We start from the raw sequence: 56335 nt of genomic DNA, 5'->3' as shown, positions 1-56335 counted from the left end.
CGGGCATCGTGCCAATGGGCGTGACCGTGAGATCCCCGTCGGACTGCCCGAAGACGAGTCCCAAGTTGATCTCGGCGACAGCGACGACTGCGGGCAGGTCGTAATCGTCGGCGACTGTGGGAAGCAGCTCGCCGGCGAATCCGACCGACACCGTCGAAGCCGCGGCAGTCGCAGCGCCGGGCACGGTCACGAACAGCTCGGCCGTGCGGCCGGGGTGCATCGCCGGGTGCAGGCCCTGGCGCACCTCGATGCGAACCCCGGTAGCCAGAGCCACCTGCTGCACGGCGGCCAGCGCCGACTGCCAGCCGGCAGCAACGGCGGGCTGGTTCGGCTGGTGCCGCACGTCGTTGCCGACGAGAACGAAGCCGACCAGTAGCGGCTGCGGAACGATTCCCGCGAAGAGGACCGCCTCCACCTCAGCGCTCGGGCGCTCTCCCCCAGCCGGAAGCACGGGCGTGCCATAGGTCACTCCGGGTTCGGGCCGAAAAACCAGTCCCTGCTCGTAGATGGCGAGATCCACGAGGCCGCGCGAGCGGTTGCGGTGTGCGATCTGCAGCAGGCCCGGCAGCATCGTGGTGCGCAGGAACGGCGCCTCCCCGTCAAGCGGGTTGGCGACCTTCATCTGCGGCACCGAAACGGGCACCGAAACCGAACCCGCCAGAGCGGATGCCGCACCCGCGTCGGTAACGCCGGCGTCAGCATCCGCTTCGCCAGCTGGCACAGTAACAACCGAAGCAGCGGCGGGCGCAACGGCCACGCCAAACAGGTTGTTCGCCGCTTCCGACACGAACGGATAGGTCAAAACCTCGGTGTGACCGGTGGCCGCGAGGGTCTGCGCGACCGTGCGGCGCAGTGTCTGCGTGCGAGTCAGGCCGCGGCCGGGCGGCGCGACGGGCAGCACGGAGGGAATGCGGTCGTAGCCGACGATGCGGGCGACTTCCTCGGCGAGCGTCCACTTGTCGGTGAGGTCGGGGCGCCAGCTCGGCGGGGTGACCTGCAGGTCACCATCGGCCTCGACCAGCGAGGTGCCGATCTGAACGAGGGCATCGCGTACTTCGTCACCGGTGTAGGCAAGGCCGATGAGGCCGGACACGAACCCGGTCGGCAGCAGAATCGGCTCGGGGGCCGGTGCCACGTCGTAGACCGAGCCGAGGTCGTCGGCGACTCCCCCGGCGAGGTCCACGAGCAGCTGTACGACGCGGGCGGCGGCAACGGCGGCCACGCGGGGGTCGACGCCGCGTTCGAACCGTTTGCTCGCCTCGCTCGGCAGCTTGTGACGGCGGGCCGAGCGCGCGATCGACACCGGGTCGAAGTTGGCGGCCTCGACGAGTACGTTGACGGTCGTCGAGGTGATCTCGGTGCTCGCCCCGCCCATCACGCCGGCCAAGCCAATCGGCCCGGATTCGTCGGTGATCAGCAGATCTTCGACGTTGAGCGTGCGGCTGACTGCGTCGAGCGTTGTAAATTTCTCACCGGCGGTCGCGCGACGCACGATGATGCCGCCGGCCAACTTGTCGAGGTCGTAGCCGTGCAGCGGCTGGCCGAGCTCGAACATCACGTAGTTGGTCACGTCGACCACGAGGGAAATGGAACGGATGCCGACCAGCCCCAGCCGGGCGATCATCCAGGCCGGAGTCGGCCGGGTCGGGTCGACGCCGCGCACAACGCGGGTCACGAAGACGGTAGAGCCGATCCGGTCCCGAATCGGAGCCTGATCGTCGATGGTGACCGGGAAGCGGGTGACCGGGGCCACGACGGTGAGAGCGAGGGCAGGGTCGCGAAACGCCACGCCGGTGGCGTGCGAGTATTCGCGGGCGACGCCGCGAATGGAGAAAGCGTAGCCGCGGTCGGGGGTGACGTTGATTTCGACGGCGCTGTCATCCAGGCCGAGCAGGGGAATAGCATCCGTTCCCACCGGGGCGTCGATGCCGAGGTTCTTCAGCAGCAGAATGCCGTCGTGCTCGTCGCCGAGGCCGAGTTCACGGGCCGACGCGATCATGCCGTCGGAGACGTGGCCGTAGGTCTTGCGGGCCGCGATCGGAAATGGGCCGGGCAGCGAGGCGCCGGGCAGGGTCACGACGACCTTGTCGCCGACGGCGAAGTTGTGGGCGCCACAGATGATGCCGTGCACGGCTGGGCCGCCGTCAGCGGCGAGTTCACCGTCGGGGGCAACCCGCACCTGGCACCAGTTGATGGTCTTGCCGTTGGTCTGCTCTTCGCCGACGAATTCGAGTACTTCGCCGACCACGATCGGGCCGGAGACCGCGATTCGGTGAATATCTTCCTCTTCGAGGCCGACGCTCACGAGGGCAGCATGGACGTCTTCCGGCGTGGTGCCGGGCGCGAGGTCGACGTATTCGCCGAGCCAGCTCAGTGGTACGCGCATTAGAGGTTCATTCCGAACTGCTGGCTGAACCGGATATCGCCCTCGACCATGTCGTGCATGTCCTTTACGTCATTTCTAAACATCACAGCTCGTTCTACACCCACGCCGAACGCAAACCCGGAGTACACCTCGGGGTCGATCCCAGCCGAGCGCAGCACGTTGGCGTGCACCATGCCGCAGCCGCCCCACTCGATCCAGCGTGCGCCGTCCTTGAAGGTGGGGTGCCAGACGTCGAGCTCCGCGCTCGGTTCGGTGAAGGGGAAATAGTTGGGGCGCAGCCGCACCTTGGCCTCCGGGCCGAACAAGGCCTGCACGAAGTGGTCGAGCGTGCCGCGCAGGTTGGCCATGGTGAGGCCCTTGTCGATGGCGATGCCCTCGATCTGGTGGAACACCGGCGTGTGGGTGGCGTCGAGCTCGTCGGTGCGAAACACGCGTCCGGGCGCGACCACGTAGACGGGCAGTTCGCGGCTGAGCAACGCGCGCAGCTGCACCGGCGAGGTCTGCGTGCGCAAAACGAGGTGGGCATCCGTCGGTTCGACGAAGAAAGTGTCCTGCATGGCGCGGGCCGGGTGGTCCTCATCGAAGTTGAGGCCGTCGAAGTTGAACCATTCGCTCTCGAGCTCCGGCCCTTCGGCGACTTCCCAGCCCATGGCCACGAACACGTCGGCGGCCCGTTCCATGAGGAGCGACGTGGGATGCCGCGCCCCGGCTTTCCAAGCGGATGCTGCTGCGGTCACGTCCACCGTTTCAGCCAGGAGCCGGGCGGCTGCTTCCGCCGTGCCGATCTCGTCTTCGCGAGCGGTCAGCGCTTTGGTGACGGCGCCGCGGGCCTGGCCGACGAGCTTGCCGGCAGCGGCTTTCTGGTTGCCGGGCACGCTGCGCATGAGGGCATTGAGCTTCGACAGCGGAGAGGACTCCCCTGCGTGCTCGCTGCGTACGAGCTTGAGCGCGGCGGTCGTAACGGCTTCGGCGATGGCGGCCAGTGCGGCGTCAACCGCGGCGTTGACGGCGGCGTTGGAGATCAACGGCGCAGCTGGTTCAGATGCTGGTGGATCTACTGGTGTGGTGGGCTCTGGGGGAACGCTGGGAACAGACACAAGGCCCAAGTTTAGTGCGTACTGCGCGCGGGCCCGCCCGAGGCGGCGCCGGGGCGGGCATCCGCGCGCCGCGCGACCGGAGAGCTAAGCGGCCTCGTTGACCAGTTCCTGTGCCTTGATGTTCTTTGCGGGACCACGCTTGGTACGCACCTCGATGAACTTGGCGAGGCCGGCAAGGAGCAGACAGAGCGAGATGTAAATGGCCGCGACCACGATGGTCGATGGAATGATGGGCGACCCGATCTGCGACTGGGTGCCGTACATCTTGGCCAGGTACAACAGCTCCTGGTAGGTGACAATGAAGCCGAGGGCGGTGTCCTTGAGCACGACAACGAGCTGCGACACGATAACCGGCGCCATGGCACGCAGGGCCTGCGGCAGCAGAATCATGCGCATGACCTGGGTCTTGGTCATGCCGATCGCGTAGGCAGCCTCGGCCTGACCCTTGGGCAGCGATTCGATGCCGGCCCGAAAGACCTCAGACAGCACGGAGCCGTTGTAGAGCGTGAGCCCAGTGACGACAGCGATAAACGGTGTGACGAACGTGTAGCCGAGCGGCGGAAGGCCGTAGTACATGATCATGATGAGGATCAGCAGCGGAACAGCTCGGAACAATTCAACGAAAACGTACGTGGGCGCGCTGATCCATTTATGCTTCGATACCCGGCCGACCAAAAGGAGCAGGCCGAGCGTCAGGCTGAGCACGGCAGCGAGACCGAAGGCCTTCAGCGTGGCCACCGTGGCTTCTACAATTTTGCCCTGCGCGTACGGAAGGGTAAAGATGTTCCACTTTTGCGCGGTGAACTGGTCGGTCTCAATGAAGCGGTAAACGATGAAACCGAAGATGCCGAGCACAACGATCAGGGTCAAGACCCCGATGTAGCGGTGGCGCACGCGTGCGCGGGGGCCGGGAGCGTCAAACAGCACGTTACTCATCGGAGCACCTTCAAACGGTTTTCCAGCACCCGCTGAACGAACGACAAAACGGCCACGAGCAGAATGAAGATCAACGCGACCCAGAGCAGCACCACGATGGCGGGTTCACCGCGCTCCGAGAGGTTCGCGCGAATGTAGCCGGCCTCGGCGACGGAGAATCCAGCCGCGACCGTGGTGTTCTTGAGCAGGGCGATGAAGACGCTCATCATGGGCGGAATCACGGCGCGAAATGCCTGCGGCAGCAGAATATGCGACATGCTCTGGCCGAAGGTGAGTCCGATGGCCCGTGCGGCTTCCGCTTGGCCGAGCGGAACGGTGTTGATGCCGGCGCGCAGCGTCTCGGCAACATAGGTGGCGGTGTACAGGCCCAGGGCGAAGATGGCCAGGGTGGTGTAACTGACGGTAGGAAGATCAAGTTTGGGGTACCCGAAGGCGAAGAAAAACATGATCAGGGTCAGCGGGGTGTTGCGCACGAGGTTGACGTAGCCGGTGCCGACCCACCGCATGGGGGCGACGGGGGAAACGCGCATGGCGCCGACGATGGTTCCGAGAATCAGGGCGAAGAGGGCGGCCCAGAGGAACACCTGCAGCGTCAAAGCGAACCCGTCGACGAAGACGTCGAGGTTATTGAGCAGTGTGTCCATGGGCCGAACCTCTCCTTTCGTTCTAGATGGTGACAAGCATTAGTGCTGGTTGGTGGCGACGGTCTCGACGCCACCAACCGTGAGCGGATTTCTTAGTACGCGTCAACCTTGGGCTGCTCGACGACCGTGCCCGACTGACCCAGGGTCTCGTCGTAGATGGCCTGCCAACTGTCATTGCCATTGGTGAACATGTCGTTGATGAAGCCGCGCAGGGCGTCGTCACCCTTCGGCAGGCCAACGCCGTAGTTCTCTACCGAGAAGGGCTCACCGACGACCTTGAGGTTGTCGGGGTCTTGCGAGGCATAGCCGAGCAGAATCGCCTGGTCGGTCGTGACCGCGTCGGTCTGGCCGTCCTTGAGCGCTTCAACACACTGCGAGTAGGTGTCGAAGGAGTTGGTTTTCGTGTCGGGGAAGTTCGCGACGATGTTCTGCAGCGGCGTCGAGCCCGTCGCGGAACAGACCGTCTTGCCGGCCAGGTCATTCTCGCTCTTGATCGAGTCGTCGTCGGCGGCCACCAGAAGGCCCTGGCCGGTGATGAAATACGGTCCGGCGAAGTCGATCTGTTCCTTGCGCTTGTCGGTGATCGAGTAGGTTCCGACGTAGTAATCGATGTCACCGTTCACGATGGCGGACTCGCGGTTCGCGCTCGGGATGGCCTTGTACTCGATCTTGTCCTTGGCGAAACCGAGCGATGCGGCAACCCACTCGGCGATCTCAATGTCGAAGCCGCTGCGTTCTCCGGTCGTCGCGTCGAGGAAGCCGAGGCCGGGCTGGTCTTCCTTGACACCGATGACGACCTTGTCGGCGGACTTCATCGCGTCGTAGGTGGGGCTGCCGGTCAAGGACACGTCGCTGGCAACCGCGAAAGGGCCTGTCGCAGCGGGAGCGTCCGATGTTCCGGTGCCCGCGGTGTCTCCGCCGGAGCATCCGGCGAGAAGCAGTGCCGCCGTGGCTGCTGTGGCCAGGAGACTGAGTTTCTTACGCATTGTGATTTCCTTTTCTCGTTGGGAAGGGAGCTGTCAGGGTGGATTGCGGCGACCCTGTGGCCGGTGCAACAGCTCAGATCGTGAGCTGGCACCGGGCTAGTGGTCGAGAATCTTGGAGAGGAAGTCCTGGGCGCGGGTGCTCTGCGGGTTCGTGAAGAATTCCTCCGGCGAGGTCTCCTCCACGATTTCGCCGTCAGCCATGAAAATGACGCGGTCCGCGGCCTTTCGGGCGAATCCCATCTCATGGGTGACCACGATCATGGTCATGCCCTCGTTGGCGAGGTCGACCATGACCTCGAGCACCTCGTTGATCATTTCGGGGTCGAGGGCGCTGGTCGGCTCATCGAGCAGAATCAGTTTCGGCTCCATGGCGAGCGCTCGGGCAATGGCCACGCGCTGCTGCTGGCCGCCGGACAGCTGGGAGGGCATTTTGTGCGCCTGGTTGGCCACGCCGACGCGTTCCAGCAGGGCGAGACCCTTCTTCTCGGCGTCCGCCTTCGACAGGCCGCGCACCTTGATCGGTCCGAGGGTGACGTTGTCGAGCACGGTTTTGTGCGCGAACAGGTTGAACGCCTGAAAAACCATGCCGACATCCGCACGCAGGTGGGCCAGCTCTTTGCCCTCTTCGGGCAACTTGACGCCATCGATCGTGATGACGCCGTCATCGATGGTCTCGAGGCGGTTGATGGCCCGGCAGAGGGTCGACTTACCCGACCCACTCGGTCCGATGACCACTACCACCTCGCCGCGGTTGACCACGGCGTTGATGTTCTTGAGAACGTGCAGTTCCCCGTAGTGCTTGTTGATGTCTTTGACGACGACTAGCGGTTCCCCCCGGCGAACGGTGATGTTCGACGTAGCCGGGGACGAATCTGATGGCTCCATACCCCCTAACCTAGGTCAGAACGCGGGTCTAGGCATGCCAAATGCCCGGACAGTAACGCATTTGTAACAGTCCGGGCATCCGTCGTTTGTGCTATGCAGCAGGCGAGCCTGCGGTCATCGGCCGTGCCCGTCTCAGCCCTTCGGTCGGTTCGGCAGTCGCAGAAAGAGCGCGACCGCGAGAGCCGTGACGAGGCACAACGCCGTGTTGACGACAATGGCATCGGACACCCCGCTGAGCACGGTTTCGGACGTCTCGACACCGAGTTGGTTCACCCGGGCTGCAACGATCGCACTCATGATCGGAATACCCAGGGTGATGCCCACTTGCTGGCTCATGGTGGCCAGGCCGGTGGCCAGGCCCTGCTCTCGATCGGGCAGTCCCGAGGTCGCGGTGACCATGAACCCGACGATGACGACCAGGTTGGCCACGCCACCCACAAAGGTAGCGATGAGCAGCAGCACAATGGAACTTCCGTTCGTACTGAGCAACAGCAGGGATCCAGTCGCTGCTGCCTGCACGACAAAGCCCCAGACGATCGACGTCTTCGTGCCCCAGCGACCGATGATGCGGGGGCCAACGATTCCGCCGAGCACGGTCCCGATCCCGAGCACAGCGAACGAGAGTCCAGCCATCAGGGGCGAGTAGCCGAGCGTCTTCTGCAGGTACAACGTGAGTAGAAACACCAGTGACGTCTCGGTGACGAAGGCGAGCATGCCGGCAATGTTGCCCCAGGCGATGGTGCTGCGGCGAAGAACGGCAAACGGTACGAGCGGATGCTCCGCCTTGCGTTCCACCGCCCAGAAGAGCACCAGAAGTAGCACGCCCGCTCCGAGCGACCCCACGGTGACCGGGTCCGTCCACGATGTCTGCGCCGCTGAGGACAGTCCGTAGACAATGGCCAGGAGCCCCGCCGTCACGGTGATCGCCCCGGGCAGGTCCATTTTCGATCGGTTAGCCGGTCGCGATTCGGCCACAACCATCGGCGCCAGCACAACGACGGCGAACGCGATGGGAACGTTGATGAAGAACGCCCACCGCCAGGAGAGCAGGTCGGTCAGCACACCGCCAAGAATCGCGCCGGTGGTGAAGCCTGCGGCCATCAGGGCTCCGTTGAGCCCGAGGGCCTTCTCCCGCAACTTTCCCTCGGGAAAAGTTGTCGTCAACAGTGACAGTGCCGCCGGAACCACGGCGGCCGTTGCCAACCCCTGCAGAGCGCGCGCGATGAGCAGCAGGGCAGGAGACGTTGCCAATCCCCCGATGAGCGACCCGACGCCGAGCACCGCCATGCCCAGAACGAAGAGACGCCGGCGACCGACGAGGTCCCCGACGCGGCCGAAGAGCAGCGTGAACCCGGCCGCGCAGAGGGCGAATGATGTAGCCACCCACTGCAGGGTGTCCAGGCCGAAGCCGATCTCATCGCCGATCGCCGGCAATGCCACGTTGAGAATAGAGAAGTCGACAGCGAGGGTGAAACTCGCCGTCAGGAGCAGCACGAGGATCAGCCTTTGCTTGCCGGTCATGCTCGTGGATGACGTCGCCGCGCCCGCCACAGTGGGTGGCGGTGTTGCGTTCGTCGTCTCGCGGACGCCGTTCGTTTGTGTCATGGGGTGCACCTTCCGGTTGCCAGTGGCGGTTGTCTTTTTCCTGCCTCCAGCCTGTGCACTCCGGCCGGAAACAACCACACCGCGTCGTGCGTATCCCTGGCAAGGGTAGGTAGTCCTCGCTCGGGTAGGACAGACTGAAAATATGACTGGCCCCACAGAACTTGGTGAATTTCTCCGGATCCGACGTTCCGGGTTACAGCCGGAGGACGTCGGGCTTCGGAATTACGGCGTCCGGCGCGTTCCCGGACTGCGCCGGGAGGAACTGGCGATGCTCGCCGGAGTGAGCATTACCTACTACACGCGTCTCGAGCAGGGCCTGAGCAGCAATGCCTCGGAATCGGTGCTTGAAGCCATCACCAGGGCGCTCCGGCTGAATGAGGCCGAGCGCTCGCATCTGATGGATCTCGCCAAGCCGACGAGAACAAAACGTCGCAGTGGCGCGAAACCAGACAAGGCCAGGCCCGGAACCCTTCGCCTGATCGAATCGATGTCGAGCATGCCGGCCGTTGTGTTGGGCCGCCGCAGTGAGGTTCTGGCGTGGAATTCGCTCGGCCATAAACTCGTCGGGTCGCACCTGGACTTCGAGAGTCCGCACTGCCCCGCCGACCGGCCCAATATGACGCGGATGCTGTTTCTCGATGCCCACACGCGCGAGTTATATGCAAGCTGGTGCGAGGAAGCGACACGAGCGGTCTCGTCACTGCGCCTGTTGGCTGGACGTTTCGACGACGACCTGGACTTGATTTCGCTCGTCGGCGAGCTGACCGTAAAAAGTCCGGAATTTGCGAAACTGTGGGCGAAGCATCCGGTTGAAAATTGCATGTCGGGTCTGAAGTACTTCCAGCATCCTTCCGTCGGTTCGATGGAATTGGACTTCGAGGTGCTCACCTCACCGGATGAATCGGGCCACCGAATATTGATGTACACCGCCGAGCCGGATTCTCCAAGCGCGGCGGCGTTGCAGCTTTTGCAGGCCACGGCGGCCTGACTCTCGGCCGCAGAGGGGGTTTCCGTCCAGGTCGGAAACCACCCTGAGGCCGGTGCAGACCTACTCGGTCAGAACCGGTACCGGCGCCGCGACCGGCACCCGACGAGGTCTGGCCCAGCGGTCCATCGCCGGCTTTTCGACCAGGGCATACAGCCCCCATCCTCCGAGCAGGGTCGCGCCGAAGAAACCAACCACCACGAGCAGGGCAATCGGGGTGGAATAGGTCTCGTTCCCGAGCAGAATTCGCCCGAAGAAGATCACGACGCCCTGGCACAGATAGAAGCCGAACGAGGTATTGCCCAGCCACTGCATGACTCGGCTGGCCAGGAAGGCGTTCCCGCCTCTCAAGTCGGCGGCAGCACTGGTGCAGATCAGGGCTCCGATAGGAATAATCATGGCCAGCGTGAACGAGTACACAAACGGCACAACTTGGGCGACGCCGTAGCCCACGAGGCAGAGCAGGAGAGCCTGGTACATCTTGAGGGGAATCCACCGCCCCGACAGCACGATCAGGGCCAGGATCGAGCCGAAAATGAACTCGAACAGACGCGGGGGCGGAAAGATATAGCCGAACCAGAACTGGGTGACCGAAATGGGTGTCAGGGCCGAGACCGGCGTCGCGGGAATGAGGTAGAGCGTGACGAGCTGCACCCCGGCCATGCACAGCACCATGACTCCCGCCCACGCCCAGAGGTGCCTGGGCGGAATTCGCCGCAGAAGGTTGATGATGAGCGGGAACAGCAGATAAAAGAGCAGCTCACTGCACAGGGTCCAGGACGGCGGGTTGACTGCCACATAGACCGATCCATCGGGCGAGTACGAGTTCAGCAGGAAGAGATTCGATATCGCCCCTAGCGGTGTCGTCAAGGCCGCGGCGAACAACACCATCGCCAGTACCCACATCACGATGTGGTTGGGAAAGATCTTGAGGAGTCGACGACGCCAGAAGCGCACGAACGGTTCCCCCGGTCTCGACGCCCACGCGAGCAGGAAGCCGCTAAGCACGAAGAAGAACGAAACTCCCGCGTAGCCCGCCTTGCTGAAGATGGACTCGAGGGTGTCCCCGAGCTCCTGGTCCTCGAACGGGTTGATGGCGTTGTTCGGTGGGATGGGCGAGTTCGACAGGGTGATGTGGAAGCAGAACACCAGGAGCGCTGCAAAAAAGCGCAGCCCGGTGAGCGACGAGAGCTTGCTCCGGACTGCATGGGGCACCGGCTGGAGGTTCGCGCTCATCGCCGAGCCGCCGCTCGGTCTTCAGCGGATGCTGCTGGCAGTTCGATTCCGAGCCGGTGGCCGAAGAAGCCGGTCGGATCCCACTCCAGTTTGGCTTGCTGGAGGCGGGGATAGTTGTCCTTGAAGTACAGCTGTTGCCAACCAACGCCGGAACGATTGTGCTCCGCCATGGCAACGTCCGTGTCGGGATAGTTGATGTAGCAGCCGTCCGTGTCATCACCGGGAACAGGGACTCCACCGGTGGCTGCGAACATGCCCTCGTAGGTGTCTCGCTCCCACCCGAGATAGTAAGCGTCTTCGGCCTGGTCGGACCAAAACGTCTGCAGGCAGAGCTTGAACGATGAGTTGCGCTGCGCGTTTGCCGTGGCGTGTTGTTCGACGGCATTCACCTGCCCACCGAAGGAGAACAGCACCATCATGGTGTTGGGGTTGGTGAAGCCGGGCTTCGTCATCTGCTGGTAGAGCACGCGGAGCTGCTCATTCGAAAACCGCTTATTCATGTAGGCCGACTTGTGCGCCCCCCGGCTGGTGGGATTCGTGATGGTGGGGTTGTCTGTTCCCACGAGTCGGGTGGCCTGCAACCAGGGGATCTCCTGGGGAGTGAAAAAGTCCGGAACAGCCGGAATCTCCCCGTTCGCCGTCGTGACCGGTTGTGGGGTGATTGCGACGCCAGCGAGGATGGCCGCCAGGTATTCCTCGAGTACAGCGCGCGCCTGGGGCGCGCCCGAGTCGATCTGGGTGAACATTCCCAGACTCCCGTGTGCCTTGTGGCTGACGTTGAACAGGCTGCTCAAATTCGCCTCTGGTGTTCCCGGCGCGCGATGCCTCTCGTGCCAGTCACCGAAATTCGTGAGCAAACGGCTGAATTTCTGCTCGTCCAGCTGGTCCCAGGGCAGGCTGATGGCGCTGACGAGAACCTTCGACGGTGCCGGGATGAGCTGCTTCTGGGGAGAAGCACCCCTGGCTCCCGGTGAACGAAACCAATATTTCGTGATGAGTCCGAAATTGCCGCCACCCCCGCCGGTATGGGCCCACCATAGGTCGCGTTTGTCCCCGACATCGTCTCGGGTCGCAACAACGGTTTTTACCGTGCGATCGGCGGCGACGGTCACCACCTCCACGGCATACAGGTGATCGACGGTGAGTCCGTGGGCGCGGGACAACAGTCCATACCCACCGCCGGAGATGTGCCCACCAATTCCGACGCTGTAACAGATGCCCCCGGGGATGGTGACTCCCCAGTTCTTGTACAAGGTCTCGTAGACGTTCATGATGCGGGCGCCCGGCTCAACGGCGAAAGCCCGCATGCCTTTGTCGTAGTACACGGCGGTCATCGGCGAGAGGTCCAGGATGACCTGAATCTCCGGGTTGCAGACGAAGTCGGCAAAGCAATGCCCGCCGCTGCGGATCGACACCTTCTTCGTCTGGGCGACGGCATCTCGGAGTGCTGATTCCGCATCCGTCGTTGTGGTGATGAGTCTGACGTAGTCAGGGTTCGCCACAAATCGCTGGTTGTTTCCGGTCATCAGATCGGCGTACCGCCCGTCCCCCTTAGGCACAGTGGACCCGTCGGGGGTGTTGGGGCCGGACGATGACGGAATCGAGCCGGTCAGCGTATCGGGCGTGGCCGCGGACAGCGAGCCAGGTGACAGCGCCAGGGCTGCTCCGGCAAGGGTGCCGGTTGAACCGGTGAGGAACAACCGACGGTTGAGCGGGGAAGCTATTGAGCGCTTCACAGGAATTCTCCTGCCGCGGGTGCTCGAACGGTCAAATTTTGGTGCAGGGTGATCTGCGCCTTCGGTGCGACAAAATAGTGCGCGACCGAGTATGAGATGGTGGCGAAGTCGTCCACGCCACTTCCGCTAAAATCGCCCGCCACGATTCGAGCGACCGATTCGCGCGATACCCGCCACTTCAGGAACAAGCCCCGCGCTGCGTCGACCGCCTTGTAATACATCGCGCCCTGCCACGGATCAGGTCCGCGCAGCCCGACCAGAAATTCATCGTCACCGTCCCCATCGAAGTCGCGACACATGACCGTGTGGCCCGTTCCCTCCCCGTTCTCATTCGGGTCACCGTAGATATCGAGCACGTGCCGCCTCCACTCGCCCGGGACCTTGTTTTCGGGCGCCGTGCGGGCATACACCGCCACGGTATTTCCGTGGAATGGCTCGACAGCGGCGACGTACGCCAGAGCATTCGTTCCGAGACGTCCCCCGTCGACATCCCCGCTGCCCTTGAAGGTGGTCTGCTCGAACTGTGATTCCTCGCCGCCACCGACGTGCTCCCAGGTCCACTCCCCCGCAACCGCGTCGTAGTAGAGCCAGGTCACACCCTCATCCGATGCCATCAGGATGGAATCAAGGTCGGACCCGGGAATCAGGCCTTCCTTTCGGGCAACGCCATGGATCATTCGAAAGTCCCGGTTGGAGACGACCTCCATCGGCCACTCCGCAGCAGACCTGACATCCGCTGGTTGGGTGAAGAGCACGATGGGGAGCACGGCATGCACGCCCTCCACGGCCACGATCGGAAAGCCGATTATCTGCATCACATCGTTGCGTGTGAAGTGACCCAGGCGCAGGCGGTGCATCCCCGTGGCGCGACCAACATAGTGGCGCATCCATTGCTCACTCGTTTCGGCTGCGTTTCCCGGGTTTTCCAACCAATCGATCTTGCCGCCCTCCGGGTCGGCGTGGTGGATCGTTCCGCCGGGGCCGTAGAGCTGGTAGCACACGGCAAGATCGGCCAGACCGTTACCGGTAATGTCGCCGTGGTCCATCCCCACGGGTTCTTTTACCTTGTCCACAACAAGGCGCTTCTGCCACCCAGGGTTCTGGTACCAATAGATCTCACCGAGCGAGAGGCCGTAGCCGACCAGGTCCGGTCGACCGGTTCCCGTGATATCAGCGGCCTCAAGCCAGTACCCGTCGCGAAGGAAGTCGGTGACCGTCTCGGAACCGAAACGCGGTTCGAGGATACGAGACCCGTACGCGGACATCGTCATGCTGCGACTCTCACCGGCTCGGCCCCGGGAACAAAGGGCATTACAGCCGGTCCCCGGCCGAAGAAGTGCGCCACCGCGGCGACGGTGCGTTGGGTGGCGCATCCGTCCCCGTACGGGTTGATGGCCTCGGCCATCTCACGATACGCATCTTCGTCGTCGAGAAGGTGCCGCACCTGTGCCACGATGTGCGGGCGGGACCGGCTGACGAGTCGGGAACTGCCCGTCAGGATCGATTCCTGTCGCTCGGTGATGTCGCGCAGCACGAGCGTCGGCTTGCCGAGGGCCGGGCCTTCTTCTTCAGCCCCCGAACTGTCCGACAAGATGATGTCGCTGCGAACGAGCAATCGGCAGAAGCTCAGATACGGGAGCGGATCCACGATCGTGACGTTGTCGAGGCCGGAGAGGATGGGAAGCATGATCGAACGCACGAGGGGGTTCAAGTGCAGGGGCACGACAATCCGCACCCCAGGATCCTGGGCGATATCGAACAGTGCGCCCGCGATTTCCCGCATCGGCTGACCCAATGATTCCCGTCGGTGTGAGGTGGCGACGATCACGCGACGCGGATCGTCGTCCAGGTCCTCGAGCGCGGCGTCTCCATAGGAACCGAGGTTCTGCAGCCCCCATTCAAGGGCATCCACGATGGTGTTTCCGGTCACGACGATCCGATTCTCTGGGATTCCCTCGCGAATGAGGTTGGCGCTGTTCCCCATCGTCGGTGCGAGGTGCAGGGCGGCGATTTGACCCACGAGCTTTCGGTTCACCTCTTCCGGATACGGAGATAGGTTGTTACCGCTCCTGAGACCGGCTTCGACGTGGATGATCGGAATCTGTTGGTGCAATGCGGCCAGCGCCCCAGCCAGAGTGGATGCCGTATCGCCGTGAACCATGACCGCGTCCATGCCGGCCAGGTGATCGCCGTCGCTGATGCCTTCGAGGATGCGGTGGGTGACCTGGCTGAGGGTCTGCTTGTCGCGCATAACCCGGAGGTCGAGATCGGGGGTGATACCAAATTCGGCCAGCGTCGAATCCAACATCTCCCGATGCTGCCCGGTTGAAATAAGTATCGGCGTGAATCGGGCGTCTTCCTGCAACGCTTTAATGATGGGTGCGAATTTCACGGCTTCGGGCCGGGTTCCAAAAATTAATCCGATGGTCTTCATGGTGCTCCTCAAGAGGTCGAGCCAGGTTTCGCAAGGGTGCCCCGCACTATGACGAGGACTCCGAATTCAGATCCGGTGGTATTCGACGGCAAGCCACACGCAGTCGGTGTCGGCGTGGTATTGGTGCCAGGGGTAGTGGAAGGTTCCGCCGACTCCGATGCAGAACGGAGTCGGGTTGGTATTCCCCGGGCTGAGCAACTGATCTTCGTAGAGTGTGTCTTCGTTTTCGGACATGAATTTCTGCATTCGGCCGCGCCCGAGCACCTGGGTGTGCACCTCGATGAAGTCGTGTCGATTGTGAATGCCGCAGTCAGTGCCGGCCGGGCTGAACCAGAGGTTGGCTCGCACCTCGAAGCGGGACGTCCCGATGGCGTTGTCAGTGATGCCGAGTATGTCGGCGCAATTCAGCTCCACCGTCCCCAACCGGTCCTGCGGCGATTTCAGAAGGACCGGAGAACCAAACTGGGAATCATAGAAGTTCGTCCACCCACGGTGTACGAGTTGAGCTTCCTGCACGGCTGGTGATTCTATGGTCAGGACGATGAGTTTCTCGCCGGCGACCGTGCCCTGCCGAAGAATCGTAGATGAGAGGGCGGGGAGGATGCTCCGTTGGGAACCGGAGGTGAACGCGCGGGTGGGTGCCACGTTCACGACGATGCCTGCTCCGACGATCGGCACTTCTGCCGGATCGTCGAGCACGCGGGCTGAAATAAGATCGCTGGTGAAGTTAAGGAGTCTCGCTCTTTCCATTTCTTAGGTCCCTCAGTTTGGCCTCTGCGAGGCTTTTAGGACACAAGATGCCGCTTCAGCGGCCCGGGAAGAGAACTGAAACAACGCGGTCACCTGCGCCGATCAACAGCTCTGTTACAACGCCCCCAGTATGGGTGGTGGTATTCCCCAGTATCCACACCCTGTCAGTGATAGGCAGCGCAGGGAGAGGCGGTGACCCGCCGTTCTTGTCAGGATCGACCTATGAGATTCGGCGCGATGACAGCAGCATCCGTGCGGTGGTCCGAGTCGGAAGTGCAGGCCGAAGACGGGTATCGCATCCCGCTCAGAATCTATGACGGTCCCCGAGCCGGCCTGGCCACACTGGTATGGGCGCACGGCGGAAGCTGGACGCGCGGTTCCCTTGAGGACTGGCACGCGGCATGCCTGGCCCTGACCTCCCTGTGCGGCCTTCGTATCGTCAATGTCGGCTATCGGCTGGCTCCGCGGTGGACGCACCCCACCGCCCTGAATGACCTACTCAGGGTGGTGCGGTGGGCGTCCGCGCATCTGACAGACCCCGCGAGCCAGCTGGTGATTGGCGGGGACAGCGCCGGAGGCACGATTGCCGCTGGCGCTGCATTGTGGTGCCGTGATCACGGAATTCCCCTCGCGGGACAAATACTGGCCTACCCACCCTTGGACCCAGAGTGCACAGCGCCTTCCTACCTCGCCATGCCGGCACGATTCCCGGAGCGTCGCCAGCTTCAACAAGCGTGGGCTCGCTACCGGGGGCCACTCGCCGACCGAATGGATGAGTCCTACCTGACACCGCTGAACGGGTCAGACCTGTCCGGACTCTGTCGCACCGCCCTCATCACGGGGACCTTCGATCCTGTCTCAGACGACGTGCGATCCTACGCCGCAAACCTGCAGCGCGACGGAGTTCCTGCCCTTTTGCACACCGATCCGGCGCTGGAGCACGGCGACTTTCTGTTTCAGCGAGGACCGCGGCCCAATCCTGTGCACGTCTGGATCAACACAGTGCTGGACACCTGGTTCGACACCACACACGACCACAACAGAATGAGGACCCCACGATGACCAGCCCATACCCGATTGACCTCTCGGTGACAGACAATGCTTCAGCCCTTCTCCGGCACTTCGCCGATCTCCGCGACGGCACGCACGGTCAGGCGCACAGTCGTGCCGACAAGGAGGCTCTGTTCGCGACCACAGCGACGCTCATGGATTCGCCCTGCCGCTCAGCGCTGACAGAACTGAATGCGGCGCTCTTGCTGAACACTGGAACGATCCACAGCACCGGTGTGGCCCGAACGCAGGACGGCGGGCTCGGCTGCTCGTGGACGCTGTCGTGGCCCCGTCAGGTAGCCGCAGAGATCCCTCCGATCACTCTGACGGCCTACTTCGGCCGCAACTTTCACCATCCACATCTCCGCGGAGGGACGGTGCGCGACTGGCCTCTCAACGTCTTCACCCCCCTGCAGGCTGCGGGCGAGCTGCCGACGTTACGCGCGATAGCGGCCGCCGAACTGCACAACCTGGTCTTCCTCGCGGATTTCCGCATCGTGCCGGCAACCGGACCTGCTGAAGCAGTTTCGCCGTGGTGAGGCTGTCGATTCTTGACCAGTCGCCGATCGCCGAAGGCACGACCGCTGCTGCGGCAATCCGCGACACGGTGCGGCTGGGGACGGTGGCGGCCGAGCTCGGTTATGAGCGTTTCTGGGTGGCCGAGCATCACGACTCCCCCAGTTTCGCCGGCACTGCACCGGAGATTTTAGCGCTCGCGCTCCTCGAAAACACGAGCGGGATCCGGATCGGTACCGGCGGGGTGCTGCTCGCTCGGTACACTCCGGCGAAGGTGGCCGAGACGTTCAATATTCTGGCTGCCTTGCACCCAGGGCGAGTCGATCTGGGGATCGGGCGGGCCGGCGACCGCGACGGTTCATACCCCGCGAAGGTTGTTGAGTTGCACGAGAGGCTGGGTCTCCTGCCCGATGATCCGGAACGCACGGATCTTCGACTCTGGATGCTGGGTGCCGGCCGCAGCACTGCCCCGGTCGCCGGAGCGATCGGAAGCGGCTACGCGCACGCCCACTTCTTGAATCAGGAATCCGCACAGGCTGCCCTGCACGCCTATCGAGACAGTTTTCTTCCCACCGTCCATCGCCTTGAGCCCGAGCCTCTTCTTGCCGTACGAGTCATCACAGCGGAGCACTCCAGCGTCGTGTCCGGGTTGCGGGAGATCGCCCTGCTGTGGCGGTCACGCAAAGACCTGGGTGATGACAGCCCGTTCCCCGCCATGAACGTGTCCTTGGCGCACCGCTGGAGCGGGCACGAAACGACCCGCCGCGCTGCCAACCAGTCATCGATTATTTCGGGAACACCACAGGACGTGAGACGTCAGCTTGAAGATCTGGCCCGCCTCCACGGTATCGACGAGATCATGGTCAACAGCCCGATTGCCGGGTATGCCGATCGAGAAGCTTCGTACGCCTTGCTCGCTGAGGCTTTTGCCCTGGTGCGGAAGTGATGCTCAGGCGCGCTGGGCGAATGCACTTTCATACAGGCAAACGGATGCCGCGGTCGCCAGGTTCATCGACTCGGCTTCGCCGTAGATCGGCACGCTGACACTGCGGTCGACCCGAGCGAGGTCTTCGTCGGTCAGGCCGCGAGCTTCGTTGCCGAACAGCCACACGGTCGGAGCTGCGAGCAGCCCCTCGTTGCGGGCGGTGAGCAAGTCGGAGCCTTTAATGTCGGCGGCGAACAGCTGCAGGCCGGCGGCGCGGGCACGGTCGAGCACGTCGGAAAGGTCGGCCGCGATGGCGACGGGCAGGTGAAAGATGGAGCCGGTCGAGGAACGGATGACCTTGGGGTTGTACAGGTCGACGCTGCGACCGGTGAGGATGACGGCGTCGGCGCCGGCGGCATCCGCTGCGCGAATGATGGTTCCTGCGTTTCCCGGGTCGCGTACCTCTTCAAGGATGGCGACGAGTTTGGGTTCGGCGTTGAAGATCTTCTTCACCGAGGTGGGGAACTGGTGGCAGACGGCCACGAAGCCCTGCGGGGTGACCGTGTCGGCCATGGCCTCGAGCACCTCTTCAGAGACGAACTCCACCTCAACCTGGGCGTCGACCGCTTTCTGGGCGAGGTCGGAGTAACGATCGAGCGCGGTCGGTGTGGCAAACAACTCCACGACCAGCTCTGGACGAAAGGTGAGGGCTTCGGAAACGGCCTGTGGGCCTTCGAGCAGAAACAGACCGGACTCGAGGCGCGCGTCGCGCTTAGCAAGTTTTGCGACGGCACGGACGCGCGGTGAACGTGAATTATCAAGCATGTACCCCAGTTTAGGTGCACAGCGAATGCGTACAAAAAAGGAGCGGGTGACCAGGTCACCCGCTCCTTGTTTTGAGCCGTTCACGACATTCACGCCCAGGAGGCAGCCAGTGATGAACGGTTCGGTTGACGCATTACGCCGTGACGGAGACCTTCGGTGCCGAGGTGTCGGCAGGAAGAGCAGCCTTGGCGCTCTCAACGAGGGCGGCGAACGTCGCTGCCTCGTTGACGGCCAGGTCGGCGAGGATACGACGGTCAACCTCGATGCCAGCCAGGCCGAGGCCCTGGATCAGACGGTTGTAGGTGAGGCCATTCGCGCGCGACGCAGCGTTGATCCGCTGAATCCACAGGCGACGGAAATCGCCCTTGCGTGCGCGACGGTCACGGTAGCTATAGGTGAAGGAGTGAGTGAGCTGCTCCTTCGCCTTGGTGACCAGGCGTGAACGCTGACCGCGGTAGCCCTTGGCGCGTTCGAGAATAACGCGGCGACTCTTGTGGGCGTTTACGGCCCTCTTTACTCTTGCCATTTTCTACAAATCCTTATTCGTATTTACGAGGCCTGGTTTCCGGTGTTGGAATTTACAGACCGAGAAGCTTCTTGATGACCTTCTGGTCTGACTTGGCCAGCACCTGGTCCTGGTTCAAACGGGACTTGCGCTGCGTGCTCTTGACCTCGAGGTTGTGTCGAAGTCCGGCCTGCTGCTTCATGATCTTTCCGCTGCCGGTGACCTTGAAACGCTTCTTGGTTCCGGAGTGGGTCTTCATCTTAGGCATCTGGTTCCTCCTGTTTCGCTGCCTTGTCGGCAACCTTGTCTGCCTTATCGGCTACCTTGTCTGCCTTCTCGGCAGACTTGTGGGCGTTGATCTCAGCCTTGGCTTCTGACTTGTTCTTCAACGGGCCAATCACCATGACCATGTTTCGACCGTCGATCATCGGAGTAGATTCCACGGAACCGTACTCGGCGACATCCTCGGCAAATTTTTGGAGCAGTCGTACGCCCTGATCGGGACGGGACTGTTCGCGGCCACGAAAAAGAATCATGGCCTTGACCTTGTCACCGCTCTTCAGGAAGCCCTCGGCGCGTTTGCGCTTGGTCTCGTAGTCGTGCGTATCAATCTTGAGACGGAAACGAACCTCCTTGAGGATCGTGTTCGCCTGGTTGCGCCTGGCCTCCTTGGCCTTCTGCGCAGCCTCGTACTTGAACTTGCCGTAGTCCATGATCTTGGCCACGGGCGGCTTGGCTTCGGGTGCAACTTCGACGAGGTCGAGGTCGGCATCCTGTGCCAGGCGCAGGGCAACATCAATCGCCACGACCCCGACCTGCTCGCCGTTGGGACCAACGAGACGAACTTCGGGGACGCGTATACGGTCATTTGTACGGGGATCGCTGATGCGTCTCTCCTCTTGGTTAACTTCGTGATCACAACCAGCCAGCGGATGCTGACCGGGGACGAAGAGAGGAAAATCACGCGTTTTCCACACCAACTTTTTCGTTGACGTGTTCCACACGACACCCTGTCTACCCTCGCCCTGCCACCTTCCCGGAGGAGGTGATAACGCGACGGCGGAGTGCAATCTACCCGGTAACCTTGACGAAGCGGTATGCGCGGGTGGGAGATTCTCCACTTTCGTACCGAGACTATTGTCCCGGAACCAAAGATTAGCCTAGCAGAGGAATGCAGTGAGCCAAAGTTTTGAGCACGATACGAGTTTTGAGCAGGATGCAGCACAAGCCACACGCGATATCGCCGATGTGGCCGCTGTGGAGATCATCACCACGGCCGCGGTGCACCTGATGAGCGCGGCCGCCGTGAAGTGCGGACTGGCCGAAGACCCCGACGCCCAGATCGACCTCGACGAAGCCCGCAAACTCATCACGGCCCTCGCCGGGCTGGTCACGGCAGCGGCTCCCGACATCGCCGATATGCATGCCCGCAGCCTGCGTGACGGACTGCGTTCCCTGCAACTCGCGTTCCGCGAGGCATCCGCCATTCCCGACGCCATCGGCGAGGGCCCCGGCGAGAAGTACACCGGACCGGTCAACTAGCCCATTTTTTTTCGAGCGGATGCCGCGGTCGCCCCGACCGACGGCATCCGCTTTGTGTTGTGAGCACCGGAGCGGACCCGAGCTAGATCTGGCAGCGGGAGCACCAGAATGTGTTGCGCTGCTCGACATCACTCCGGCCCAGGGTGCCGCGACTGATGCGGGTACCGCAGCGCCGGCACGGCTGGCCGCCTCTCCCGTACACCCACACTTGCGCTCCGCGGCGCAGGTTGCCGGTGGTCGTGCGTTCGTCGCGGTCCTTGTTGGCCAGAAGCAGGCGGCGGGCCAGCGCGACGAGCCCGGCGATATCGCTGACCTCAGCCATGGGCCGGGTCGGCAGCAGTCCACGCAGAAAACAGAGCTCGTTGACGTAGACATTGCCGAGTCCGGCGAGATTGCGCTGGTCGGCGAGCGCGAGAATAACCGGTTGGTCGGGCCTGGCAGCGAGTCGATTGGTGGCCTCGGCACCGTCGACCGCGCTCCAATCGGGGCCCAGCAGGTCGGGCCCGAGATAGCCGACCACCTCCGACTCGGCGCGGGTCGGCACGAGTTCCAGAATGCCCAGCTCGAAACCGACGGCGACCCACTCGAGGGTCTGCAGCACGATACGCGCCTGGAACGCCGGCCGGTGCCAGCGCGTGCCCGGCCGATAGAGGTGCCAGGCACCCTCCATTTTGAGATGCGAGTGGATACTCGTCTCGCCGACCCGATGCAGCAGGTGTTTGCCGTAACTCACGACCTCGTGCACGGTCTGCCCGGTCAGGTCGACGGTGGCGAAGGCCGGCACCCGAATGTCGCAGCCGGTCAGGATGTTTCCGCGCAGGGCCTGGTCGAGGGAACGAGCCGTGCGGTAGACGGTATCGCCCTCAGGCACGCAGCCTCAGCCCCTTCGGCGTTTCGGTGAATCCGGCGGCGCGCAGGGCCGCGCCGAGTTCGGTGCCGATCACGAACACGCCGTTGGCCGTTTCCACGGCGATCTTCTGGATGCGCCCGGCAGTGACGAGGGCAGCCAGACTGGCGGTCGCTGCGGCGAGCACGGCAGCATCCGTCTCGTAGACAACCACAGTCTTGCCACCGCGCTCGACATAAAGCACGAGGCCGCCGTCGACGATCACGACCAGTGCCCCCGCCTTGCGACCCGGGCGGTGGGTGGTGTCGCCGGGCAGCGGCGGCCACGGCAGCGCGGCGCCGTAGGCGTTCGCCGGGTCCGCTGCGGCCAGGGTCACCGCGACGGCTGGCGAGGTGCGTCGGGCAGCGGACGGGTCGGATGCCCCCGCAGCGAAGGTGCGCAGCCGGTCGATGGTGCCGCCGGTGGCGAACTGGGCTGCGCCGAGCCCTTCGATGAAGTAGCCGCGACGGCAGCGGGCCATTTCTTCGAATCCGGTGAGCGTGCGGTAGACGAGCGAGAACCCCCCGGCGACACCCTCGGCCATCACCGCGCCGCGGGTCACGACGCCGTAGCGTTCCAGCAGGGTCTCCCCCAGCGCGTGCGCACGACGGGTCGGCGAGTCATCGGCCACCGGCAGGATCGACCACCGCCCCGACACCATTGGTGGTCCGCTGCGACTCGGCAGACTGGGCCGCGGCATCGACCGCCCGCGATGCAGGCGCGCCCGGGGCACGGCGCGGCTCTGCCGGTGCGCGGTATGCCCGCCGGCCAGGAGCGAGCGAACCGGGGCGAAGGTGTCGTTGTTGATCAGCCCGGCCCAGACCAGGTCCCACAGCGCCTGCACCAATTCCTTGTCGTCCTGGCTGCCCACGGCATCGGCGAGCTGGCGAAAGAAGTAGGCCCCGCCGCTGCCGAGGGTCGCGAGGATCTCCTGCTGCAGGGGCGTCATGTCCACATCGATGGGCAGTGGCAGCGTGAGCTGGGCGGTTTCGGCGAGGTGCAGGCTGACCCAGCCGTCATTGCCGGCGAGGGTTCCCGCGCCCGCCCAGAGTACTTCGCCCGCGTTGGTGAGTTCGTCGAGCATGCCCGGCTGGTAGTCGCTCACTCGGGCTGGCAGAATCAGCGTCTCCCAGGCGGACGCCGGTATGCGCGCTCCCTCGAGCTGTTCCACAACGGATGCGACGCCGTCGATTCCGCGCAGCTTACCGCCCACGTGTTGCCAGGCCGGCAAAAACCGGCCGATAGCCTTCTGATCGACGGGTTCCACCTCGTGCCGAAGCGCGGCGAGGGAACGGCGGCGGAGGCGGCGCAGCACCTCGGAGTCGCACCATTCCGGGCCGGTGCCGTTCGGTCGGAATTCGCCGGCCACGATGCGTCGGGCATCAGCGAGGCGGCCGAGGGCAATCTGCACGACGGCCTCGCCCAGCCCGAACCGCTCGGCGACAGCCCGCGTGGTGAACGGTCCATGCGAGCGAGCAAAGCGGCTCATCAGGTCGCCGAGCGGGTCCTTGACGGATTCGGTAAACGCTGCCGGTACACCGATTGGGAGCGGAACCCCGAGTGCGTCGCGCAACCGGCTGGCGTCTTCGACGGCCGCCCAGCGGTCCTGGCCGCCGATGCTCACCCGGATCGCGCGGCGGGAGTCGACGAGGGCGTGCAGGGCGTCGTCGGCGACGAGCGAGTCGGCGGCGGGCTGCGACTCGGGCGTGAGCATCCGCTCGGCCACTTCGACGGTGCTCAGCGGGCCGAGCGTGCGCAGCAGGTCGGCGACGCCTTCCACGCCATTCACTAAATAGTCGGGGGCGAGCCGTTGCAGCTCCCGGTCGGTCTGGTCGATGACGGTGGGGTCGAGAAGTTCACGCAGTTCCACCCGCCCGAGCAGTTCGGCGAGCAGGCTCGAGTCGATTGCGAGGGCCGTGGCGCGCCGCTCGGCCAGCGGAGTGTCGCCCTCATACATGAACGCGGCCACGTAGCCGAACAGCAGGGTGCTGGCGAACGGGCTGGCGGTCTCAGTTGTGGTTTCGACCAGGCGCAGTTCGCGGGAGGCGATCTGCCGGGCCAGCGCCCCGAGGGCCGGCAGGTCGTAGACGTCCTGCAGGCATTCGCGCAGGGTCTCGAGAATGATCGGAAAAGTTGGAAAGGTGCGGGCCACGTCGAGCAGCTGCGCGGCTTTTTGCCGCTGCTGCCAGAGGGGCGAGCGGACACCGGGCTTGTACCGGGGCAGGAGCAGGGCCCGAGCGGCGCACTCGCGAAACCGGGAGGCGAACAGCGCGGAGCCGCCGACCTCGTCGGTGACCAGCTGTTCGAGCTCGTCGGGATCGAACACGAACAGGTCACTGCCGGGCGGTTCGGTTTCGGTGTCGGGGATGCGCACGACGATGCCGTCGTCGCTAGCGACGCAGGAGCCATCGATTCCGTAGCGCTCGCGCACGCGGGCCCCGACGGCGAGTGCCCACGGTGCGTGCACCGGCGTGCCGTATGGCGAGTGCAGCACCACGCGCCAGTCCCCGAGTTCATCGCGGAACCGTTCGACCACGAGCGTGCGGTCAGTAGGCAGCTGGCCCGTTGCACCGCTTTGCTCGCCCAGGAAGGCAAGCAGGTTACTGATGGCGCGCTGATCGAGGCCGCCCACGGCACAGCGCTCCCGCGCCGCATCGGCCGGCAGGCTCCCGACTTCGCGCACGAAAGCACCGATGGCCTGACCGAGTTCGGCCGGGCGGCCGAGGCCGTCACCCTTCCAGAACGGCAACCGCCCCGGCTGCCCAAACGCGGGCACGACGAGTACCCGGTCGTGGGTGATCTCCTGGATGCGCCAGCTCGTGGTGCCGAGCGCGAAGACATCGCCCACCCTCGATTCGTAGACCATCTCTTCGTCGAGTTCGCCGACCCGTTTGCCGGTGATCTGCTCGCCGCCGACCATGAAGACGCCGAACAGACCGCGGTCAGGGATGGTGCCGCCGCTGGTGACGGCCAACCGCTGCGCGCCGGGACGGCCGGTCAGGGTGCCGGCGTCGCGATCCCAGACGATGCGCGGGCGCAACTCGGCGAACTGGTCAGAGGGGTAGCGGCCGGCGAGCAGGTCGAGGGTGGCCTCGTAGGCGGAGCGGGGCAGCGTCGCGAACGGTGCGCTGCGCCGAACCATGTCGAACCAGGTCTCCACGTCGATCGGTTCGAGCGCGCAGGCCGCGACGGTCTGCTGGGCCAGAATGTCGAGCGGGTTGGTGGGAACCCGCAGCGATTCGATCGCGCCGGCCACCATTCGCTCGGCCGCGACCGCCGCGTGGATCAGGTCTGCCCGGTGCTTGGGGTAGATCACCCCGCGACTGATCTCACCGACCTGGTGCCCGGCGCGGCCGAGCCTCTGCAGCCCGCTCGACACCGACGGCGGTGACTCGACCTGCACGACCAGGTCGACGGCGCCCATATCGATGCCGAGTTCCAGGCTCGACGTGGCAACGACACAGCGCAGCCGGCCCGATTTCAGGTCGTCTTCAATGAGCGCGCGTTGTTCTTTGCTGACCGAACCGTGATGTGCGCGGGCGAGCAGCGGCTCGGCGCCATCGGTTTGGCCGCTCGCGCCCATCAGTTCGGCTGGCGGGCGAACGGCCGGAGGACTCCCCACAACACCTCCGTGCACCACGGGAACCAGAGCGGAGGCCGCCAGCCTCTCGGCATAGATTTCGTTGAACCGGGCCGTCAGGCGTTCGGTGAGCCGTCGCGAATTGGCAAACACGATGCTCGAGGAGTGTGCCAGCACTTCGTCGACGATGGCCTCTTCGACGTGGGGCCAGATCGATCCGGTCTGCGGCGCCGCGGCCGACGTGACCCCCTCGCGTTGAGGCACCGGCCCGAGGTCGCTCATGTCATCGACCGGAACGACCACACGCAGATCGAACCTTTTCAGCGCGGGCGGCGACACGATCTGCACCGGGGCGGCGCCGCCCAGAAACCGTGCGACTTCGCTCTGCGGGCGTACCGTAGCCGACAGTCCGATTCGCTGGGCCGGCTGATTGAGCAGTGCGTCGAGTCGTTCGAGGGACACGGCCAGGTGGGCGCCGCGTTTGCTCGCCGCGACCGCGTGCACCTCGTCGATGATGACCGTCTGCACACCGCGCAGCGATTCGCGGGCCGCCGACGTGAGCATCAAAAACAACGACTCCGGGGTAGTGATGAGAATGTCGGGCGGCGTGGTGATCAGTTTGCGGCGGTCGGCGGCAGGTGTGTCTCCGGAGCGCACCCCGACCGAGACGTGCGGCGGCTCGAGCCCGAGCCGCTCAGCGGCGCGGCTGACGCCCACCAGGGGCGCGCTGAGGTTGCGTTCCACGTCGACGCCGAGTGCTTTGAGCGGCGAAATATAAAGCACACGAGTGGCGGGTGCATGCTTGGTTTGCTCTGTTCCTGGTGCTGACTCGGTATAGAGCCGGTCGATGGCCCACAGAAACGCGGCCAGGGTCTTCCCTGATCCGGTCGGAGCCACGACGAGGGCGTGCGAGCCCTGCGAAATAGCGTTCCACGCCCCGAGTTGAGCCGCGGTCGGCGCGTCGAACGCTTCGGTGAACCAGGCCCGGGAGGCCAAGGAGAAACGATCGAGAACGTCGGTCATAGGGTTATTGTCGCCTACCCCACCGACATTCGTGCTGCGCAAAATCTAGGCCGAGGCGATGAGCTTCACCCGCAGCGAATCGACACCGGTCGTAATGACCTCGCTCTCCGACCAGCGAGTGCCGAGCCGGCTCAGAATGGTGTCCAGGTCGGGCTGGGTGAGGCCGTCGACCAGTTCCAGTTGTACCACCAGTTCGGGCCCCTCCAGCCGCCCCAACGGGTCGCCGGCTGAGAGCTGAACGGTCAGCACCGACAGCTCCGTTGCGATGGATGCGGCGAACGCGTCGGCCACATGATGGCTGGCATAACTCGGTGTCCAGGGCAGGGATTGGGCGATCGCCCAGAGCGCCGGTCGCCGGATGACGAATTCGCCGGGCGAGGTGGGGTCGAGCACCACGAGGTCGGTGTTTTCCTGCGCGGCGGCCAGGGCGACGCGCACGGCATCCGCTGGAACGGGTCGGGCGAGGGGATTCCAGGCCGTCATGGCGGCCGTGGAGGAGAAGGCGGGTAACACGGTGCGGCCGTCGGGACCGGCCACGGTGATGATCGACAGCTCCTGGGTTTTATCGATCGTCTGCCCGCGTGCGTTCAGGGCGGCCTCGCCGAGCTTCGTCACCAGCGGAATCAGCAGGCGGGAACCGCGGATGGCGTCGATGACGCTTTCTTCGCCCGCTTCCCGGGCCTGAAAGCGGGTGAGCGCCTCGGCAAGCGCGGCGGGGGCTGACCCGTCATCGCCGGCGTCCAGATTGGCCTCGAATCCTCGGCCGGCCCAGGGCTGACCGGCCGAATCGGCCAGCTCGCTCGGCTCACCGGGCTGGCCCGGCGAGCTTTGGGAACCGGGCTGGCTCTGTGAACCCGGTCGACCGGAGGGATCGCCCGTTGAGCCGAGGTTGCGCGCCTTTGCCATTAGTCCCCCGCGACGTCCAGGGCCTCGGCCAGAGTGAACGCGCCGGCATAGAGCGCTTTGCCAACGATGGCACCTTCCAGGCCGAGCGGCACCAGCTTGCGCAGCGCTTCGATGTCATCGAGGCTGGAGATACCGCCGGAGGCGATGACCGGCTTGCGGGTGCGATCGAGTACCTGGCGGAGCAGGTCGATGTTCGGGCCTTGCAGGGTGCCGTCCTTCGTGACGTCGGTCACGACATATCGAGCACAGCCGGCCTCCTCCAGCCGTTCGAGCACCTGCCACAGGTCGCCCCCGTCCTTGGTCCAGCCGCGGGCCGCGAGGGTCGTGCCGCGCACGTCGAGTCCCACGGCCACGGCCTCGCCGTATTGCGCGATCACGCTGGCCGCCCACTCCGGGTTTTCCAGGGCCGCGGTTCCGAGGTTGATGCGTTTGACGCCCGTTGTCAGTGCTGCTTCCAGCGATGCATCATCGCGGATACCACCGGACAGCTCGATGTTGACACCCTTGACCTGGCGAATGACCTTCTTGATCACGCCGGTGTTGGTGCCGCGGCCGAATGCCGCATCGAGGTCCACGAGGTGAATCCATTCGGCGCCCTGTCTGGCCCAGTCGGCCGCAGCATCTACGGGGTCACCGTAGTTCGTTTCCGTACCCGCCTCGCCCTGCGTCAGGCGCACGGCCTTGCCTCCGGCCACATCGACGGCGGGCAGGAGGACGAGCCTCGGTGTCTTGTTGAACTCGCTCATTGGTGTCCTCGGTTGTGCGGTCGCAGGCTGCGGCCAATTTCATAGTGGTGGGGCGGATTGTGCAGTCTAGGCGCGCAGTTCTATTAGCGCAGGGTACCGATCCAGTTTTTCAACAAGCGGATGCCCGCCTCGCCCGATTTCTCCGGGTGGAACTGGGTTGCGGTGAGCGGACCGTTCTCGATCGCGGCCAGGAACGGCGCTCCGTGTTCGGCCCAGGTGAGCCGTGGTTCGGGGAACGGGGGCATGACCTCAAGCGTCCAGGACTGCGCGGCGTAGGAGTGCACGAAGTAGAATCGCTCGTCTTCGATCCCGCGAAACAGCTCGGAGCCCGGCGCGCTCGTGACGGTGTTCCAGCCCATGTGCGGCAGGATCGCGGCGGGAAGTTCGGTGACCGTTCCGGGCCATTCGCCGAGGCCCTCGGTGTCGACGTCTCGTTCGACCCCGTGCTCGAACATGACCTGCATTCCCACGCAGATTCCGAGCACCGGGCGATCGCCGGCCAGGCGACGGTCGACGATCTCGTCGCCGCGAACCGCTTTGAAGGCCTGCATGACGGCGCTGAACGCGCCAACACCGGGCACGACGAGGCCGTCGGCTTCGAGCGCGACCGTGCGGTCGCTCGTCAGGGTGACGTCAGCACCGGCCAGTTCGAGCGCCTTGACCGCGGAGTGCACGTTGCCGGTGCCGTAATCGAAGACGACGACCCGAGTCACAGGGCTCCCTTGGTGGAGGGGATGCCCTGCACGAGCGGGTCTAGGGCCTTGGCGAGACGGAACGCACGGGCGAAGGCCTTGAACTCGGCTTCGGCGATGTGGTGCGGGTCGCGGCCGCCCAGCACGGTGACGTGCACGGTCAGCCCGGCGTGAAAAGTGATCGCTTCGAAGACGTGACGCACCATGGAGCCGGTGAAGTGTCCGCCGATGAGGTGGAATTCGAAGCCGGCCGGCTCGCCGGCGTGCACGAGGTAGGGGCGACCCGAGATATCGACGACGGCCTGGGCGAGCGCCTCGTCGAGTGGCACGAGGGCATCACCGTAGCGGGAGATGCCCGACTTGTCGCCGAGCGCCTGGCGAATGGCCTGGCCGAGCACGATTCCCACGTCTTCGACGGTGTGGTGCACGTCTATTTCGATGTCACCGCTGGCGCGCACCGTGAGGTCGGTCAGGGAGTGCTTGGCGAAGGCTGTCAGCAGGTGGTCGTAAAACGGCACCGAGGTGTGGATATCGCTGACGCCGGTGCCATCGAGGTTCAGTGAGAGATCGATGCTGGATTCACTCGTCTCCCGTTGCAGGTGTGCGACGCGGGGCGCGGAAATGCCAACAGGTGAGCTCATAGCGCTAGTTTATCGGTCGTCCGAGGCGGGCCAGAGCGTCAAGGAACAGCGAAGTCTCCTTCTCGGTACCCGCCGTCACCCGCAAGTGGTTCGGGATACCGACATCACGAATGAGAATTCCCTCCGCCAGCAGCGCCTCAAACGTCTGCTGCGGGTCGGCCACTCCCCCGAATAATACGAAGTTGCTCCAGCTTCGGTGCGGGGCATAGCCCAGACCGGCCAGCTCGACCACGAGCCGATCGCGCTGTCCACGAATATCGTCGACCATGGCGAGCATCTCCGCGCTGTGCGCCAGGGCAGCGTTTGCGGCGGCCTGGGTGAAGGTGGAGAGGTGGTACGGCAGGCGAACCAGGCGCAGGGCATCCGTTACCGCCGGATCGGCAGCCAGATAGCCGACCCGCGCACCGGCAAAGGCAAAGGCCTTGCTCATTGTGCGTGAGACCAACAGTCGCTCCCGGCCTGGCAGCAAGGTGAGCGCACTCGGAGTTCCGGCGGGCGCGAACTCGGCGTAGGCCTCGTCGACGACGACGATGCCATCGGTCGCGTCGTAGGCGGCGGCGATGGTCTCGAGCGAGAGCGGGGTGCCGGTGGGGTTGTTCGGTGAGCAGAGAAAGATGATGTCCGGATTGGTGCGAGTGATCTGGCTCACTGCGGTGGCCGGCGACAGCTCGTAGTCGGCATCGCGCGTGCCGGCAATCCAGGTGGTGTCGGTTCCGGCCGCGAGGATCGAGTACATCGAATAGGTGGGGGCAAACCCGAGCAGGGTGCGCCCAGGTCCACCGAAAGCCTGCAGTACCTGCTGGAGCACTTCGTTGGAGCCGTTGGCCGCCCAGATGTTGTCGGAGGTGAGTGCCTCGCCAAGATACTGCGCGAGTGCCTCACGCAGGGCGGTGAACTCGCGGTCGGGGTAGCGATTCACCGAGCGGATGGCCTCGGCCAGGCCGGCGAGAATGTCGCGGGCCACTGCTTCGGGAATTGGGTGCGTGTTCTCGTTGACGTTCAGGGCCACCGGAACGTGCAGTTGCGGAGCACCGTACGGGGTAAGGCCTTGCAGGTTGGTGCGGAGCGGAAGATCGTCGAGAGTGGTCACACTCTCCATGCTACGACCCTGTGCTGGCGCGCATTGCTACTTACGAGTTGGCGGGCAGTTCGAGTCGCTGACCGGGCTGGAGCGTTTCGACGGTGAGCGCGTTCAGTCGTTTGATGTCGGCGACGACGTCGCGCGGGTCGGCGGACGGCGAGACCTCTTCGGCGAGGTCCCACAGGGTTTGGCCGGGTTCGACTGTGATGAACCGGGCAGACCCGACGTCGGTCGGCGAGTAGGCCAGCGTCGCCACGATTCCGGAGTCGGTCGTGTACGACGTGAGGTCGATGCCCGTGGCGGAATTGGATGCGCCGGCCGCTCCCCCGTTGAGGGCGAATGCGACGGCACCGATGACGAGGGGCACGGCTGCGAGGGTCGTGAACACCACTCGCCCACGCCGGGTGAGGTGCAGACGGGTGCCGGGGGTACGAGAAGCGCCGTATTCACGGGCTGTGGGTGCAAGTGCTGTGGTCATGTCAAACCTCCAAGGTAGGCGGGCTGCGAGTCTCGTATCCGGCCCTCGGCCGGGAAGGCCGGATACGAAACTATGTTCCGAATATAACTTCGAACAATCGAACATGCAAGCTTTTTCTGATCCTCACCCCGAATTTCGCGCAACACACTCGAATAAGTGTTTGTTTCAGGGCTCGGAACTGGATAAACTTTCGATAGGCCAATTGCTTGATTTACACTCAACCAGACACCACCGACATCCCCGTGTGACACGGTTTCAGACCACGCGGGGCCAACTCCAGGAGGGCACATCGTGACACAGGACACCAGCGGTACCCGTGACAAGGGCGGCACCCGGCGCCGCAAGAGTTTGAGCCAGCGGCAGCTCGCTATTCTCGACGTGATTCAGCGTTCGGTGAGTTCGCGCGGGTACCCGCCGAGCATGCGTGAGATCGGTGACGCGGTCGGGCTCGCCTCACTGTCGAGCGTGACCCATCAGCTCAATCAACTCGAACTCAGTGGCTACCTGCGCCGCGACCCGAATCGTCCGCGGGCACTCGAAGTTCTCATCGAGATTCAGCGCGCTCCCGAAGATGTCGGTACCGGTGACCAGGACAGCTTCCACCCCGGCGTTCAGGTCGGCGACGCCGCGATGGTGCCCCTCGTCGGTCGTATCGCCGCGGGAATCCCGATCACGGCCGACCAACAGATCGACGAGATTTTCCCGCTCCCCCGCCAACTCGTTGGGCAGGGCGAGCTGTTCATGCTCAAGGTCGTGGGTGAGTCCATGATCGACGCCGCCATCTGCGACGGCGACTGGGTCGTGGTTCGCCAGCAGAAGACCGCGGAGAATGGCGAGATCGTCGCGGCCATGCTCGACAACGAGGCCACCGTGAAGGTTCTGCGAAAGCGCGATGGCCACACCTGGCTGCTGCCGCGCAACAGCAACTTCGAACCGATTGTCGGCGACTTTGCGGACATCCTCGGCAAGGTCGTCGCGGTGCTGCGTTCGGTTTAATCTACGAAGGCCCGACCACCAACCGGTGATCGGGCCTGTTTTCGGTCTGCCCCGCTAGACGCCGACGGTGGCATCGAGGCGTTCGCGCACCACCCGCGTCGCGGCGAGCATGTTGTGCAGCGACTGCACGGTCTCGTCGTAGCCACGCGTTTTCAGTCCGCAGTCCGGGTTCACCCACACTTGGCGTTCGGGAATGGATTCCAGGGCGGTGTCGAGCAGGATGGTCAACTCGTCCACACTCGGTACGCGCGGCGAGTGGATGTCGTAGATGCCGGCGCCAATGCCGTGGTCGAAGCCGCCCGCCTCGATTTCCCGCACAACTTCCATGCGTGACCGGGCCGCTTCGATGCTCGTGACGTCGGCGTCGAGGTTGCGAATGGCTTCGATGACAACACCGAATTCTGAATAGCAGAGGTGGGTGTGGATCTGGGTCGCATCCGCGACCCCGGCCGTGGCGAGCCGGAAAGACCCGACCGACCAGTCCAGGTAGTCGGCCTGATCCTTCTTCTTCAGCGGCAGAAGTTCGCGCAGGGCCGGCTCGTCGACCTGAACGATCTTGATGCCCGCGGCCTCGAGGTCGGAGATTTCATCGCGCAGGGCCAGCGCCACTTGGCGGGCGGTCTCGCCCAGCGGCTGGTCGTCGCGCACAAAGGACCAGGCCAGAATCGTCACCGGGCCGGTGAGCATGCCCTTGACCGGCTTGGTGGTGAGGCTCTGCGTGTAGACCGACCAGTCGACGGTGATCGGTGCCGGGCGCGACACGTCACCCCACAGAATGGACGGCCGGGTGCAGCGGCTGCCGTAGGACTGTACCCAGCCGTTCTCGGTCACGGCGAATCCGTCGAGGTTCTCGGCGAAGTACTGCACCATGTCATTGCGTTCGGGTTCGCCGTGCACGAGCACGTCAAGTCCGATCTCCTCTTGCAACTGCACAACGCGGCCGATCTCGGCGCGCATCAGCTCGCGGTAGGCATCCGCTGCCAGGGTTCCCTTGAGGAACTGTGCGCGTGCTCGGCGAATGTCGGCGGTCTGTGGGAAGGATCCGATCGTGGTCGTTGGCAGTGGCGGAAGGTGCAGCGCCGCCTCCTGGGCGAGGAGTCGATCGGCGTAGTCGCCACGAGTGAAGTCGGCTTCCCTCAGCGCGGCGGCACGGCCGCGCACGGCTCCGTCACGCACGCCGGGAGCGCTGCGCCTGGCCGCCAGGGCCGCCTCGGCCTCGGCCAGCGGCGCCGCGATGGCCTCACGTCCGGCGGTGAGTCCGAGCGCGAGGGTGGCGACCTGACCGACCTTTTGGTCGGCGAAGGCCAGCCATCTGGTCAGTGAGCCCGGCAGCGATGTCTCGTCGGCAACATCGTGCGGCACGTGCAGCAGTGACGTCGAAGTGGACACGGTGACCGATGCGGAGAGGGCACGCACGCTCTCGGCGGCCTCGAAGGCACCGGCGAGATCGCCGCGCCAGATGTTGTGCCCGTCAATGACGCCGGCGACGAGGGTCTTGTCGGCCAGTCCGAGGACGGCCCGGGGCAGGGTGCCCCGCACCAGGTCCAGCCCGATCGCCTCGACGGCGGTGGCCGCAAGCACCGGCAGGGCGTCGTCGAGGCTGCCGTAGGGCGCGGCAACAAACAGGGCGGGCCGGCCGGTCAGTCGACCAAGCACTCCATAAGCGGATGCGACGGCCGCCAGCGTCTCCGCGCGCGGCACGTCGATGGATTCACTGACCAGGCCCGGCTCATCGAGCTGCACCCAGTCGGCTCCGGCATTCGCTAACCGCGCCAGGAGCGCCGCATACACGGGAAGGAGATCGTCCAGCCGCGACAGGGGCGAAAAGCCAGCCGGGGCTTCGTCACTGGCCTTGCTGAGCAGCAGGAAAGTGACCGGGCCGACGAGCACCGGACGGGTGAGGAACCCGGCCGCTTTGGCCTCGATGAATTCACGTACGATGCGGTCGCCGGCCAGCGAGAACGCGGTCTCCGGTCCGATCTCGGGCACGAGGTAGTGGTAGTTGGAGTCGAACCACTTGGTCATCTCGAGGGGCAGGTTCTCGCCCGCGCCACGGGCCAGCGTAAAGTATCCGGCCAGGTCGAGGGTGCCGTCAGCGGCGACGAGCGAGGCGAACCGGGCGGGAACCGCGCCGACGGCAACGATGGTGTCGAGCACCTGGTCGTAGTAGGAGAACGACTCGGGGATCGACGAGTCGGTGCGGCCCAGCCCGAGACTGGCGAGCCGATCGCGGGTCTGCTGCCGCAGCCCAGCGGCGACGGCCTCCAGGGCCGGCGCGTCGATCGTCCCCGACCAGAACGCTTCGACGGCTTTCTTCAGTTCGCGCCGTCGGCCGATGCGTGGGTAGCCGAGGATGGTGCCGGTGGGAAAGGTGCTGGAAACTGGCGAAATGGGCATGGTGATTCCTTCACTGGAGCGATGATGGCTGGAACGGTCGGAGGAACGAACGTGTTGGGTGGGCCTCGCGCCTGAGCGGCGTGCGGCCTAGGGCATGGCAGCGGGCACTGGCAGTGCCCCACACCCTTCGAGAACCTTCAGCACGGTGTCGTGCTGGTTGAAGGCGTAGAGGTGAAGCCCGGGGGCGCCGCCCGCGAGAACGTCCTGGCCGAGGCGTACGGCGTAGTCGATGCCGATCTGGCGCTGGCCTTCGTCGGTCGGTTCGACCTCGAGCTGGATGGACAGTTCGGCGGGCAGCTTCTCGCCGGAGAGCTGCAGAATACGGCGCAACCGGTTCGGGCTGGTCACCGGCATGATGCCGGGAAGGATCGGTAAGAGCACTCCGGCGGAGCGAGCCCGCTGGATGAAGCTCAGGTAGTCGTCGGCGTGGAAGAACAGCTGGGTGATCGCCAGGTTGGCTCCGGCGGCCTGCTTGGCCAGCAGGGTGTCGATGTCTTGGGTGACCGACCGCGAGTTCGGGTGGCCGTTGGGGAAGGCCGCAACGCCGATGCGTACCTTGCTGCGTTCCGTTTTCACCCCGCGGGCACCGGGCAGGCCCGGAATCACCGTCTCGATGTACGGCACCCGTTCGATCTGCACTCGATGGATGAGCTGGACCAGCTCCCCCGCGCTGTGCAGGTCGCCGAGAAAGGTGGTGTCGCCCTCATCCGCGCCCTGCGGCGCGTCGCCGCGAATGGCCAGAAAGCTGCGGATGCCGGCGTCGAGAAACTCGCGAATGAGGCGGCTGGCTTCTGTGTGCGAGGAGCCGACGCAGGTGAGATGAGCCATGGCATCCACTGAGGTGTGGTCTTTGATGTAGCGCAGCACGTCGAGCGAGGAATTGCGCGACGAACCGTTGGCGCCGTAGGTGACCGAGATGAACTCGGGGCCGGCGGCGGCAAGGTGATCGATGGTGCGGGTGAGAGCGGATGCTGCGGCCACCGATTTCGGCGGGTACACCTCGAACGAGAACGCCGGGCGGGCGTCACACGCGTTGGGCGTTGGGGCGGTCATGGGTCCTCATTCGGCAGAAACGGTACAGCGGGTGATGGCCGGGCGGCCGCGGACACACCAGAACACTGGTGGGTTTTCGCGGGCGGGTGCCGGGCTCGGCTGTCGCTCCATGCCGGGGAATGGATTCCGTCGGCAACGATTGATTAGACACTAACAACACCAGCGCCGGGTCGCACCAATGTGACAGTTCGTGTCATTGGTGCGCCGACGGGCGGTGGGAATCAGGCGGAGAGCGTGGGCAGAATGACGAAGGGGGCGAACTGCGGCTCGATCTCGGGAGTGACGAACGCAGTGACGTGGGTGCCGGTCTCGATGTACTCGGTCGTCTCGATGCGGCCCACGTCGTGCAGAACGGCGATGAGGTCGCCGCGATCATAGGGAATGAGCAGGTCGAGTTCGATCTGCGGTGTCGGCAGCAGCAGCGCAACGGCAGCGAGCACAGTGTCGATGCCCTCACCGGTGCGGGCCGACACGAATGTTGCCTTCGGCTCCAGGCCGCGCAGTACCAGCCGGTCGTCGTCGCTGATCAGGTCGCTCTTGTTGAAGACGACCAGTTCGGGAATATCGCGGGCGCCGACCTCGGAGATGACGTCGCGCACGGTGGCGAGCTGGGCCACGGGGTCGGGGTGGGAGCCGTCGACGACGTGCACGATGACGTCGGCGTCGGCGACTTCTTCCAGGGTCGAGCGAAAGGCTTCGACCAGCTGGTGCGGCAGGTTGCGCACGAAACCGACCGTGTCGGTGAGGGTGTACAGACGCCCGTCGGCGGTCGTCGACTTGCGCACGGTGGCGTCGAGGGTCGCGAACAGGGAGTTCTCGACCAGCACTCCGGCCTTGGTGATGCGGTTGAGCAGGCTGGACTTGCCGGCGTTGGTGTAGCCGACGATGGCGACCGAGGGAACGGCATTGCGCTTGCGGTTGGCGCGTTTGGCCTCGCGGGCCGGCTTCATCTCGACCATCTGCTTACGCAGTTTGGACATCCGGGTGTGAATGCGGCGTCGGTCGAGTTCGATCTTGGTCTCACCGGGGCCACGGGAGCCCATGCCGGCACCGGTGCCACCGACCTGGCCACCGGCCTGGCGAGACATCGAGTCACCCCAGCCACGCAGGCGCGGGAGCATGTAGGCCATCTGGGCGAGTTCGACCTGCGCCTTGCCCTCTCGGCTCTTGGCGTGCTGGCTGAAAATGTCGAGGATGACGGCTGTACGGTCGATGACCTTCACTTTGACCACGTCTTCGAGGGCACGGCGCTGGCTGGGCGCGAGTTCGGTGTCGGCGATGACGGTGTCGGCGCCGAGCGCCTTCACGATGTCGGCGACTTCCTGGGCCTTGCCCTTGCCGAGGTAGGTGCTCGGGTCGGGGGTGGCCCGGCGCTGCAGCAGACCGTCGAGTACGGTTGCCCCGGCGGTTTCGGCGAGGGCGGCCAGTTCGCGCATGGAGTTCTCGGCGTCATCGACCGTGCCGTGCGTGTAAACACCCACGAGAACGACGTTTTCGAGCCGCAGTTGGCGGTACTCAACCTCGGTGACGTCTTCCAGCTCGGTCGATAGCCCGCCGACTCGCCGCAGGGCGTTGCGGTCAGCACGTTCGGACTGGTCGCCGTCGTGCTCGCTACCGTCGTACTCGCCGGATGCGTGAGTTTGCAGGGCCTGGGCTGCCCCGCTGCGGAACAGGGAGTAGCCGGCAGCCTTGCTGTCGGCGCTGGCCAACACGCGCGCGACGACATCGTCTGCGTCTGGGGCTTCTGCACCTGTGTTTACTACCGCGGTGTTTTCTACCGCGTCGTTGCCCGAGGGCGCCGTTGGATCATTCATCCCATTAACCTTAGTTCAACGAAGTTGAAAGGTTCCTCTTATGTCGTCCGACCACTATTTTTCTCCGGCGCCCGGCACCGTACTGAAAACCCGCCAGATCACGGTGCAGTTGCACGGCCAGGATCGGCTCCTGACGACCGCCAATTCGGTCTTCAGCCCCGCCCACATCGACGGTGGCACCGAGGTTCTACTCAAGTACGCCCCCGAGCCGCCGCTGACCGGTCACTTTCTCGACCTTGGCTGCGGCTGGGGCCCGATCGCCCTGCACCTCGCCATGGCCTCCCCCAACGCCACCATCTGGGCCGTCGACGTCAACGAGCGTGCCCTCGATCTCGTGCGCACGAACGCCGCCGCGCTCGGCCTGACCAACATCAACGCCGTGCTCGCCGCCGATGTGCCCACCGACATCAGCTTTCGCACCATCTGGTCGAACCCGCCCATTCGCGTCGGCAAGGACGAACTGCATGGGCTCATGACGACCTGGTTACCCCGCCTCGAATCAGAAGCGGATGCCTGGCTCGTCGTGCAACGCAACCTCGGTTCGGATTCGCTCCAGCGTTGGCTCGCCGCCGAACTCCCCGACAACTTCGAAACCACGCGTGAGGCCATCAGCAAGGGTTTCCGAGTGCTGGCAGTGCACCGCGACTAACCCAGGTTCAGAACCCCGTCGAAGACGAGCTCTGCCGGCCCGGACAGCGACACGTGCTCGCCGTCCTCGGCGGGGAACATGCGCACTCCGAGCACGCCACCGGGAACCTCGACCCGCCACTGGTGCGGCGCCGATTTGCCGGCCCAGTGCCGAGTGGCGAGGGCGGCCGCGACCGCTCCGGTGCCGCAGGACAGCGTCTCCCCGCTGCCGCGTTCGTGTACGCGCATGCGGAAGCGCCCGACGCCGTTGACGACCAGCGGTTCGTTGGGCACGACGAATTCAACGTTCACGCCGTCGGCCGGCTCGGGATCGAGTTGCGGAATGAACGTGAGGTCGGCCGCGTCAAGTTCATCGTCGTCGGCGAGGGCGACGACCGTGTGCGGGTTGCCAACATTGATGCCGAGTCCCGGCCGCGCCACGGGCAGGTTCTTGGTGCGCACGAGCGGCTCGGTGCCGTCGAGCTTCCATCGGCCGAGGTCCACCTGAAAGCCGGAGGCGTTGCGCTGTACGTCCCGCACGCCCCCGCGAGTGCCGATGGTCAGGGTGTCGCCGGGCAGCAGCTCGGCGAGGTCGTTCTCAATCAAGAATTTGGCATACACACGGATGCCATTGCCGCACATTTCCGAGACGGTCCCGTCGGCGTTCCAGTAGTCCATGAACCACTCGGCAGCGTCGTCTTCAGCGAGAGCGGCCGCGCCGTCAGGCAGGTTCTTGCTGCGAACCGCACGGATGATGCCGTCCGCACCGACGCCGAACTTGCGGTCGCACACAGCACGAATCTGCGCCGGCGTGAGCTCCGTTGTTCCGTCGGGATCAGCGAACAGCACGAAGTCGTTGCCCGTGCCGTGGCCCTTGGTGAAGTTCAGAGTGATGCCCATGCTGCCAGTTTACGGGGCGGCCGCTGCGAGACTTTCCGGGCAGCTCAGAGCGGTCGTGCCGGGAGGGCACTGGGCGCACTGCCCAGGTCGACGTGTGCAAGGGCGTCATCGACCCGGTCTGCCGCATCGGATTCGACCCAGTGGGCGTGCGCGTAGCGTTTAAACCAGCTCACCTGCCGGCGGGCATAACGCCGGGTCAGCTGCTGGGTCGCTTCGACGGCCTCAGCTTGGCTGCGCGTGCCGTGCACCTGGCCGAGTGCCTGCGCGTAGCCGATCGCGCGGCTCGCCGTCACTCCATTTTCGATGCCGGCCGCAAGCAGCCCTCGGGCTTCGTCGACGATGCCGGCCGCCCACATCCGCTCGACCCGGGCATCAAGCCGCGGGGTGAGCTGCTCGCGCGGCGTACGCAGGCCGAGCAGCACGGTGGGCTTCCAGTAGACCGGTTCCTCGGGCAAGGCCGCCAGATGCGGGGCGCCAGTGAGCTCGACGATCTCCAGGGCCCGCACCAGTCGGCGACCGTTGCTCGGCCCGATCCGCAGGGCGGCCTGCGGGTCGACGGCCTGCAGCCGGGTGTACATCAGGCCGGGTCCGCTCGTGCTGAGTTCGGCTTCAAGCCGGGCGCGCAGTATCGGATCGGTGCCGGGAAACTGAAAGTCGAACACGACCGACGAGACATAGAGGCCCGAGCCGCCGACCAGGATGGGCACAGCCCCGCGCGCGCGGATCTCGGTGATGACGGCGCGGGCATCCGTTTGGTAATTGCTGACGGTGGCCTCGTCGGTCACGTCCAGCACGTCGAGCAGGTGGTGCGGAATGCCGCGGCGTTCGGGCACGGTGAGCTTCGCCGTGCCGATGTCCATGCCGCGGTAGAACTGCATGGCGTCGGCGTTGACGATTTCAACCGACTGTCCGCGCTGGATCAGCCTTTCGGCCAAGTCGAGGGACAGCTCCGACTTGCCGGTGCCGGTCGACCCGACGATCGCAATCAGAGCCGCTGGGTCGGCTGTGACAACTGGTACTGTCGACACGGCTCCTAGCGCTCGTCGTCGTTCACGTTATAGATGGGGATGGTGGTAGAGCCACCCTCGAGCCGCAGGCCGATCGTCGGCAAACCGAGCGAAATGGGGCCGGCGCCACCGGTTGCGCCACCATGAGCGGGTACTCCGCAGGATTCGGCTTCCATGCGGTCCCACGCCTCGCCGGCCCGAGTCGTTCGGATGCGGAGCGGCGCACCGTCGGTGGAGTCTGCGATGAGGTGGAACGGTGCGGCCTGGGTGACGACGACAGTGACCATATCGCCGGGACGGGGACGGGGTGAACCGACTGGCACGTCGAAGTGCACGAGGCGGCTGTCGGGCGCGCGGCCACTCAGCCGGTGGGTATCGCTGTCCTTGCGGCCCTCGTTGGCGACGAGCAGTTCAACCTCACGGCCGATCATCGCCTGGTTCTCTTCGAGGGAGATGCGCTCCTGTAGGGCCGCGAGTCGCTCGTAGCGGTCCTGCACGACGGCCTTGGGAACTTGGTCAGGCATTGTCGCGGCCGGAGTGCCAGGGCGAATGGAGTACTGAAAAGTGAACGCCGTCGCGAACCGGGCCTGTTCAACAACCCGCAGGGTTTCCTGAAAGTCCTCTTCGGTTTCGCCGGGGAAACCGACGATGATGTCGGTGCTGATGGCCGCGCTCGGCATCTGGGCACGCACCCGGTCGAGAATGCCGAGGAACTTCGCACCGCGGTAGGAGCGTCGCATCGACTTGAGGATACGGTCGGAGCCCGACTGCAGCGGCATGTGCAGCTGCGGCATGACGGCCGGCGTTTCCGCCATGGCGTCAATGACGTCGTCGGTGAACGCGGCGGGGTGCGGGCTGGTGAAGCGGATGCGCTCCAGCCCCTCGATCTTGCCGGCCGCGCGCAACAGCTTGCCGAAAGCGAGCTTGTCGCCGAATTCGACCCCGTAGGAGTTCACGTTCTGGCCGAGCAGGGTGACCTCGATGGCACCGTCATCGACAAGGGCCTGGATCTCGGCGAGAATCTCGCCCGGGCGGCGGTCTTTCTCCTTGCCGCGGAGGGCCGGCACGATGCAGAACGTGCAGGTGTTGTTGCAGCCGACCGAGATCGAGACCCAGCCGCTGTAGCTGGAGTCCCGTTTGGTGGGCAGGGTCGAGGGGAAGGTCTCGAGGGATTCGAGAATTTCGAGTTGAGCCTCACCGTTGTGCCGGGCCCGTTCAAGCAGGCTGGGCAGGGAGCCCATGTTGTGGGTGCCAAAGACGACGTCGACCCACGGTGCCTTTTCGAGGATGGTGGTCTTGTCTTTTTGAGCGAGGCAGCCGCCAACGGCGATCTGCATGCCCGCGTGCTTGCGCTTCACCGAGGCGAGGTAGCCGAGGTTGCCATAGAGCTTGTTGTCGGCGTTCTCACGCACGGCACAGGTGTTGATCACGACAATGTCGGCCTCGCCGCCATCGGCCGAGACGTAGCCGGCCGCCTCGAGCGAACCGCTGAGCCGTTCGGAGTCGTGCACGTTCATCTGGCAGCCGAAGGTGCGCACCTCGTAGGTGCGCGCGCGCCCCGACTCGTCGATCGCGGCTGCCGAGGGTGTGATCACGGTTCGGCGGGCTAGTTCGGGGGCGACGATACTCATAGTGGGTATAGTTTACGCGAGCAATTCGGTGTGCGGGCCGTGAGCCAGGCCCACGCCTGCATCAGCGGCCAGCATCAACGAAAACGCACGCGGGAGGCGCCGCCGCCACCACGGCTGTCCATGGCTGCTTTGACGGCGAGTCGTACCGCTGCCGAGCTGTAGCCCTTACGCATGAGAAAGCCGGTGAGGCGACGGTCGATGGTCTGGTCGTCGAAGCGTTCCATCTGCCCGATGCGCTTGGTGGCCAGGTCGATGGCGCGTTCGGCTTCGTCGTCGGGAAGTTCTTCGAGCTTGTCCATCATGACGCCCGGGTCGAGTTTGCGCCTGCGCATTTCGGCTTCAACGCCGGTGCGGCCGAGGCCCTTGCGTACGTTGTGGCTGTGGATGATCTGGTCGGCAAGCTTGGCTTCGTCGAGGTAGTTCAGCTCAATGAATTTCTCGATGATCTCGCTGGCTTCACCGGAGTCGACCCCGGTAGCGTTCAGTACCAGGAGGGCTTCGACCGTGGAGAGGGAGCGGCCGCGCAGCCGGTGCAACAGCACCTTTTCGGCCCGCTCCCGCTGATCGGCCGCATCAGCGGCAAAGTCTGCTGCGGTGGCTTCGTCGTCGACCTGGTCGCTGTCGATACTCTCGGCCTCGTTATCGGCGGCGGCCTCTGCCTCCCGAGCGGCAGCCGCCGCGGCGGCGAACCTGTCGGCCGCCGCCGGGCGGGGTTCGAGCGGCGAGCGGCGTTTCATGCCCGGTGCCGCACCGGGCAGGTAGGTCACGGGAGCCAAACCGGAGTCGGCGCGTTCTGCTGCATCGTCCGGGGGTTCGAAGTGCACCATTAGCGTGACCTACCTTTTGTTGTCGTTGCGGAACTGATGTTTGGTGTGGCGCGGCCGGTTAGGCGGTCTTGCGGGCGGGGGCCACCTTGGTGACGACAGGGCCGCCGACCAGCACGGCTGCGGCATCCGCTTCGGCCTTAGCCTTGGTTTCGGCCTCCAGCGCGATTGCGGCAGCGGCCTTTTCGGCGGCTTTGGCCGCGATGCCCTCTGGACCGACACCGAGCTTGATCAGAATCTTGCGCTCGATCTCGTTGGCCATGTCAGGGTTCTTCATCAGGAAGTTGCGCGAGTTCTCTTTACCCTGGCCGAGCTGGTCGCCGTCGTAGGTGTACCATGCGCCGGACTTCTTGACGATGCCCTGGTCGACACCGAAGTCGATCAGGCTGCCCTCACGGGAGATACCGATGCCATACATGATGTCGAACTCGGCCTGCTTGAAGGGCGGCGCCATCTTGTTCTTGACGACCTTGACCCTAGTGCGGTTACCGATGGCATCCGTGCCGTCTTTGAGAGTTTCAATGCGGCGAATGTCGAGGCGCACCGAGGCGTAGAACTTGAGGGCTTTACCGCCCGAGGTGGTCTCGGGGCTACCGAAGAACACACCGATCTTCTCGCGCAACTGGTTGATGAAGATCATGGTGGTGTTGGTCTGACTGAGGCCACCGGTGAGCTTACGCAGGGCCTGGGACATGAGCCGGGCCTGCAGGCCGACGTGCGAGTCACCCATCTCGCCCTCGATCTCGGCGCGCGGAACCAAGGCGGCAACGGAGTCGACGACGATGAGGTCGATGGACCCGCTTCGCACGAGCATGTCGGCGATTTCGAGGGCCTGCTCACCGGTATCGGGCTGGGAGACGAGGAGGGCATCGATATCGACGCCGAGCTTCTTGGCGTACTCCGGGTCGAGGGCGTGCTCGGCGTCGATGAAGGCGGCGATGCCGCCGTTCTTCTGCGCGTTCGCGATGGCGTGCAGGGTGAGTGTGGTCTTACCCGAGGATTCCGGGCCGTAGATCTCCACGATGCGACCACGCGGTAACCCGCCTATGCCGAGTGCGACGTCGAGAGCAACCGACCCGGTAGAAATGGTCTCGACGGGGGCGCGCTCGTCGCTGCCGAGGCGCATGACCGATCCCTTGCCGAACTGACGATCGATTTGCGCGAGGGCGGTTTCGAGGGCTTTCTCGCGGTCCGCTTGTGATGCCATGGTGGTGATCTCCTTGGGTTCTGCACTGTCGCCGGTTGTGAACGGCGCTGCGGGTGTGCGTGGTGGCGCCTGTAGGCTGTCGGCCCGCGCAGGGTCGGACCCTGATGCACGTTTCGACAAGGCATTTGCCGACTTTCTCTGACAAATTCGACTGTACGCCGCACCTCCGACACTGGTCGGGAGCACGATCAAACGGTGCGCAATCTGTCAGATTGTCTGCTGTGGAGGAGCCTATCAAGCCCGAACAGGTATTCGACCATTATCGGGAATGTTTTTGCGGCGTGTCGAAATATCGGCCTAACCCGAGGAGGCTGAACGACGCTACTGGCGCGGAGCAGGAATGCCGGCACCGTGCCAGCGGCTGCGCGGCACATCGACTTCGGCGCAGAGCGCCAGCCAGACCTCGCGGGCGGGAACACCAGCAGCGAGGGCCTGATCAGCGGTACGCCCATCGAGCGGGGTGAGAACGAGGTCACGGGTGAGCACGCGCCCGTAGGCGTCGCCGAACTCTTCTTTCATCGCGGTGCGAAATTCACTGAGTCGCACGACACTCCTTCAACCTGAAATGACAACCACCGCCGACACTCTGTGTCGACGGTGGTTGATGATACTGAAAATCCTAGGAACGCTACCGGTTGATGACTAACGCACCATGAGATCGGCATCGAACGTGTTGACGAACTCGTCCGGTACCGTGTCGGGGAACTGATCGATTCCCTCGATGACGGCGAGACGGTCGCCAACTTCGCGCATGATGACCGAGATCGGGGTTTCCAGTGCATCGGCGACAGAAGCGAGAATCTCCGAAGAGGCCTCTTTCTGTCCTCGTTCTACCTCACTGAGGTAGCCGAGCGCGACGCTGGCTTTGCTTGCGACCTGACGCAGGGTACGCCCCTTTTGCAGGCGGAAGTCCCTGAGCACATCGCCGATTTCCTGACGAACAAGAATCATCGGAACCTCCTTCTTATGCCTAATAACTACCGGAATGCGATGCTGGATGCTTACAATACTGCATTCATCCGACACGTTGACACTACCGAGAATCACTGGGCTTTGCTTGTGAATGTCTTCGATGTAACCAGCCCGTAACAGGAACTATTCCGCGTCACCCTGCGCTATCAGCGCACGCACAGCATCGATCGCATGGCTCACGGTTTCGGCGCGAATCTCTCCCCGGTCACCATGGAGGTGCAGTGGAACAGCCCAGGATCCAGTGCCTTTGGAGAGACCGATGAACACCGTTCCAGCCGGGTGTCCCCCGTCGGGGCCGGGCCCGGCGACACCGGTCGTCGACACACCGATGTCGGCGCGTACGCCGTTCACCGCGAGCAGGGTGCGCACCCCGCCGGCCATCTGCTTGGCGACGTCGGCGTGGACGGGGCCGTGCACGTTCAGCACACTGCTGTCGACGTGCAGCAGGCTGCGCTTCAGGGCAGTGTCGTAGGCAACGACTCCCCCACGCACCACAACGGATGCCCCGGGAATGCGCACGAGCTCAGCCACGAGCAGTCCGCCGGTCAGCGACTCGGCCACGGCGATGGTGAGGTGATGGGTGGTGAGCTCGGCGATCAGCTCGGCCGTCGCATCCGCTGGCCCAGCCGACTGGGCCGGGTGAGTTACGGGGAGTGAACCCGTGACCGTGGCCGGGTCAGGCAACGTCGTGCTTTCGCAGGCGCCAGGCCGAGATCAGATAGTCGAGGCCGGAGACTACGGTGAGCACGAGCGCGATGGTCATGGTGGCCGTGTTGAGCCAGTCCACCCAGTCGCCGAACACCTGGTTGAACGGCAGCAAGGCGAGCGAGATCGACACGGACTGGGCAACGGTCTTGAGCTTGCCGCCGCGACTGGCCGGAATGACCCGGTCGCGCAGCATGACGAAGCGGAACACCGTAATGCCGATCTCTCGCACCAGGATGACGATGGTCACCCACCAGGGCAACTCCCCCAGAATAGACAGGCAGACCAGGGCGCCACCGGTGAGGATCTTGTCGGCGATCGGGTCGAGAATCTTGCCGAGGTCCGTGACGAGGTTGTGGCGGCGGGCGATCATGCCGTCGATGCCGTCGGTGGCGATGGCGATGATGAACAGCACGGCGGCGACCCAGCGCAGGGTGTCCTGAGGGCCGTCGGCGGCCAGCAGCATCCAGATAAAAACGGGGGCGAGCAGGATGCGCACGACCGTGATCAGGTTGGGAACGTTCCAGTTACTGGGCCGGGTGACGGATGCTTGTGGTGATGCCATGGTTCAGTCCCTGCCGGTTAGTTTCCAGGCATCCTCGTCGTCCAAGGCGCCGTCCACCTCAGGATACCCCTGTGACATTTTCTCGACCGGGTCATCGGCGTAGCGTGGGTCGGGCGCGGAGGCAGCACGCGAATCGTCGGACTGCGCCTTGAGGGCGTGCTGTTCGTCGTCGGAGCCGCGCAGGCGGGCGAGCACACTCGGCAGCTGTTCCGCGTTCACGAGCACGTCGCGCGCCTTGGAGCCTTCGGAGGGGCCGACGATCTCGCGGGATTCGAGCAGGTCCATCAGGCGGCCGGCCTTGGCGAAGCCGACACGCAGTTTGCGCTGAAGCATCGACGTGGACCCGAACTGGGTGGACACGACGAGTTCCGCCGCGGCAAGCAGCACCTCAAGGTCGTCGCCGATGTCGGAGTCGATTTCCTTGCGCGGGGCGACCATGGAAACGTCGGGCCGATAGTCGGGACGGGCCTGCATGGTGACATGCTTGACGACCTTCTCGATCTCGTCTTCAGTGACCCAGGCGCCCTGCACGCGCACGGCTTTGGAGGCACCCATCGGCAGGAACAGTGCGTCGCCCTGCCCGATGAGCTTGTCGGCGCCGGGCTGGTCGAGGATGACCCGGGAGTCGGTGACGCTCGTCACAGCAAAGGCGAGGCGTGAGGGCACGTTGGCCTTGATCAGACCGGTGACGACGTCGACGCTGGGTCGCTGGGTGGCGAGCACGAGGTGAATTCCCGAGGCGCGGGCCAGCTGGGTGATGCGCACGATGGAGTCCTCGACGTCGCGCGGGGCGACCATCATGAGGTCGGCCAGCTCGTCGACGACGACCAGCAGATAGGGGTAGGGCTTGAGTTTGCGTTCGCTGCCGGCCGGCAGCACGATCTCGCCATTGACGACGGCCTTGTTGAAGTCGTCGATGTGGCGAAAGCCGAAGCTCGCAAGGTCGTCGTAACGCATGTCCATCTCTTTCACGACCCACTGCAGCGCTTCGGCGGCTTTCTTCGGGTTCGTGATGATGGGCGTGATGAGGTGCGGCACGCCGGCGTAGGCGGCGAGTTCGACCCGCTTCGGGTCGATCAGCACCATGCGCACGTCGCTCGGCTTGGCGCGCATGAGCAGGCTGGTGATCATGGAGTTCACGAAGCTGGACTTGCCGGATCCGGTGGAGCCGGCGACGAGCAGGTGGGGCATTTTTGCGAGGTTGGCGATGACGAAACCGCCGCCGACGTCCTTGCCGACACCGATAGTCATCGGGTGGGTGGCATTAGTGGCGGTGCTCGACCGCAGCACGTCGCCGAGGGTGACGATTTCGCGATCGGTGTTGGGGATCTCGATGCCGATGGCACTCTTGCCGGGGATGGGCGAGAGGATGCGCACCTCATTCGAGGCGACCGCGTAGGAGAGGTTCTTGCTGAGCGCGGTAACCCGCTCCACCTTGACGCCCGGGCCGAGTTCGATCTCGTACTGGGTGACCGTTGGGCCACGGGAGAATCCGGTGACCTTCGCGTCGACCTGGAACTGGCGCAGCACCTCGGTGATCGACTTCACGACGTCGTCGTTGGCGGCCGAGCGCGCTTTGGCCGGCGGGCCGGCGGTGAGAGTGGATGCCGCGGGCACGAGATAAGGAATGGCCGGGTGGGGGTCAGTGGAGGCGAGAGGGGGAAGGGCCGCGCCAGAGGCATCCACTGCCTGGCTGAGTTCGGGGAAGACGTCGTCGAAGCCGGGTAGTACTTCGGTGTGCCCGGCCGGGTCGTCGGAGTGCAGGCCGGTGGACGGACCGGTGCCGAGGTCGACTTCACCGGTGAATCGTTTGACGGCGAGCTCCGCCTTGCGCAGGTCTTCGAGCACCTCGGTGCCGTAGTGGTCGCGTTCGGGCGGAGCTGTGTGGTGGGTGACCTCCGATTCGATGGCGCTGTCGAAGCCGCCGCGCGATTGATTGCCGCCAAGCAGCACGCTGAGCGGGTCAGGAGCCACCTCAGCCGGGCCGGCCTTCGACTCGGTCGACAGCGCGCTGCCGAAGTCGGGGTCTTCCTCGCGCTTGCTGTTGTTGCGCCGCCACCACGGCAGCGCGCCTTCAGAATCGACGTCATCGCCTGAATCAACATTGAGCCCGTCAAGCTCGACCTGCGCGGTCTTGCCCGGCTTGCCGTTCTTGGTCGCTTTCGCGGCCGCTTGCTCTTCGTCAGCCGTCAGCTGGGCGCCGAACAGCCAGTCGTAGAGCTCCCGGGAACGCTGACCGACCCGGTTCGGCGGGGTCTTGGTGATGATGAATAGGCTCAGCAGCAACAGCAGGATGACGACGATTGTGGCACCGATCGACGTGGTGAGCATGATCAGCGGGGCGGCGATCATCCACCCGATGACCCCACCGGCCAGCGCGAGGGCCGGCATGCCGTCTTGCGGCTGCGGCTGCACGCCGAAGATATGGCAGAGCCCGGAGATGGTCACCAGCAGAAGGCTGAGTCCGATGCCGATGCGGCCGTTATCGTGCACCGAACTGGGTTTGCGAAACAGCCAGACCGAGAACAGCAGCAGAATGACCGGCAGGGCGAAGGCAACCCGGCCGAACAGGCCACCGAAGGTGTAGGCGTCGAGCCGCTGGGCGACGAGGTTGTTAATGAGGAACCACTCAACGATGGCGCCGGAGATGGCGAGCAGCACGAGAAAGAACGGCAGACCGTCGCGGCGTTCGTCTTTGGAGAGTTTTTCAGGGCCAAGGGCACGGGCTGCTGCGCCCGCGAGGTGGGCCAGGCCCATCCAGGCGCGGGCACCCAGGCTCGGCTTCACGTCGACAGCGGTGAATTTGACGGTCTTCTGCGCGGTGGTACCGCCGGCGCTCGTCGCCCTCGGTTTGCGCGCCGGAGCGCCCTTCGCTGCCGGGGTGCGGGCACGCCCGGTCGACTTAGTGCTCGTAGCCATGAAATAACGCTACCAAGCACCACCGACATTCGGCCGACCCCACGCCCACGGCCCTCGCGACAGGCGGGTATTGCGCACGCGGCAGCATCCGTTTGTCGCGCGCTAGTTTAGTAGCGGATGGCGTCGATCACCTTCACCCGCACCGCGACAAGTGCGGGGATCAGCCCGGCGAGGGCGCCGACCACGGTGGCGCAGACCAGGCCGAGCACGGCGGCTTCGACCGGGAACGGTGGAAAGTCGGTGACCTGGCCCTGGCTGATGAAGTCCTCGACGAACGGACTCTTGACAATGAGAACGGCGGCGATGACGCCGACGATGCCGGCGACGACGGTGGCGACAACACTTTCCATCATCACGGCGAAGAACACCCGACCGGCGGTCGCCCCGAAGCTGCGGCGAATGCCGATCTCTCGGATGCGCTGTTTGAGGGTGACCAGGGCGATATTGACCAGTCCGAGCGCTCCGAGCAGCAGCACCAGACCGGCGATGGCGCCGACAGTGAGTTTGAGCGAGAGGTAGGGGTCGCCGTCCTGGTAAGCCGCGAAATCTTGCCGGTTCACCTGCACGAACGCGTCAGCACCCAGGGCGCCCTGCACGTCACGTTGCAGAGCGGTCACGAGCTGTTCTGAGATGTCAACGGGTACCCACAGCTCGTAGGACGGCGGCCCGAATTGAAAATTGGGGTCGGTGACGACCGGCGTGATGGCGGTGAGTGCGTCGGCGAGCATGTACATCGCCGGCTCGGTCTCGTAGGAGAGGGCCGGATAGACGCCGGTGACGACGGCCGTCGTAGAGCCTTCACCGAGCAGGGTGGTGGTCGGGTGAGTGGCGAGGTCGGGTCGGCCGAGGCGGTCCCAGAAAATGGAGTTGATGAGCACAGCCGGAGCGAGCCGGGTCTGGTCGTCATCGGTGAACCAGCTCCCCTCTTCGAGAGTAATGCGGTGCATGGTGCCGTAGGGCGGATCCACCCCGATCGTCTGCACCGGTACGGCGCCGTCGGTGAATTGCACCGTCTGCTGCGTATTGACGACACGGCTGGCGTAGTCGATTTTGTACCGTTCGAGCGCGGTGCGCCAGATTTCAGGCATCTCGGTGGGGGTGGAGCCATCGTTCATCGACGCAGACAGGTAAAGGCTGGCCGGGCGGCCGCCCGATCGTTCGTTGGATTCCACGGTGGCCTGCTGCGCGACCCCGCCGAGGCCGACTACGGTCGTGATGGCGCAGACGGCGACGGCCACCCCGATCAGGGACAGCATGACGCGGGTCTTGTGGATGCATACTTCCTGCCAGGCCTCGATGATGGCGCCGACCACGTTGCTCGCGAGGCGCTTCATGCTGGCACGCTACTGGCGGGCACGGTGCTGGCGACCTGCAATACGCCGTGGTCGAGCCGCAGATGCCGGGTGGCCCGGGCAGCGATGGCCGGGTCATGGGTGATGGTGACCAGCGCCGCCCCGGATTCGGTGGCGACCTCGTCGATCAAGTCCATCACCGTCTCGCCGGTTTCCAGGTCGAGGGCGCCGGTAGGTTCGTCGGCGAGAATGAGCCGCGGGCCGCGCACGAGCGAGCGAGCGATGGCCACGCGCTGTTGCTCACCGCCGCTCAACTTGTCGGGCAGTGAAGCCAGCCGATCTCCGAGGCCAACCCGTTCGAGCATCTCGGTGGCGATGCGGGCGCGCTGCCAGAATTGGCGACCCTCGGCGTAGAGCAGCGGGGTCATCACGTTTTCCAGGGCGGTGCGGCCCTGGAGCAGGTTGAACTGTTGAAAGATGAAACCCACCTCACGGCCGCGGAGGCGGTCGCGGGCGCCGGAGGACAGCGACTGCACCGGGCGATCTTCAAACAGCATGGTGCCGCTGGTGGGGTTGTCGAGCAGCCCGAGCAGGTTGAGCAGGGTGGTCTTGCCCGAACCGGAGCGGCCCACGATCGAGACACGGTCGCCCACGTCGACGTCGAGGTCGACACCGGAGAGAATCGTCAGCGGCGGCGCATCAATGAGCTGAACTGTGCGGGTCACGCCCTCCAGGTGCAGAAAAGTCAATGGGAGATCCCGCTGCTGGAGATGCTCGGCATGTAGCAGACTTGGCTACCATCGGTTTGTGTATCGCAGCCGTCGGCTCCCGGAGCCACGGGGGCGCCCGGCACGAATTGATTGATCACATCGCCCTCGACGAGTCCGTCGATGACCTGCACGTTGGTGCCGTCGGTCATGCCGAGCGTGACCGGGCGTTCTTCGGTGCCACCGTCGGCCAACACGAACCAGACGACACCGGTCTCGGCCGACCCCTTGACCGCAGTTGTTGGCACGACAAGCACGTTTTCGGCGAGGCCGGCCGCGATCGTGATCTGCGCGGCCAGTCCGGAGAACACTGTCACCTCGGCCGGAATCGCACAGGTGACGGTCGTGCCGCTCGTGCCCGTCTGGCCGCCGGTCCCACTGTCACCGCCGGCCGCTTCCCCAGCCAGCGGGGTGGTGATGGTCAGGCCCGTGCAGGTGAACGGCGCCGGCCCATTGGTGATCGCGACGGATGCTTCGGTCGGCTTGGATAGCAGCCGATACTGCTGCTCGGGGCTGAGCGCTCCGCTCACCGAGAAGCTCGGTGGTGCCACCTGGCCGGTCGAATCCCCCACGGCCACGCTTTGGCCGTGGATCACCGTGAGCGAGCTCAGGATGCCGGTGATCGGGGCCAGTACCTTGGCGAAGGTGATCACCGGTTTGGGCTGGGTGATGGTGACGTTACCGTCGGCATCCGTTGTTTCGACCGGGTCTTTGATCGTCTCGACCCGAATGTCGTAGATCTTGTCGTCTTTGTTCACGGCCTGGCCGGCAGCCACGAAGATCTCGTCGACCGTTCCGATGGCGGTCGCTTTGACGGCGACGGCCGGGTCGGCGCTGACCGTGCCCGGCAGGGTGACGTCGTTGCTGATGGTGCCGAGGGCAACCGGAATCTGGGGTTCGACGATGACGCCGGTCGGTTCGGCGGGATTACTGTTTACCGCGTTGTCGGGGTAGAACGCCAGCTTGACCAGCGCCACCGCGATGGCCGCGATGACAATCAATCGAAGAATAGGAAAGACCCATTTGCGTGCAACGTTCACGACACTCCCCACACGGCCGACCCGACTTGGTCGCGCTCGATGGGCTGATCCTAGCGTTTTACGAGCGGAGACGCCTCAGCCGACTCCGGCGCCGACGGCGCAAGCGCTTAGCGGGTGGTGCCGGCGACCTTGGGCAGCGATCCGCCGGCGGCCGCGTTGCGGTCGGGGCGGAAGTTGGAGAAGTCCACGCCGGGAATGTTCTGCACCAGCGACAGCTCGTCCTCGATCTGAGCGGCTTCAGAGTCCTCCGGGCCGACCAGGGGCAGGCGAACGCGTGGGCTGCCGATGCGGCCGAGGCCGTGCAGGATGTACTTCACCGCGACGGTGCCGGGAACGTGGGTCATCACGGCGCGCACGAGCGGTTCTAGCTGCTGGTGGGCTTTGGTTGCGACCTTGAGGTCACCGCGGTTGACGGCGTCGACCATGTGCCGGTACGGGGTCGCCGTGATGTTGCCGGTGACTCCGATCAGGCCGGTCGCACCGATCGAGAGGTGTGCCAGAACGTTGGGGTCGTCGCCGGAGAAGTACAGGAGGTCGGTCTGGTTAAGTACCCGGCTGACCTGCGCGAAGTCGCCCTTGGCGTCTTTGATGGCCAGGATGTTGGGGTGCTTGGCCGCGCGCAGGATGGTCTCGTAAGCGATTGCAACACCGGTACGGCCGGGGATGTCGTAGAGGATGACGGGCAGATCGGTGGCATCCGCGATCATGCGGAAGTGGGTGAGGATTCCGGCCTGGGTCGGCTTGTTGTAGTACGGGGTAACGATCATGTTGCCGTCGGCGCCGGCCTTTTCGCTCTGCCGGGCGAGCTGCATGGCGTGTGCGGTCTCGTTCGAACCACCACCGGTGATGATCTTCGCGCGGCCGTTCGCGACTGACTTGCCGACCTCGACCAGGCGGATCTTCTCCGGGTCGGTCAGGGTGCTCGTCTCACCGGTCGTGCCCGTGACGACGATGCCGTCGGCACCGGCGTTGATGACGTCGTCGATGTGCTTCTCCACCCCGGCCCAGTCCACTTCGCCATCAAAGGTAAACGGGGTGACCAGTGCGACCAGCACCTGGCCAAAGGGATTCGTAGAGGTAGACACGAAGTACAGGCTATCGCTTCGCCGCATCCGCTCTGCTACGGGGAGACTCGGCCGTTCTTATTGAATGCGGAGTAGGTGAGGGGCATCAAGGCCTCGAAGTGGGTTTCCATCTGCTCGGCGCACATTTCGATCTCGCGCTGCGGGAACGAGGGGAACGTCGTCCCCTGCCGTTTCGTGCGCAGGCTGAGAAAGTTCATCAGCGAGCGAGCGTTGAGCGTGACGTACATGGAGGAGTAGATGTTCAGCGGCAGCACGATGCGCGCGACTTCGCGTGCAACGCCAGCTTCGAGCATCCGCTGGTAGGCCTCGTAGGCGTGAATCGCGGCGGCGCGGGTCTGCTGCTGCACCAGCGCGGTCTGCTCGGCCGTGCCGGGCAGAAAGTCGTAGGCTCCCGGCTTGCCGACCTGCACGAGGTTGCGCTCTGCGGACGGCACGTAGAAAACGGGGTTCAGCTCCCGGTAGCGGCCCGATTCTTCGTTGTAGGAGGCAATGCGGTGTCGCATGAATTCGCGGAACACGAAAATGGGCGCGCGCACGTAGAACGTCATTGAGTTGTGTTCGAACGGCGAACCGTGCCGGTCGCGAATGAGGTAATTGATCAGCCCGCGGTCACGCTTCTCATCGGCCTCACTCGCTGAGCCGTCGAGCTGGCCCTGCTCGAGCGTCTGCTCTCCCAGGGTCGACACCCGGGCGGCAAACAGTACGTCGGAATCGTGAGCGCTCGCGCGCACCAGCTCCACGGTCATTTCAGATCGAAACTCAATTTCAGACACCGCCTCAGGCTAGCTGGTCTGCTCGCCGGCACGCCCGCGCGCAGCCGTAATCTCTTGTCACAGTCCCCCGAATAGACCCGCGCCCACGTAACGTCGACAACATGAACCCACTCGAAGCGATCGGACTGTTACTGGCCCTGTTAGCGGCCACGACCGTTCTTGGACTCGTCTGGCGAGCCCGCCAAGGACGCGTGGCCCGCGTTGCCGGCGACGTCATCACGCCAGCGGATGTCGCGGCCACGGCCCCGTTCGGCCCCGCCGCTACCCTGCTGCAGTTTTCGACCGAGATGTGCGCCCGTTGCCCCGGAACCCGCCGGCTGCTGGGCGACGTGGCCGCTGAGCGCCCGGGAGTCGTGCACGTCGATGTCGATCTCACCCACCGCGCCGATCTCGCCAACCGCTATTCAATTCTTCAAACCCCGACGACCCTGATTTTGGACGCGACCGGGCGAGTGCGAGCTCGCGTGGGCGGCGCGCCGAACCGGGCCGCGATCAACTCGACCCTCGATGCGATCACGCAGCACTCCCACCCCTTCATTACCAGTCAACGGAGCTGACATGTCGACGTCGTCCCGCCCCCCGCTCGATCCGCGCGGCCCCCGCTTCGGCGCAGCCATCACGGCCCTGCTGTTACTCTCGGTCGTGTTTTTGTCGCTGACCGGGGCATCCGCTGCCGCACTGGCGCTGCTGGCTGTGATTACGGCCCTGTTCGCCTGGGGCGCGTTCGCCGGCGCCGGGCGGCACCCCTACGGCCTCGTGTTCAAGCGGTGGGTTCGACCGCACCTGGCGCCACCGACCGAGCTCGAGGACGCCGCGCCGCCCACTTTTGCCCAGGGCGTCGGCCTCGTGGTGACCCTGATTGGGCTGGCACTGGGCCTGGCCGGAGTTCCCGGCGCTATCCCCATCGCCGCGGCCGCAGCATTCGTCGCGGCCTTTCTCAACGCCGCCTTTGATTACTGCCTCGGCTGCCAGATCTACCTGCTGCTCGTGCGATTCGGTGTGCTCAACCGGGCCGGCCGAACCGTCGGGAACGCCTGAGCCACCCAGCCCAATGCTGCCGGAACACGCCCGGCAGGGTACCCTGCCTGCTCCCGTGGCGTGTCGGCTGGCTCTCAGGTAATTCCCAGACGGGACTCCTTCGCGGGGCAGGTGAGACGGTTAGGGTGGAATTCAATCACCTGGAGGTAACACCATGCCCACGACGCTCACCAGTGAAGCAACCACCGTCTGGACCGGCGATCTTCCGACCGGCTCCGGCACCGTCACCCTGGATTCCTCGCACGCCGCCGAATTCTCGGTGAACTGGAAAGCCCGCGCCGAGGGAGTGTCGAACACGACCAACCCGGAGGAACTGCTCGGTGCAGCCCACGCGGCCTGCTTCTCCATGGCCCTCGCCAACGCACTCGGTTCGGCCGGCCACACTCCGGAGAGCATCCAGACCACCGCGGCCGTCACCTTTGCGGCCGGCACCGGGGTCATTGGAAGCCACCTTCTGGTCAGCGCCAAGATTCCGGGCCTTACCGAGGCCGAGTTCGAGGTGTTCGCCCAGGATGCCAAGGACAACTGCCCGATCTCGAAGGCACTCGCGGGCATTCCCATCACCATTGAAGCCGAACTGGCCTAGGTCAGGGCGTGCGCGTTCTGATCGCCGGAGCCTCCGGCCTCATCGGTCGGGAGCTTAGTCGCCAGCTGGCCGCCGCCGGGCACACCCCGGTGCGGCTGGTGCGGCGGGAAGCCCTCGGCAAGAACGAGGTTCGGTGGGACCCCGCAGCCCATGCCCTCGACGTGAACGTGCTCGACACCATTGACGCGGTCGTCAACCTCTCGGGTGCATCACTGGCGCGGCTGCCGTGGACGGCGGGGTATCGCAAAGAGATCCTGAGTTCACGGCTGTCGGCCACCCGCACGATCACCGATGCCCTCGCCCAGGCCACCACTCCCCCGACGGTTCTCCTGAACGGTTCTGCCGTTGGGGTCTACGGCGATCGGCCCGGGGAGATCCTGAGCGAAACATCCGCTGTGGGAACCGATTTTCTAGCCGACGTCGTTACTCAGTGGGAGGCTGCGGCCCAGCTGGCGCCGAAGCCGACCCGCGTTGTGACGCTGCGCACCGGCCTCGTTCTGGCCAAGGGCGGCGCGCTGAAACCGGTGCTTCCCCTGGCCAAGCTCGGCCTGGCCGGACCACTCGGTGGCGGACAGCAGCACTGGGCCTGGATCAGCCTGCACGACGAGGCCGCGGCCATCGTGCATCTGCTGACCTCGACCTTGTCCGGCCCGGTAAACCTGGTCGGGCCTACCCCGGCGACCTCGAACGACATCATCAAGGCGCTGGCCACGGCGCTGCATCGACCGTTCGTCGTGCCGGTGCCCAAGCAGATCCTGACGCTGCTGCTGCAGGATGCCGCCCGCCAGCTGCTGCTCGCCGACCAGCAGGTCAGCGCCCAGAAGCTCCTGGACGACGGGTTCGAGTTCTTTCATCGCAATCCGGCGACCGCGATCGCCTGGATGCTGCGCCAGCCGTAGCCTACTCGTTACTTCGGCGTGCGCTCGAGTGCAATCGCGGTGCGGATCGCACCGCGAGCGCGCTTGCGGTCACCGGACGCGTCGTAGGCGAGGCCGAGGCGCAGCCAGGCGTGCCAGTTCTCCGGCTCAGCTTCGACCGCAGCCTGTGCCGCCGGAAACTGC

Annotated in this window: 54 protein-coding genes (2 of these 54 cut by a window edge); 11 read left to right on the top strand and 43 right to left on the bottom strand. The window is 64.9% G+C overall.

Annotation, left to right across the window (positions count from 1 at the left end):
- The 7 genes from pheT to BLS91_RS12420 all read right to left on the bottom strand — a co-directional run.
- Positions 1 to 2386 carry the 5' portion of a phenylalanine--tRNA ligase subunit beta gene (gene pheT, locus BLS91_RS12450; RefSeq protein ID WP_092341071.1) on the bottom strand. It extends 275 nt beyond the left edge of the window, so only the first 2386 of its 2661 coding nucleotides appear in the window; it begins with the start codon at positions 2384 to 2386; the stop codon falls past the left edge of the window.
- The gene (gene pheS / locus BLS91_RS12445; protein ID WP_092341070.1) at positions 2386 to 3411 is read right to left on the bottom strand and encodes a phenylalanine--tRNA ligase subunit alpha; all 1026 of its coding nucleotides are present in this window, start codon (positions 3409 to 3411) and stop codon (positions 2386 to 2388) included. The genes pheT and pheS overlap by 1 nt, the downstream gene beginning before the upstream one ends.
- Before the next feature lie 156 nt (positions 3412 to 3567).
- Positions 3568 to 4419 carry an amino acid ABC transporter permease gene (locus tag BLS91_RS12440; RefSeq protein WP_092341069.1) on the bottom strand — a complete coding sequence of 284 codons (852 nt, stop codon included), beginning with the start codon at positions 4417 to 4419 and terminating at the stop codon, positions 3568 to 3570.
- On the bottom strand, positions 4416 to 5063 hold the full coding sequence (locus BLS91_RS12435; protein WP_092341068.1) for an amino acid ABC transporter permease: 648 nt from the start codon (positions 5061 to 5063) through the stop codon (positions 4416 to 4418). Before BLS91_RS12435 ends, BLS91_RS12440 begins: the two co-directional genes overlap by 4 nt.
- Positions 5064 to 5155: 92 nt before the next feature.
- On the bottom strand, positions 5156 to 6049 hold the full coding sequence (locus BLS91_RS12430; protein ID WP_092341067.1) for a glutamate ABC transporter substrate-binding protein: 894 nt from the start codon (positions 6047 to 6049) through the stop codon (positions 5156 to 5158).
- 96 nt (positions 6050 to 6145) lie between these two features.
- Complete coding sequence (locus tag BLS91_RS12425; protein ID WP_092341066.1) at positions 6146 to 6934, bottom strand: amino acid ABC transporter ATP-binding protein; 789 nt, start codon at positions 6932 to 6934, stop codon at positions 6146 to 6148.
- A gap of 132 nt (positions 6935 to 7066) precedes the next feature.
- Positions 7067 to 8539 (bottom strand): MFS transporter, encoded by a 1473-nt coding sequence (locus tag BLS91_RS12420; RefSeq protein ID WP_338061580.1) that lies wholly within the window; start codon positions 8537 to 8539, stop codon positions 7067 to 7069.
- A 142-nt stretch (positions 8540 to 8681) separates the two neighbouring features.
- On the opposite strand from BLS91_RS12420, the gene BLS91_RS12415 reads away from it, so the two are divergent.
- A complete protein-coding gene (locus BLS91_RS12415; protein ID WP_092341064.1) occupies positions 8682 to 9527 on the top strand; it encodes a helix-turn-helix transcriptional regulator in 846 nt (281 codons plus the stop codon).
- Positions 9528 to 9587: 60 nt separating this feature from the next.
- On the opposite strand, the gene BLS91_RS12410 is transcribed toward BLS91_RS12415, so the two are convergent.
- The 5 genes from BLS91_RS12410 to BLS91_RS12390 all read right to left on the bottom strand — a co-directional run bounded on the left by BLS91_RS12410 (position 9588) and on the right by BLS91_RS12390 (position 15680).
- The gene (locus BLS91_RS12410; RefSeq protein WP_092341063.1) at positions 9588 to 10760 is read right to left on the bottom strand and encodes an acyltransferase family protein; all 1173 of its coding nucleotides are present in this window, start codon (positions 10758 to 10760) and stop codon (positions 9588 to 9590) included.
- Complete coding sequence (locus BLS91_RS12405) at positions 10757 to 12496, bottom strand: FAD-binding oxidoreductase (RefSeq protein WP_233206117.1); 1740 nt, start codon at positions 12494 to 12496, stop codon at positions 10757 to 10759. The genes BLS91_RS12410 and BLS91_RS12405 overlap by 4 nt, the downstream gene beginning before the upstream one ends.
- Positions 12493 to 13767, bottom strand: coding sequence for a VCBS repeat-containing protein (locus tag BLS91_RS12400; RefSeq protein WP_198412798.1), 1275 nt, complete (start codon positions 13765 to 13767; stop codon positions 12493 to 12495). Before BLS91_RS12400 ends, BLS91_RS12405 begins: the two co-directional genes overlap by 4 nt.
- Positions 13764 to 14930, bottom strand: coding sequence for a non-hydrolyzing UDP-N-acetylglucosamine 2-epimerase (gene wecB, locus BLS91_RS12395; protein WP_092341061.1), 1167 nt, complete (start codon positions 14928 to 14930; stop codon positions 13764 to 13766). The genes BLS91_RS12400 and wecB overlap by 4 nt, the downstream gene beginning before the upstream one ends.
- Positions 14931 to 14996: 66 nt before the next feature.
- On the bottom strand, positions 14997 to 15680 hold the full coding sequence (locus BLS91_RS12390; protein ID WP_134505293.1) for a hypothetical protein: 684 nt from the start codon (positions 15678 to 15680) through the stop codon (positions 14997 to 14999).
- A 222-nt stretch (positions 15681 to 15902) separates the two neighbouring features.
- Between BLS91_RS12390 and BLS91_RS12385 the strand changes: the two genes are divergently transcribed.
- From BLS91_RS12385 to BLS91_RS12375, 3 genes are read left to right on the top strand one after another with little or no spacing between them, the layout of a single operon-like run.
- Positions 15903 to 16742, top strand: a complete 840-nt coding sequence (locus tag BLS91_RS12385; protein ID WP_092341059.1) for an alpha/beta hydrolase fold domain-containing protein — start codon at positions 15903 to 15905, stop codon at positions 16740 to 16742.
- Positions 16739 to 17269 (top strand): hypothetical protein, encoded by a 531-nt coding sequence (locus BLS91_RS12380; protein WP_092341058.1) that lies wholly within the window; start codon positions 16739 to 16741, stop codon positions 17267 to 17269. The genes BLS91_RS12385 and BLS91_RS12380 overlap by 4 nt, the downstream gene beginning before the upstream one ends.
- Entirely contained in the window at positions 17263 to 18192 is a 930-nt protein-coding gene (locus tag BLS91_RS12375; RefSeq protein WP_092341057.1) for an LLM class flavin-dependent oxidoreductase, read from the top strand. The genes BLS91_RS12380 and BLS91_RS12375 overlap by 7 nt, the downstream gene beginning before the upstream one ends.
- A gap of 3 nt (positions 18193 to 18195) precedes the next feature.
- Here the strand turns inward: BLS91_RS12375 and BLS91_RS12370 are convergent, their stop codons facing one another.
- From BLS91_RS12370 to infC, 4 genes are all read right to left on the bottom strand, one after another.
- Positions 18196 to 18996 (bottom strand): TrmH family RNA methyltransferase, encoded by an 801-nt coding sequence (locus tag BLS91_RS12370; protein WP_092341056.1) that lies wholly within the window; start codon positions 18994 to 18996, stop codon positions 18196 to 18198.
- A gap of 133 nt (positions 18997 to 19129) precedes the next feature.
- Entirely contained in the window at positions 19130 to 19522 is a 393-nt protein-coding gene (gene rplT / locus BLS91_RS12365) for a 50S ribosomal protein L20 (protein WP_092341055.1), read from the bottom strand.
- Positions 19523 to 19574: 52 nt separating this feature from the next.
- Positions 19575 to 19769 carry a 50S ribosomal protein L35 gene (rpmI, locus tag BLS91_RS12360; protein ID WP_092341054.1) on the bottom strand — a complete coding sequence of 65 codons (195 nt, stop codon included), beginning with the start codon at positions 19767 to 19769 and terminating at the stop codon, positions 19575 to 19577.
- The gene (infC, locus tag BLS91_RS12355; protein ID WP_134505294.1) at positions 19762 to 20388 is read right to left on the bottom strand and encodes a translation initiation factor IF-3; all 627 of its coding nucleotides are present in this window, start codon (positions 20386 to 20388) and stop codon (positions 19762 to 19764) included. Before infC ends, rpmI begins: the two co-directional genes overlap by 8 nt.
- Before the next feature lie 289 nt (positions 20389 to 20677).
- On the opposite strand from infC, the gene BLS91_RS12350 reads away from it, so the two are divergent.
- On the top strand, positions 20678 to 21043 hold the full coding sequence (locus BLS91_RS12350; RefSeq protein ID WP_092341053.1) for a DUF1844 domain-containing protein: 366 nt from the start codon (positions 20678 to 20680) through the stop codon (positions 21041 to 21043).
- Positions 21044 to 21125: 82 nt separating this feature from the next.
- Here BLS91_RS12350 and BLS91_RS12345 read toward each other — a convergent pair whose 3' ends face one another.
- The 8 genes from BLS91_RS12345 to BLS91_RS12310 all read right to left on the bottom strand — a co-directional run bounded on the left by BLS91_RS12345 (position 21126) and on the right by BLS91_RS12310 (position 31076).
- On the bottom strand, positions 21126 to 21914 hold the full coding sequence (locus BLS91_RS12345) for a DNA-formamidopyrimidine glycosylase family protein (RefSeq protein ID WP_092341052.1): 789 nt from the start codon (positions 21912 to 21914) through the stop codon (positions 21126 to 21128).
- Entirely contained in the window at positions 21907 to 26532 is a 4626-nt protein-coding gene (locus BLS91_RS12340; protein ID WP_092341051.1) for an ATP-dependent helicase, read from the bottom strand. The genes BLS91_RS12345 and BLS91_RS12340 overlap by 8 nt, the downstream gene beginning before the upstream one ends.
- A gap of 45 nt (positions 26533 to 26577) precedes the next feature.
- Positions 26578 to 27438: an SseB family protein gene (locus BLS91_RS12335; protein ID WP_092341050.1), complete on the bottom strand. Its 861-nt coding sequence runs from the start codon at positions 27436 to 27438 to the stop codon at positions 26578 to 26580.
- On the bottom strand, positions 27438 to 28184 hold the full coding sequence (priA, locus tag BLS91_RS12330) for a bifunctional 1-(5-phosphoribosyl)-5-((5-phosphoribosylamino)methylideneamino)imidazole-4-carboxamide isomerase/phosphoribosylanthranilate isomerase PriA (protein WP_092341049.1): 747 nt from the start codon (positions 28182 to 28184) through the stop codon (positions 27438 to 27440). The genes BLS91_RS12335 and priA overlap by 1 nt, the downstream gene beginning before the upstream one ends.
- 83 nt (positions 28185 to 28267) lie before the next feature.
- Positions 28268 to 28897, bottom strand: coding sequence for an imidazole glycerol phosphate synthase subunit HisH (hisH, locus tag BLS91_RS12325; RefSeq protein WP_092341048.1), 630 nt, complete (start codon positions 28895 to 28897; stop codon positions 28268 to 28270).
- Positions 28894 to 29517, bottom strand: a complete 624-nt coding sequence (gene hisB, locus BLS91_RS12320; RefSeq protein WP_092341047.1) for an imidazoleglycerol-phosphate dehydratase HisB — start codon at positions 29515 to 29517, stop codon at positions 28894 to 28896. The genes hisH and hisB overlap by 4 nt, the downstream gene beginning before the upstream one ends.
- Positions 29518 to 29521: 4 nt before the next feature.
- A complete protein-coding gene (locus tag BLS91_RS12315) occupies positions 29522 to 30616 on the bottom strand; it encodes a histidinol-phosphate transaminase (RefSeq protein WP_092341046.1) in 1095 nt (364 codons plus the stop codon).
- Between the two features lie 31 nt (positions 30617 to 30647).
- Complete coding sequence (locus tag BLS91_RS12310) at positions 30648 to 31076, bottom strand: LysM peptidoglycan-binding domain-containing protein (protein ID WP_092341045.1); 429 nt, start codon at positions 31074 to 31076, stop codon at positions 30648 to 30650.
- Positions 31077 to 31367: 291 nt separating this feature from the next.
- Between BLS91_RS12310 and lexA the strand changes: the two genes are divergently transcribed.
- Positions 31368 to 32072 (top strand): transcriptional repressor LexA, encoded by a 705-nt coding sequence (gene lexA, locus BLS91_RS12305; protein ID WP_092341044.1) that lies wholly within the window; start codon positions 31368 to 31370, stop codon positions 32070 to 32072.
- A gap of 54 nt (positions 32073 to 32126) precedes the next feature.
- Here lexA and metE read toward each other — a convergent pair whose 3' ends face one another.
- The 3 genes from metE to hflX all read right to left on the bottom strand — a co-directional run bounded on the left by metE (position 32127) and on the right by hflX (position 37336).
- Positions 32127 to 34469 (bottom strand): 5-methyltetrahydropteroyltriglutamate--homocysteine S-methyltransferase, encoded by a 2343-nt coding sequence (gene metE / locus BLS91_RS12300; RefSeq protein ID WP_092341043.1) that lies wholly within the window; start codon positions 34467 to 34469, stop codon positions 32127 to 32129.
- Between the two features lie 87 nt (positions 34470 to 34556).
- Entirely contained in the window at positions 34557 to 35522 is a 966-nt protein-coding gene (locus BLS91_RS12295) for a methylenetetrahydrofolate reductase (protein ID WP_092341042.1), read from the bottom strand.
- A gap of 221 nt (positions 35523 to 35743) precedes the next feature.
- Positions 35744 to 37336 (bottom strand): GTPase HflX, encoded by a 1593-nt coding sequence (hflX, locus tag BLS91_RS12290; RefSeq protein WP_092341041.1) that lies wholly within the window; start codon positions 37334 to 37336, stop codon positions 35744 to 35746.
- A 40-nt stretch (positions 37337 to 37376) separates the two neighbouring features.
- On the opposite strand from hflX, the gene BLS91_RS12285 reads away from it, so the two are divergent.
- Positions 37377 to 37985, top strand: a complete 609-nt coding sequence (locus BLS91_RS12285; RefSeq protein ID WP_092341040.1) for a class I SAM-dependent methyltransferase — start codon at positions 37377 to 37379, stop codon at positions 37983 to 37985.
- Here BLS91_RS12285 and dapF read toward each other — a convergent pair.
- The 15 genes from dapF to thyX all read right to left on the bottom strand — a co-directional run bounded on the left by dapF (position 37982) and on the right by thyX (position 53623).
- The gene (dapF, locus tag BLS91_RS12280; protein WP_092341039.1) at positions 37982 to 38863 is read right to left on the bottom strand and encodes a diaminopimelate epimerase; all 882 of its coding nucleotides are present in this window, start codon (positions 38861 to 38863) and stop codon (positions 37982 to 37984) included. The two genes, BLS91_RS12285 and dapF, sit on opposite strands and share 4 nt — an antisense overlap.
- Before the next feature lie 44 nt (positions 38864 to 38907).
- A complete protein-coding gene (gene miaA / locus BLS91_RS12275; RefSeq protein ID WP_092341038.1) occupies positions 38908 to 39891 on the bottom strand; it encodes a tRNA (adenosine(37)-N6)-dimethylallyltransferase MiaA in 984 nt (327 codons plus the stop codon).
- A gap of 5 nt (positions 39892 to 39896) precedes the next feature.
- Positions 39897 to 41501 carry a tRNA (N6-isopentenyl adenosine(37)-C2)-methylthiotransferase MiaB gene (miaB, locus tag BLS91_RS12270; RefSeq protein ID WP_092341037.1) on the bottom strand — a complete coding sequence of 535 codons (1605 nt, stop codon included), beginning with the start codon at positions 41499 to 41501 and terminating at the stop codon, positions 39897 to 39899.
- A gap of 74 nt (positions 41502 to 41575) precedes the next feature.
- A complete protein-coding gene (locus tag BLS91_RS12265; protein WP_092341036.1) occupies positions 41576 to 42328 on the bottom strand; it encodes a regulatory protein RecX in 753 nt (250 codons plus the stop codon).
- 58 nt (positions 42329 to 42386) lie between these two features.
- Positions 42387 to 43532, bottom strand: a complete 1146-nt coding sequence (gene recA, locus BLS91_RS12260; protein WP_241983118.1) for a recombinase RecA — start codon at positions 43530 to 43532, stop codon at positions 42387 to 42389.
- Between the two features lie 321 nt (positions 43533 to 43853).
- A complete protein-coding gene (locus BLS91_RS12255; protein WP_092341035.1) occupies positions 43854 to 44078 on the bottom strand; it encodes a DUF3046 domain-containing protein in 225 nt (74 codons plus the stop codon).
- Positions 44079 to 44174: 96 nt separating this feature from the next.
- Entirely contained in the window at positions 44175 to 44483 is a 309-nt protein-coding gene (locus BLS91_RS12250; RefSeq protein WP_092341034.1) for a helix-turn-helix domain-containing protein, read from the bottom strand.
- Positions 44484 to 44627: 144 nt separating this feature from the next.
- A complete protein-coding gene (locus BLS91_RS12245) occupies positions 44628 to 45188 on the bottom strand; it encodes a CinA family protein (RefSeq protein ID WP_338061578.1) in 561 nt (186 codons plus the stop codon).
- Positions 45181 to 45774, bottom strand: coding sequence for a CDP-diacylglycerol--glycerol-3-phosphate 3-phosphatidyltransferase (gene pgsA / locus BLS91_RS12240; protein ID WP_092341033.1), 594 nt, complete (start codon positions 45772 to 45774; stop codon positions 45181 to 45183). The genes BLS91_RS12245 and pgsA overlap by 8 nt, the downstream gene beginning before the upstream one ends.
- 3 nt (positions 45775 to 45777) lie before the next feature.
- Positions 45778 to 48693 (bottom strand): FtsK/SpoIIIE family DNA translocase, encoded by a 2916-nt coding sequence (locus BLS91_RS12235; RefSeq protein WP_092341032.1) that lies wholly within the window; start codon positions 48691 to 48693, stop codon positions 45778 to 45780.
- Positions 48694 to 48800: 107 nt separating this feature from the next.
- Positions 48801 to 50027 carry an ABC transporter permease gene (locus tag BLS91_RS12230; RefSeq protein ID WP_092341031.1) on the bottom strand — a complete coding sequence of 409 codons (1227 nt, stop codon included), beginning with the start codon at positions 50025 to 50027 and terminating at the stop codon, positions 48801 to 48803.
- Positions 50024 to 50734 carry an ABC transporter ATP-binding protein gene (locus BLS91_RS12225; RefSeq protein ID WP_092341030.1) on the bottom strand — a complete coding sequence of 237 codons (711 nt, stop codon included), beginning with the start codon at positions 50732 to 50734 and terminating at the stop codon, positions 50024 to 50026. Before BLS91_RS12225 ends, BLS91_RS12230 begins: the two co-directional genes overlap by 4 nt.
- Positions 50731 to 51792 (bottom strand): efflux RND transporter periplasmic adaptor subunit, encoded by a 1062-nt coding sequence (locus BLS91_RS12220; protein WP_174774978.1) that lies wholly within the window; start codon positions 51790 to 51792, stop codon positions 50731 to 50733. The genes BLS91_RS12225 and BLS91_RS12220 overlap by 4 nt, the downstream gene beginning before the upstream one ends.
- Before the next feature lie 107 nt (positions 51793 to 51899).
- On the bottom strand, positions 51900 to 52877 hold the full coding sequence (dapA, locus tag BLS91_RS12215; RefSeq protein WP_092341106.1) for a 4-hydroxy-tetrahydrodipicolinate synthase: 978 nt from the start codon (positions 52875 to 52877) through the stop codon (positions 51900 to 51902).
- Positions 52878 to 52912: 35 nt separating this feature from the next.
- On the bottom strand, positions 52913 to 53623 hold the full coding sequence (gene thyX / locus BLS91_RS12210) for an FAD-dependent thymidylate synthase (protein ID WP_233206122.1): 711 nt from the start codon (positions 53621 to 53623) through the stop codon (positions 52913 to 52915).
- A gap of 128 nt (positions 53624 to 53751) precedes the next feature.
- Between thyX and BLS91_RS12205 the strand changes: the two genes are divergently transcribed.
- The 4 genes from BLS91_RS12205 (at position 53752) to BLS91_RS12190 (ending at position 56173) form a co-directional block, all read left to right on the top strand.
- Positions 53752 to 54207: a TlpA family protein disulfide reductase gene (locus BLS91_RS12205; RefSeq protein WP_092341028.1), complete on the top strand. Its 456-nt coding sequence runs from the start codon at positions 53752 to 53754 to the stop codon at positions 54205 to 54207.
- A 1-nt stretch (position 54208) separates the two neighbouring features.
- Positions 54209 to 54688, top strand: coding sequence for a DUF4395 domain-containing protein (locus tag BLS91_RS12200; RefSeq protein WP_092341027.1), 480 nt, complete (start codon positions 54209 to 54211; stop codon positions 54686 to 54688).
- A 154-nt stretch (positions 54689 to 54842) separates the two neighbouring features.
- The gene (locus BLS91_RS12195; RefSeq protein ID WP_092341026.1) at positions 54843 to 55274 is read left to right on the top strand and encodes an OsmC family peroxiredoxin; all 432 of its coding nucleotides are present in this window, start codon (positions 54843 to 54845) and stop codon (positions 55272 to 55274) included.
- Positions 55275 to 55282: 8 nt separating this feature from the next.
- Entirely contained in the window at positions 55283 to 56173 is an 891-nt protein-coding gene (locus BLS91_RS12190; RefSeq protein ID WP_092341024.1) for a TIGR01777 family oxidoreductase, read from the top strand.
- Between the two features lie 8 nt (positions 56174 to 56181).
- On the opposite strand, the gene BLS91_RS12185 is transcribed toward BLS91_RS12190, so the two are convergent.
- A protein-coding gene (locus BLS91_RS12185) for a tetratricopeptide repeat protein (protein ID WP_420838504.1) crosses the window boundary here: on the bottom strand, positions 56182 to 56335 show its 3' portion. 263 nt of this gene lie beyond the right edge of the window; only the last 154 of its 417 coding nucleotides appear in the window; its start codon lies beyond the right edge, outside the window; it ends in the stop codon at positions 56182 to 56184.

This window comes from Cryobacterium flavum (assembly GCF_900103805.1).
Lineage (GTDB): Bacteria > Actinomycetota > Actinomycetes > Actinomycetales > Microbacteriaceae > Cryobacterium > Cryobacterium flavum.
This window is presented reverse-complemented; position numbering and strand designations above follow the sequence as displayed.

Bases quoted from the DNA above. Each gene is read 5' to 3' on its own strand.
- BLS91_RS12200 (WP_092341027.1), top strand. From the start codon at position 54,209: ATGTCGACGTCGTCCCGCCCCCCGCTCGATCCGCGCGGCCCCCGCTTC.
- BLS91_RS12370 (WP_092341056.1), bottom strand. From the start codon at position 18,996: ATGCTTGATAATTCACGTTCACCGCGCGTCCGTGCCGTCGCAAAACTT.
- recA (WP_241983118.1), bottom strand. From the start codon at position 43,532: ATGGCATCACAAGCGGACCGCGAGAAAGCCCTCGAAACCGCCCTCGCG.
- BLS91_RS12335 (WP_092341050.1), bottom strand. From the start codon at position 27,438: ATGGCAAAGGCGCGCAACCTCGGCTCAACGGGCGATCCCTCCGGTCGA.
- BLS91_RS12440 (WP_092341069.1), bottom strand. From the start codon at position 4,419: ATGAGTAACGTGCTGTTTGACGCTCCCGGCCCCCGCGCACGCGTGCGC.
- BLS91_RS12235 (WP_092341032.1), bottom strand. From the start codon at position 48,693: ATGGCTACGAGCACTAAGTCGACCGGGCGTGCCCGCACCCCGGCAGCG.
- BLS91_RS12230 (WP_092341031.1), bottom strand. From the start codon at position 50,027: ATGAAGCGCCTCGCGAGCAACGTGGTCGGCGCCATCATCGAGGCCTGG.
- BLS91_RS12385 (WP_092341059.1), top strand. From the start codon at position 15,903: ATGAGATTCGGCGCGATGACAGCAGCATCCGTGCGGTGGTCCGAGTCG.
- BLS91_RS12315 (WP_092341046.1), bottom strand. From the start codon at position 30,616: ATGGAGAGTGTGACCACTCTCGACGATCTTCCGCTCCGCACCAACCTG.
- BLS91_RS12415 (WP_092341064.1), top strand. From the start codon at position 8,682: ATGACTGGCCCCACAGAACTTGGTGAATTTCTCCGGATCCGACGTTCC.
- BLS91_RS12430 (WP_092341067.1), bottom strand. From the start codon at position 6,049: ATGCGTAAGAAACTCAGTCTCCTGGCCACAGCAGCCACGGCGGCACTG.
- metE (WP_092341043.1), bottom strand. From the start codon at position 34,469: ATGCCCATTTCGCCAGTTTCCAGCACCTTTCCCACCGGCACCATCCTC.
- BLS91_RS12425 (WP_092341066.1), bottom strand. From the start codon at position 6,934: ATGGAGCCATCAGATTCGTCCCCGGCTACGTCGAACATCACCGTTCGC.
- rpmI (WP_092341054.1), bottom strand. From the start codon at position 19,769: ATGCCTAAGATGAAGACCCACTCCGGAACCAAGAAGCGTTTCAAGGTC.
- BLS91_RS12195 (WP_092341026.1), top strand. From the start codon at position 54,843: ATGCCCACGACGCTCACCAGTGAAGCAACCACCGTCTGGACCGGCGAT.
- BLS91_RS12410 (WP_092341063.1), bottom strand. From the start codon at position 10,760: ATGAGCGCGAACCTCCAGCCGGTGCCCCATGCAGTCCGGAGCAAGCTC.
- BLS91_RS12265 (WP_092341036.1), bottom strand. From the start codon at position 42,328: ATGGTGCACTTCGAACCCCCGGACGATGCAGCAGAACGCGCCGACTCC.
- BLS91_RS12435 (WP_092341068.1), bottom strand. From the start codon at position 5,063: ATGGACACACTGCTCAATAACCTCGACGTCTTCGTCGACGGGTTCGCT.
- wecB (WP_092341061.1), bottom strand. From the start codon at position 14,930: ATGAAGACCATCGGATTAATTTTTGGAACCCGGCCCGAAGCCGTGAAA.
- dapF (WP_092341039.1), bottom strand. From the start codon at position 38,863: ATGGGCATCACTCTGAACTTCACCAAGGGCCACGGCACGGGCAACGAC.
- hisB (WP_092341047.1), bottom strand. From the start codon at position 29,517: ATGAGCTCACCTGTTGGCATTTCCGCGCCCCGCGTCGCACACCTGCAA.
- BLS91_RS12400 (WP_198412798.1), bottom strand. From the start codon at position 13,767: ATGACGATGTCCGCGTACGGGTCTCGTATCCTCGAACCGCGTTTCGGT.
- rplT (WP_092341055.1), bottom strand. From the start codon at position 19,522: ATGGCAAGAGTAAAGAGGGCCGTAAACGCCCACAAGAGTCGCCGCGTT.
- BLS91_RS12285 (WP_092341040.1), top strand. From the start codon at position 37,377: ATGTCGTCCGACCACTATTTTTCTCCGGCGCCCGGCACCGTACTGAAA.
- pgsA (WP_092341033.1), bottom strand. From the start codon at position 45,774: ATGGCATCACCACAAGCATCCGTCACCCGGCCCAGTAACTGGAACGTT.
- BLS91_RS12380 (WP_092341058.1), top strand. From the start codon at position 16,739: ATGACCAGCCCATACCCGATTGACCTCTCGGTGACAGACAATGCTTCA.
- BLS91_RS12205 (WP_092341028.1), top strand. From the start codon at position 53,752: ATGAACCCACTCGAAGCGATCGGACTGTTACTGGCCCTGTTAGCGGCC.
- hflX (WP_092341041.1), bottom strand. From the start codon at position 37,336: ATGAATGATCCAACGGCGCCCTCGGGCAACGACGCGGTAGAAAACACC.
- priA (WP_092341049.1), bottom strand. From the start codon at position 28,184: ATGAGCGAGTTCAACAAGACACCGAGGCTCGTCCTCCTGCCCGCCGTC.
- BLS91_RS12310 (WP_092341045.1), bottom strand. From the start codon at position 31,076: ATGACCACAGCACTTGCACCCACAGCCCGTGAATACGGCGCTTCTCGT.
- BLS91_RS12295 (WP_092341042.1), bottom strand. From the start codon at position 35,522: ATGACCGCCCCAACGCCCAACGCGTGTGACGCCCGCCCGGCGTTCTCG.
- BLS91_RS12420 (WP_338061580.1), bottom strand. From the start codon at position 8,539: ATGACACAAACGAACGGCGTCCGCGAGACGACGAACGCAACACCGCCA.
- BLS91_RS12340 (WP_092341051.1), bottom strand. From the start codon at position 26,532: ATGACCGACGTTCTCGATCGTTTCTCCTTGGCCTCCCGGGCCTGGTTC.
- thyX (WP_233206122.1), bottom strand. From the start codon at position 53,623: ATGACCGTGGAGCTGGTGCGCGCGAGCGCTCACGATTCCGACGTACTG.
- BLS91_RS12250 (WP_092341034.1), bottom strand. From the start codon at position 44,483: ATGATTCTTGTTCGTCAGGAAATCGGCGATGTGCTCAGGGACTTCCGC.
- BLS91_RS12390 (WP_134505293.1), bottom strand. From the start codon at position 15,680: ATGGAAAGAGCGAGACTCCTTAACTTCACCAGCGATCTTATTTCAGCC.
- miaB (WP_092341037.1), bottom strand. From the start codon at position 41,501: ATGAGTATCGTCGCCCCCGAACTAGCCCGCCGAACCGTGATCACACCC.